This is a genomic window from Curtobacterium sp. VKM Ac-2887, from assembly GCF_015350935.1.
Lineage (GTDB): Bacteria > Actinomycetota > Actinomycetes > Actinomycetales > Microbacteriaceae > Curtobacterium.
In genome coordinates this window covers 1-56,047 of the sequence record NZ_JADKSB010000017.1, presented here as the reverse complement: position 1 = coordinate 56,047, position 56,047 = coordinate 1, and the positions used below count along the sequence as shown (strand labels likewise).

General features: G+C 72.3%; 54 protein-coding genes (1 of these 54 cut by a window edge). 34 read left to right on the top strand and 20 right to left on the bottom strand.

Annotated elements, in window-relative coordinates:
• The 3 genes in view from ITJ69_RS16625 to ITJ69_RS16615 are tightly spaced (at most 9 nt apart) and all read left to right on the top strand, a layout consistent with a single transcriptional unit that may run on beyond the window.
• Positions 1-661, top strand: partial view of an AMP-binding protein gene (locus tag ITJ69_RS16625; protein WP_194673376.1) — the final stretch only. It extends 1,097 nt beyond the left edge of the window; the window shows 661 of its 1,758 coding nt (coding positions 1,098-1,758); its start codon lies beyond the left edge, outside the window; the stop codon is at positions 659-661.
• 4 nt (positions 662-665) lie between these two features.
• Positions 666-1,223: a GNAT family N-acetyltransferase gene (locus ITJ69_RS16620; protein ID WP_194673375.1), complete on the top strand. Its 558-nt coding sequence runs from the start codon at positions 666-668 to the stop codon at positions 1,221-1,223.
• Positions 1,224-1,232: 9 nt separating this feature from the next.
• Positions 1,233-2,114 (top strand): hypothetical protein, encoded by an 882-nt coding sequence (locus tag ITJ69_RS16615; protein WP_194673374.1) that lies wholly within the window; start codon positions 1,233-1,235, stop codon positions 2,112-2,114.
• Between the two features lie 26 nt (positions 2,115-2,140).
• Here ITJ69_RS16615 and ITJ69_RS16610 read toward each other — a convergent pair whose 3' ends face one another.
• Positions 2,141-3,349, bottom strand: coding sequence for an MFS transporter (locus ITJ69_RS16610; RefSeq protein ID WP_194673373.1), 1,209 nt, complete (start codon positions 3,347-3,349; stop codon positions 2,141-2,143).
• A 102-nt stretch (positions 3,350-3,451) separates the two neighbouring features.
• On the opposite strand from ITJ69_RS16610, the gene ITJ69_RS16605 reads away from it, so the two are divergent.
• Both ITJ69_RS16605 and ITJ69_RS16600 read left to right on the top strand, forming a co-directional pair.
• Positions 3,452-4,303, top strand: a complete 852-nt coding sequence (locus ITJ69_RS16605; RefSeq protein ID WP_194673372.1) for an SDR family NAD(P)-dependent oxidoreductase — start codon at positions 3,452-3,454, stop codon at positions 4,301-4,303.
• 138 nt (positions 4,304-4,441) lie between these two features.
• On the top strand, positions 4,442-4,984 hold the full coding sequence (locus ITJ69_RS16600; protein ID WP_194673371.1) for a cysteine hydrolase family protein: 543 nt from the start codon (positions 4,442-4,444) through the stop codon (positions 4,982-4,984).
• A gap of 94 nt (positions 4,985-5,078) precedes the next feature.
• Here the strand turns inward: ITJ69_RS16600 and arr are convergent, their stop codons facing one another.
• On the bottom strand, positions 5,079-5,489 hold the full coding sequence (gene arr, locus ITJ69_RS16595; RefSeq protein WP_194673370.1) for an NAD(+)--rifampin ADP-ribosyltransferase: 411 nt from the start codon (positions 5,487-5,489) through the stop codon (positions 5,079-5,081).
• Between the two features lie 98 nt (positions 5,490-5,587).
• Here arr and ITJ69_RS16590 point away from each other — a divergent pair, with 98 nt between their 5' ends.
• From ITJ69_RS16590 to ITJ69_RS16580, 3 genes are all read left to right on the top strand, one after another.
• Entirely contained in the window at positions 5,588-6,520 is a 933-nt protein-coding gene (locus ITJ69_RS16590; protein WP_123314435.1) for an ABC transporter ATP-binding protein, read from the top strand.
• Complete coding sequence (locus ITJ69_RS16585; protein WP_194673369.1) at positions 6,517-7,383, top strand: ABC transporter permease; 867 nt, start codon at positions 6,517-6,519, stop codon at positions 7,381-7,383. Before ITJ69_RS16590 ends, ITJ69_RS16585 begins: the two co-directional genes overlap by 4 nt.
• A 108-nt stretch (positions 7,384-7,491) precedes the next feature.
• Positions 7,492-7,971, top strand: a complete 480-nt coding sequence (locus ITJ69_RS16580; protein WP_131922711.1) for a hypothetical protein — start codon at positions 7,492-7,494, stop codon at positions 7,969-7,971.
• Here the strand turns inward: ITJ69_RS16580 and ITJ69_RS16575 are convergent, their stop codons facing one another.
• Positions 7,972-8,571: a dihydrofolate reductase family protein gene (locus ITJ69_RS16575; RefSeq protein ID WP_173170985.1), complete on the bottom strand. Its 600-nt coding sequence runs from the start codon at positions 8,569-8,571 to the stop codon at positions 7,972-7,974.
• 106 nt (positions 8,572-8,677) lie between these two features.
• Here ITJ69_RS16575 and ITJ69_RS16570 point away from each other — a divergent pair, with 106 nt between their 5' ends.
• A complete protein-coding gene (locus ITJ69_RS16570) occupies positions 8,678-10,576 on the top strand; it encodes a family 43 glycosylhydrolase (RefSeq protein WP_194673368.1) in 1,899 nt (632 codons plus the stop codon).
• 112 nt (positions 10,577-10,688) lie between these two features.
• On the opposite strand, the gene ITJ69_RS16565 is transcribed toward ITJ69_RS16570, so the two are convergent.
• A complete protein-coding gene (locus ITJ69_RS16565; protein WP_323743132.1) occupies positions 10,689-12,209 on the bottom strand; it encodes an alkaline phosphatase family protein in 1,521 nt (506 codons plus the stop codon).
• A gap of 305 nt (positions 12,210-12,514) precedes the next feature.
• On the opposite strand from ITJ69_RS16565, the gene ITJ69_RS16560 reads away from it, so the two are divergent.
• The 5 genes from ITJ69_RS16560 (at position 12,515) to ITJ69_RS16540 (ending at position 18,358) form a co-directional block, all read left to right on the top strand.
• Positions 12,515-13,390 carry an EamA family transporter gene (locus ITJ69_RS16560; protein WP_159572141.1) on the top strand — a complete coding sequence of 292 codons (876 nt, stop codon included), beginning with the start codon at positions 12,515-12,517 and terminating at the stop codon, positions 13,388-13,390.
• A 190-nt stretch (positions 13,391-13,580) separates the two neighbouring features.
• On the top strand, positions 13,581-14,513 hold the full coding sequence (locus ITJ69_RS16555; protein ID WP_123338408.1) for a phosphate/phosphite/phosphonate ABC transporter substrate-binding protein: 933 nt from the start codon (positions 13,581-13,583) through the stop codon (positions 14,511-14,513).
• A 43-nt stretch (positions 14,514-14,556) separates the two neighbouring features.
• Positions 14,557-15,384: a phosphonate ABC transporter ATP-binding protein gene (gene phnC / locus ITJ69_RS16550; protein ID WP_159572147.1), complete on the top strand. Its 828-nt coding sequence runs from the start codon at positions 14,557-14,559 to the stop codon at positions 15,382-15,384.
• Positions 15,381-17,189, top strand: coding sequence for a PhnE/PtxC family ABC transporter permease (locus tag ITJ69_RS16545; RefSeq protein WP_194673366.1), 1,809 nt, complete (start codon positions 15,381-15,383; stop codon positions 17,187-17,189). The genes phnC and ITJ69_RS16545 overlap by 4 nt, the downstream gene beginning before the upstream one ends.
• On the top strand, positions 17,186-18,358 hold the full coding sequence (locus ITJ69_RS16540; protein WP_194673365.1) for a TIGR03364 family FAD-dependent oxidoreductase: 1,173 nt from the start codon (positions 17,186-17,188) through the stop codon (positions 18,356-18,358). Before ITJ69_RS16545 ends, ITJ69_RS16540 begins: the two co-directional genes overlap by 4 nt.
• Here the strand turns inward: ITJ69_RS16540 and ITJ69_RS16535 are convergent.
• From ITJ69_RS16535 to ITJ69_RS16525, 3 genes are read right to left on the bottom strand one after another with little or no spacing between them, the layout of a single operon-like run.
• Positions 18,334-19,443 (bottom strand): alpha-D-ribose 1-methylphosphonate 5-triphosphate diphosphatase, encoded by a 1,110-nt coding sequence (locus ITJ69_RS16535; protein WP_194673364.1) that lies wholly within the window; start codon positions 19,441-19,443, stop codon positions 18,334-18,336. The two genes, ITJ69_RS16540 and ITJ69_RS16535, sit on opposite strands and share 25 nt — an antisense overlap.
• Positions 19,440-20,510, bottom strand: coding sequence for a zinc-binding dehydrogenase (locus ITJ69_RS16530; RefSeq protein WP_323743131.1), 1,071 nt, complete (start codon positions 20,508-20,510; stop codon positions 19,440-19,442). The genes ITJ69_RS16535 and ITJ69_RS16530 overlap by 4 nt, the downstream gene beginning before the upstream one ends.
• The gene (locus tag ITJ69_RS16525; protein WP_194673363.1) at positions 20,507-21,268 is read right to left on the bottom strand and encodes a phosphonatase-like hydrolase; all 762 of its coding nucleotides are present in this window, start codon (positions 21,266-21,268) and stop codon (positions 20,507-20,509) included. The genes ITJ69_RS16530 and ITJ69_RS16525 overlap by 4 nt, the downstream gene beginning before the upstream one ends.
• A gap of 193 nt (positions 21,269-21,461) precedes the next feature.
• Between ITJ69_RS16525 and ITJ69_RS16520 the strand changes: the two genes are divergently transcribed.
• The 3 genes from ITJ69_RS16520 to ITJ69_RS16510 all read left to right on the top strand — a co-directional run bounded on the left by ITJ69_RS16520 (position 21,462) and on the right by ITJ69_RS16510 (position 24,406).
• On the top strand, positions 21,462-22,178 hold the full coding sequence (locus ITJ69_RS16520) for a GntR family transcriptional regulator (protein ID WP_159572162.1): 717 nt from the start codon (positions 21,462-21,464) through the stop codon (positions 22,176-22,178).
• A 100-nt stretch (positions 22,179-22,278) separates the two neighbouring features.
• Complete coding sequence (locus ITJ69_RS16515; protein ID WP_194673362.1) at positions 22,279-23,712, top strand: protein kinase domain-containing protein; 1,434 nt, start codon at positions 22,279-22,281, stop codon at positions 23,710-23,712.
• Positions 23,713-24,187: 475 nt separating this feature from the next.
• The gene (locus ITJ69_RS16510; RefSeq protein WP_123294949.1) at positions 24,188-24,406 is read left to right on the top strand and encodes a PLDc N-terminal domain-containing protein; all 219 of its coding nucleotides are present in this window, start codon (positions 24,188-24,190) and stop codon (positions 24,404-24,406) included.
• Between the two features lie 272 nt (positions 24,407-24,678).
• Here ITJ69_RS16510 and ITJ69_RS16505 read toward each other — a convergent pair whose 3' ends face one another.
• The 6 genes from ITJ69_RS16505 to ITJ69_RS16480 form a co-directional block, all read right to left on the bottom strand.
• The gene (locus ITJ69_RS16505; protein WP_123338400.1) at positions 24,679-25,161 is read right to left on the bottom strand and encodes a tetratricopeptide repeat protein; all 483 of its coding nucleotides are present in this window, start codon (positions 25,159-25,161) and stop codon (positions 24,679-24,681) included.
• Positions 25,158-27,086 (bottom strand): DUF6807 family protein, encoded by a 1,929-nt coding sequence (locus tag ITJ69_RS16500; RefSeq protein ID WP_194673361.1) that lies wholly within the window; start codon positions 27,084-27,086, stop codon positions 25,158-25,160. Before ITJ69_RS16500 ends, ITJ69_RS16505 begins: the two co-directional genes overlap by 4 nt.
• Positions 27,083-28,765 (bottom strand): hypothetical protein, encoded by a 1,683-nt coding sequence (locus tag ITJ69_RS16495; protein ID WP_194673360.1) that lies wholly within the window; start codon positions 28,763-28,765, stop codon positions 27,083-27,085. Before ITJ69_RS16495 ends, ITJ69_RS16500 begins: the two co-directional genes overlap by 4 nt.
• Positions 28,765-29,688 (bottom strand): carbohydrate ABC transporter permease, encoded by a 924-nt coding sequence (locus tag ITJ69_RS16490; protein ID WP_194673359.1) that lies wholly within the window; start codon positions 29,686-29,688, stop codon positions 28,765-28,767. Before ITJ69_RS16490 ends, ITJ69_RS16495 begins: the two co-directional genes overlap by 1 nt.
• On the bottom strand, positions 29,685-30,659 hold the full coding sequence (locus ITJ69_RS16485) for a carbohydrate ABC transporter permease (RefSeq protein ID WP_207895555.1): 975 nt from the start codon (positions 30,657-30,659) through the stop codon (positions 29,685-29,687). The genes ITJ69_RS16490 and ITJ69_RS16485 overlap by 4 nt, the downstream gene beginning before the upstream one ends.
• An 80-nt stretch (positions 30,660-30,739) precedes the next feature.
• Positions 30,740-32,020: an ABC transporter substrate-binding protein gene (locus ITJ69_RS16480; RefSeq protein WP_166673275.1), complete on the bottom strand. Its 1,281-nt coding sequence runs from the start codon at positions 32,018-32,020 to the stop codon at positions 30,740-30,742.
• A 246-nt stretch (positions 32,021-32,266) separates the two neighbouring features.
• Here ITJ69_RS16480 and ITJ69_RS16475 point away from each other — a divergent pair, with 246 nt between their 5' ends.
• The 4 genes from ITJ69_RS16475 to ITJ69_RS16460 all read left to right on the top strand — a co-directional run bounded on the left by ITJ69_RS16475 (position 32,267) and on the right by ITJ69_RS16460 (position 37,276).
• Entirely contained in the window at positions 32,267-33,322 is a 1,056-nt protein-coding gene (locus ITJ69_RS16475) for a LacI family DNA-binding transcriptional regulator (protein ID WP_194673358.1), read from the top strand.
• 599 nt (positions 33,323-33,921) lie between these two features.
• On the top strand, positions 33,922-35,124 hold the full coding sequence (locus ITJ69_RS16470) for a Gfo/Idh/MocA family protein (RefSeq protein ID WP_228505953.1): 1,203 nt from the start codon (positions 33,922-33,924) through the stop codon (positions 35,122-35,124).
• On the top strand, positions 35,121-36,374 hold the full coding sequence (locus ITJ69_RS16465) for a DUF993 family protein (protein WP_194673356.1): 1,254 nt from the start codon (positions 35,121-35,123) through the stop codon (positions 36,372-36,374). Before ITJ69_RS16470 ends, ITJ69_RS16465 begins: the two co-directional genes overlap by 4 nt.
• Entirely contained in the window at positions 36,371-37,276 is a 906-nt protein-coding gene (locus ITJ69_RS16460) for a sugar phosphate isomerase/epimerase family protein (RefSeq protein ID WP_194673355.1), read from the top strand. The genes ITJ69_RS16465 and ITJ69_RS16460 overlap by 4 nt, the downstream gene beginning before the upstream one ends.
• A gap of 22 nt (positions 37,277-37,298) precedes the next feature.
• Here the strand turns inward: ITJ69_RS16460 and ITJ69_RS16455 are convergent, their stop codons facing one another.
• Positions 37,299-37,964, bottom strand: coding sequence for a class I SAM-dependent methyltransferase (locus tag ITJ69_RS16455; RefSeq protein ID WP_194673354.1), 666 nt, complete (start codon positions 37,962-37,964; stop codon positions 37,299-37,301).
• A gap of 213 nt (positions 37,965-38,177) precedes the next feature.
• The gene (locus ITJ69_RS16450) at positions 38,178-38,927 is read right to left on the bottom strand and encodes a FadR/GntR family transcriptional regulator (RefSeq protein ID WP_111086527.1); all 750 of its coding nucleotides are present in this window, start codon (positions 38,925-38,927) and stop codon (positions 38,178-38,180) included.
• Positions 38,928-39,107: 180 nt separating this feature from the next.
• Here ITJ69_RS16450 and ITJ69_RS16445 point away from each other — a divergent pair, with 180 nt between their 5' ends.
• From ITJ69_RS16445 to ITJ69_RS16420, 6 genes are read left to right on the top strand one after another with little or no spacing between them, the layout of a single operon-like run.
• Positions 39,108-40,505 carry an MFS transporter gene (locus tag ITJ69_RS16445; RefSeq protein WP_123294931.1) on the top strand — a complete coding sequence of 466 codons (1,398 nt, stop codon included), beginning with the start codon at positions 39,108-39,110 and terminating at the stop codon, positions 40,503-40,505.
• Positions 40,502-42,220, top strand: a complete 1,719-nt coding sequence (locus tag ITJ69_RS16440; protein ID WP_194673353.1) for a dihydroxyacetone kinase family protein — start codon at positions 40,502-40,504, stop codon at positions 42,218-42,220. The genes ITJ69_RS16445 and ITJ69_RS16440 overlap by 4 nt, the downstream gene beginning before the upstream one ends.
• 10 nt (positions 42,221-42,230) lie before the next feature.
• Positions 42,231-42,716: a ribose-5-phosphate isomerase gene (locus tag ITJ69_RS16435; RefSeq protein WP_133938360.1), complete on the top strand. Its 486-nt coding sequence runs from the start codon at positions 42,231-42,233 to the stop codon at positions 42,714-42,716.
• The gene (locus ITJ69_RS16430) at positions 42,716-43,531 is read left to right on the top strand and encodes a triose-phosphate isomerase family protein (RefSeq protein WP_194673352.1); all 816 of its coding nucleotides are present in this window, start codon (positions 42,716-42,718) and stop codon (positions 43,529-43,531) included. The genes ITJ69_RS16435 and ITJ69_RS16430 overlap by 1 nt, the downstream gene beginning before the upstream one ends.
• Complete coding sequence (locus tag ITJ69_RS16425; protein WP_323743130.1) at positions 43,528-44,373, top strand: sugar phosphate isomerase/epimerase family protein; 846 nt, start codon at positions 43,528-43,530, stop codon at positions 44,371-44,373. The genes ITJ69_RS16430 and ITJ69_RS16425 overlap by 4 nt, the downstream gene beginning before the upstream one ends.
• Positions 44,370-45,287: a phosphogluconate dehydrogenase C-terminal domain-containing protein gene (locus tag ITJ69_RS16420; protein ID WP_194673351.1), complete on the top strand. Its 918-nt coding sequence runs from the start codon at positions 44,370-44,372 to the stop codon at positions 45,285-45,287. Before ITJ69_RS16425 ends, ITJ69_RS16420 begins: the two co-directional genes overlap by 4 nt.
• Before the next feature lie 80 nt (positions 45,288-45,367).
• Here the strand turns inward: ITJ69_RS16420 and ITJ69_RS16415 are convergent, their stop codons facing one another.
• Positions 45,368-46,873 (bottom strand): hypothetical protein, encoded by a 1,506-nt coding sequence (locus ITJ69_RS16415; RefSeq protein ID WP_194673350.1) that lies wholly within the window; start codon positions 46,871-46,873, stop codon positions 45,368-45,370.
• Between the two features lie 81 nt (positions 46,874-46,954).
• Between ITJ69_RS16415 and ITJ69_RS16410 the strand changes: the two genes are divergently transcribed.
• Entirely contained in the window at positions 46,955-47,716 is a 762-nt protein-coding gene (locus tag ITJ69_RS16410) for an SDR family NAD(P)-dependent oxidoreductase (RefSeq protein WP_194673349.1), read from the top strand.
• A 131-nt stretch (positions 47,717-47,847) separates the two neighbouring features.
• Here the strand turns inward: ITJ69_RS16410 and ITJ69_RS16405 are convergent, their stop codons facing one another.
• Together ITJ69_RS16405 and ITJ69_RS16400 are read right to left on the bottom strand one after the other, a co-directional pair.
• Positions 47,848-48,804, bottom strand: a complete 957-nt coding sequence (locus ITJ69_RS16405; protein ID WP_228505945.1) for a DUF1648 domain-containing protein — start codon at positions 48,802-48,804, stop codon at positions 47,848-47,850.
• On the bottom strand, positions 48,801-49,151 hold the full coding sequence (locus ITJ69_RS16400; protein ID WP_111086536.1) for a GntR family transcriptional regulator: 351 nt from the start codon (positions 49,149-49,151) through the stop codon (positions 48,801-48,803). Before ITJ69_RS16400 ends, ITJ69_RS16405 begins: the two co-directional genes overlap by 4 nt.
• A gap of 155 nt (positions 49,152-49,306) precedes the next feature.
• On the opposite strand from ITJ69_RS16400, the gene ITJ69_RS16395 reads away from it, so the two are divergent.
• The 3 genes from ITJ69_RS16395 to ITJ69_RS16385 all read left to right on the top strand — a co-directional run bounded on the left by ITJ69_RS16395 (position 49,307) and on the right by ITJ69_RS16385 (position 51,009).
• Positions 49,307-49,474, top strand: coding sequence for a hypothetical protein (locus ITJ69_RS16395; protein ID WP_159572230.1), 168 nt, complete (start codon positions 49,307-49,309; stop codon positions 49,472-49,474).
• A gap of 44 nt (positions 49,475-49,518) precedes the next feature.
• Positions 49,519-50,394 (top strand): alpha/beta fold hydrolase, encoded by an 876-nt coding sequence (locus ITJ69_RS16390; RefSeq protein ID WP_123338382.1) that lies wholly within the window; start codon positions 49,519-49,521, stop codon positions 50,392-50,394.
• 99 nt (positions 50,395-50,493) lie between these two features.
• Positions 50,494-51,009, top strand: a complete 516-nt coding sequence (locus ITJ69_RS16385; protein WP_159572233.1) for a hypothetical protein — start codon at positions 50,494-50,496, stop codon at positions 51,007-51,009.
• 51 nt (positions 51,010-51,060) lie between these two features.
• On the opposite strand, the gene ITJ69_RS16380 is transcribed toward ITJ69_RS16385, so the two are convergent.
• Positions 51,061-51,786 (bottom strand): aminotransferase class I/II-fold pyridoxal phosphate-dependent enzyme, encoded by a 726-nt coding sequence (locus ITJ69_RS16380; protein WP_194673348.1) that lies wholly within the window; start codon positions 51,784-51,786, stop codon positions 51,061-51,063.
• Between the two features lie 23 nt (positions 51,787-51,809).
• Entirely contained in the window at positions 51,810-52,535 is a 726-nt protein-coding gene (locus tag ITJ69_RS16375; protein WP_194673347.1) for a GntR family transcriptional regulator, read from the bottom strand.
• A 34-nt stretch (positions 52,536-52,569) separates the two neighbouring features.
• On the opposite strand from ITJ69_RS16375, the gene ITJ69_RS16370 reads away from it, so the two are divergent.
• From ITJ69_RS16370 to rlmN, 3 genes are all read left to right on the top strand, one after another.
• Positions 52,570-53,304, top strand: coding sequence for a pyridoxamine 5'-phosphate oxidase family protein (locus ITJ69_RS16370; RefSeq protein WP_194673346.1), 735 nt, complete (start codon positions 52,570-52,572; stop codon positions 53,302-53,304).
• 172 nt (positions 53,305-53,476) lie between these two features.
• Positions 53,477-54,427: a C40 family peptidase gene (locus tag ITJ69_RS16365; protein ID WP_159572242.1), complete on the top strand. Its 951-nt coding sequence runs from the start codon at positions 53,477-53,479 to the stop codon at positions 54,425-54,427.
• A gap of 90 nt (positions 54,428-54,517) precedes the next feature.
• The gene (rlmN, locus tag ITJ69_RS16360) at positions 54,518-55,750 is read left to right on the top strand and encodes a 23S rRNA (adenine(2503)-C(2))-methyltransferase RlmN (protein WP_111086542.1); all 1,233 of its coding nucleotides are present in this window, start codon (positions 54,518-54,520) and stop codon (positions 55,748-55,750) included.
• The last annotated feature ends 297 nt before the right edge of the window (positions 55,751-56,047 follow it).

Sequence of the window (56,047 nt, the reverse complement as noted above, 5' to 3'; positions counted from 1 at the left end):
CAGCACCGTGACCCCGGGTGCGATGGGCCGTGCGTTGCCCGGTGTCACCGTGACCCTGCTGGATCCCGTCACGGGGCGGCCCGGCGACGAGGGCGAGGTCTGCCTGGACCTCGACGAGCGGCCGGTCAACCTGATGGCCGAGTACCTCGGTGACCCCGACCGGACCGCGGCGTCGATGCGCGACGGTTTCTTCCACACCGGCGACATCGTCGTCCGGGACGCCGACGGGGAGCTGACGTTCATCGGGCGGACCGACGACGTCTTCAAGTCGTCCGACTACAAGGTGTCACCGTTCGAGGTCGAGAGCGCACTGCTGCAGCACCCCGCCGTCGCCGAGAGCGCCGTCGTGCCCGCCCCGGACGACGCCCGGCTCAACGTCGTGAAGGCGTACGTCACCCTCGCCGCCGGGTTCGAGGCGACGGCGGACACCGCCGAGCAGGTGCTCGCGTACGCGCGGACCGCGCTCCCGGCGTACGCACGCGTGCGTCGGGTCGAGTTCGCGGAGCTGCCGAAGACCATCTCGGGCAAGATCCGACGCGTGGAGCTGCGGGAGCGCGAGGAACGTGCGGCCGTGAGCGGCGTGCCCGTCGACGGTGAGTGGCGCGACGAGCAGTTCCCGGCACTGCGCGCGTCCCGTCCGCGGCCGCCCGCTGTCGGCTGATCACATGGTGGTCGCCCTGCGCCCGTGGTCGGTCGACGACGCACCCGCGCTGCTCCTCGCCCGGCGGACGACGCCGGACCTGGACACGCGGTTCCCCGACGCCGATCTGCGCGACGAGGCGCAGTCGCGCGAGCACATCAGCCGTTCCCTCGGATTCGGCGACCGCGCAAAGAACTGGGCGGTCGTGGACGACGGTGTCGCGATCGGGAACGTCGGGCTCACCGCGATCGAGTTCCGGCACGGGACGGCTTGGGCGTCCTACTGGCTGGCGCGTGGGGGACGCGCACGCGGACTGGCGACGGCGGCGCTGGCGAGTGTCTCGTCCTGGGCGTTCGGCGTCGGGCTGTGCCGCCTGGAGCTCGGGCACGGGGTGAACAACCCCGCGTCCTGCCGGGTCGCCAGTGCCGCCGGGTTCGCCGCGGAGGGCACCGAGCGGCAGAAGCTGCGGTACGGCGTCGAACGCTTCGACGTGGAGACCCACGCTCGGCTCGCGACGGATCCGGCACCGGCTCTGCCGACGCTGCCGGTGCACGCGGACGGTGTCGGTCGAGGCTCGTCCTAGGCTCGGCACGTGGAACTGATCACCGACGTGTCCCGCGGCGCCTGGCTGCTCGCCCGGGCGGGAACGTTCGGCACCGTGGGCGGGACAGCCGGAACCGGGTTCGAGGCCTCCGCGCGCATCCTCCACCCGCTGTCGGCGGACTGCGAGGACCGTTCGATCGTGGACGAGTGGGGCGACCACCCGAACATCGAGTCGGCGGCGTGGCCGTGGGTGGAGGTCGCGGCACGCACCGGGAAGACGATGCACCCACTCGTCCAGTGGCGGAGCCTGACCGGCCGGCCCGACGAGTCCGACCTGGTGTTCGAGGACGGCTGGCGCGTCCACCCGCCCGCGGAAGGCTGGTTCGAGCCGATCCTGCTTGCTGCGCTCACCGAGCACCTCGCGGCATCGACCTCGACATCGGACGACCTGGTCGCGGCGATCTGGAGCGGGTGGAGTGAGCTGAGCGGGGGTTCGACGCTTGCTGTCGGGTGGCAGGGCGCCGATCAGGCGACTGCGGAGGAGATCGAGGCGATGCGCCGCTACGCGCTCGAGATCCAGGCGCAGCACGACGATGCGCAGGCCGCGATCCGTTCTGCCCTCGCCGTCGAGCTCTTCCCGTGGCCGCACCGCGAGTGCTTCCTCCTCTCGATGACGCTGCCGCAGCTCGCCGACCCGACGTGGCTGGACCGCGCTCGGATCGGGACGGTGGTCGACCTCGCCCACACCCCGCAGATGCTCTGGCCGGAAGACCACTCATGGGTGCTCGCGTCGGAGATCGACTGGGACTCGACGATCGTCGCCGGGTCACGTGCCCTGGTCGACGCGGTCCTGGCCGACGACCGGTTCGAGGCCTTCCCGGTCGACGAGGACAGCGACCTGACGTGGGGCGGGGACCTCGTCAACGGTTGAACCGTGGCGGCGGTCTCGTCCGTCCGCTAGAGCCGAGCGCGGAACGCCGATCGCCGACCGACCAGGGTGAGCACCGCCGCGATCGCCCCGAAGACGATCATCACCACGGCCAGGACCAGTCCGTCGAACACGGTCAACAGCGCGGCTCCGAAGACCCCGGCGACGAAGATCGCGATGTTGAACGCGACGGGCAGGAACGCGCTGGCGACGTCGGCGTTCTCCCCACCGGCCGTGGTGAGCGCCGCCTGCAGCTGCGTCGAGGCACCACCGAAGCTGACTCCCCACAGGACGGCGGCGACCAGGACGGCGACCGGCGATGCGTGGCCGACGAGCAGGACGACGCCGGTGACGACGAACAGTCCGACGCTCAGGTGGAGCAGGGGGCGGGGATGCCGATCGAGCAGTGCTCCGGTGATCACGACGCCGAGGATCGCCGCGATGCCGTAGACGAGGAGGACGAGTCCGGCGCTGAGGTCGGTGCCGGTCACCCGCAGGTACGGGGAGATGTAGGTGTAGATGGTGTTGTGCGCGACCATCCACGTGGCGATGACGGCGAGGATGATCGCGATCCCACGGATGCGGAACACCTTGACCACGGAGAGCTTCGCAGTGCCGGTCTGCCCGGGTGCGTCCGGCACGAACGCCGCGATCAGCGCGAGGATGACGACCCCGACGAGGCTGAGTCCGATGAACGACCAGCGCCAGTCCAGGGCGGTGCCGATGAACGACCCGAGCGGCGTGCCGAGCGCGAAGCCGACGGGGGCGCCCGTGGAGACGATGGCGAGCGAGACGCCTGCGAACCGCGCGGGACTGATGCGCCGCGCGTAGGTGGCGAACATGCCCCAGATGATCCCGGAAGCCGCGCCGGCGACGAACCGCGTGACGAGCGCGACGGTCACGTTCGGGGCGAACGCGGTGAGGGTGTTCGCGATGATCAGCACGGCGATGGCCGTCGTGATCAACGGCTTGCGGCGCAGGCCCCGCGTGAGTGCGATCGCCGGCACCGTGACGATGACGGTGCCGATCGCGTAGGCGCTGACGAACAGTCCGACCGTGCCCTCGGACGTCCCCATGCCGTCCGCGATGACCGGCAGGAGGCCCGCGGGCATGGTCTCCATGGCGACGAGCACGAACCCGATCGCCGCGAGCAGAGCGAGCGGGAACCACGGCAGCCGGCCGTCGGCAACCGGAGTGGTCGACCGAGCCGACGGGGTCGAGGTCACGAGGGAGTCCATGTCCCTGACGCTAGGGCGGCTCGAGCGGCGGAAGGGAGGTTCTGCTCGACCCCGTTTCGGCAGAGCCTCACTCGTTGCGCGGAAGTGGTCTTCGCTGGGGGCATGACCGAACCCCAGACCTTCTTCATCACCGGGACCAGCCGCGGTATGGGCACCGAGTTCGCGCGCGCTGCCCTGGACGCCGGACACCACGTCGTCGCGACCGGGCGGGACCCGGAACGTGTCGTCGCAGCGGTCGGCCAGCACGACGAGCTGCTCGCCGTCGCGCTGGACGTCACGGACGAGCGCACCGTCCGGAGCGCGGTCGAGGCAGCGATCGAGCGGTTCGGCCGCATCGACGTCCTCGTGAACAACGCCGGGAGCTTCCAGGGCGGGTTCTTCGAAGAGGTCTCCCCGGAGCAGTTCCGCGCGCAGATGGAGACGAACTTCTTCGGTGCGATGAACGTCACCCGCGCGGTGCTCCCCGTCATGCGGGCGCAGGGCTCCGGTCGGGTCATCAGCATCAGTTCGACCGCCGGCATCGTCGCCGGTGCCGGTGGGAGCGCGTACGCCGCGTCGAAGTTCGCGCTCGAGGGGTGGATGGAAGCGCTGCACGACGAGGTCCTGCCGTTCGGCATCCACACCACGGTCGTCGAGCCCGGCTTCTTCCGGACCGACCTGCTCGCGGAGGGCAGCTCCACGTTCTGGGGCGACGTCCACCTCGACGACTACCGGTCCTCGTCGGACCAGACCAAGGAGTTCTTCCGCGGCATGGAGGGCAAGCAGAGCGGCGATCCGGCGAAGCTCGCCCGGACGCTCCTCGCCCTGACGGAGATGTCCGCACCACCGGTGCGCCTCGTCGCCGGTGCGGACAGCGTCGAGGGGGTCGTGCGGAAGGCGCAGCAGCTCATCGAGCAGGCGCGGGCGTTCCCGGAACTGACCTCCTCGCTCGACCTGGACGACCAGCAGCGCTGAGCCGAGACTCCGCACACGACCAAACCCCTCGAACGGGGGGCTCCGAATGAGTCCGGTCGTTTATGACCCGCATCCGGGTCACAGCGCACCCGCCAGGTCTCGCCAGCATCGAAGCCCGCCGCCCGCCATACTGAACCGATGACCCGCGCGCTGCTCCTCGTCGACATCCAGCTGGACTACTTCCCGGGTGGGGCGTTCCCCCTCGTCGAACCCGAGGCCGCTGCCGCCGCCGCCCGCACCGTGCTCGACTCCTTCCGCGCCGCCGGCGACCTGGTGGTGCACGTCTTCCACGTGTCCACCGACGCCGACGCCACGTTCTTCGTGCCGGGCACGCCGGGCCTCGACTTCCACCCGTCGGTCGCGCCCGTGGACGGCGAGCCGATCCTCGAGAAGCACGCACCGAACAGCTTCATCGGCACCGGACTCCAGGAACTGCTGACCGACGCCGGAGTCGACGAGGTCACCATCGTCGGGATGATGAGCAGTATGTGCATCGACTCGACGACCCGGGCCGCGCACGAGCTCGGCTTCACCGCGACCGTCGTCGCCGACGCGTGCGCCGCGCCGGACCTGACGCTCGGGGGCGTCACCGTCCTGGGCGCGAGCGTCCACGCCGCCTTCATGGCGGCGCTCGACGGCAGCTTCGCGACCGTCACGACGAGCGACGCGCTCAGCCGCTGACGTCCGCAGGGCGCGTTCGGGGCACTGAGACCAGGGCGAAGCGGACGGGAGGCCCGTGGCGGCCCCGCCCCGCGCCTCCCGTCCGCCAGCTGGCTCAGTTGATGATCTCGCCGCGCTCGTCCGCGCGCAGTGCGGCCAGTCGCTCGCGCCAGAGGCGCAGCGCCTCCGGGGTGAGTCGGGGCCAGTCGGTGACCTCGCGGACGATCCGTACCGGTTCGGTGCTGCGGTAGGACCGGGTCGGGTTGCCGGGGAACTTCTTGTCGGTGACGTTGGGGTCGTCCTCCCAGGGGCCGGTCGGCGCGACCTCGTAGACCCGCGGTTCGGCGTCACCGGCGGCGAGCTCGGCCGCGAGCCCGGCGCCATCGGAGACCGCCGTGAAGTAGACGTGGTTCATGACCACCTCGGGGCGGTAGTTCGACCGGAAGCCCGCGGTGAGCAGGTCGCCCGGCTCGAGGTCGGCCTTGGTGCCGTGGAAGAACGGTCCGTCGTCCTGTGCCTGCTTCACGGCGACAGGCTACGCCGAGCGGGTCCGCCCCCAGGCACCTGACATATCCCCCTTCCGACTGACGCGCCGCCGGACACCGCTGCAATAGCGTGGCCGCCGTGATCGAAGTCAGCCACCTCACCAAACAGTACGGTCCGAAGACCGCCGTGGACGACGTCTCGTTCGTCGTCCGACCCGGCAGTGTGACCGGCTTCCTGGGGCCGAACGGCGCCGGGAAGTCCACCACGATGCGCATGATCATGGGCCTCGACCGGCCCACCGCCGGGAGCGCGACGGTGAACGGCCAGCCGTACACGACGTTCCGCGACCCGCTCCGACAGGTCGGTGCGTTGCTCGAGGCGAAGGCGGTCCACTCGGGCCGCAGTGCCTACAACCACCTCCTCTCGCTCGCGGCGACCCACGGCATCCCGAAGGCCCGCGTGCACGAGGTCATCGACATGACCGGCCTCGAGTCGGTCGCGAAGAAGCGCGTCGGTGGGTTCTCGCTCGGCATGGGGCAGCGCCTGGGAATCGCTGCCGCACTGCTCGGCGACCCGAAGACCCTGATCCTCGACGAGCCCGTCAACGGCCTCGACCCCGACGGCGTGCTGTGGGTCAGGCAGCTCGCCCGACGCATGGCCGCCGACGGTCGCACCGTCTTCCTGTCCAGCCACCTGATGAGCGAGATGGCGCAGACCGCTGACCGCGTGGTCGTGCTCGGCCGCGGCAAGGTCCTGGCCGACGCCCCGATCGCCGAGTTCGTCGCCGGTGGGGGAGCCGCACCGGGCGCCGCCGGTGGTGGCAGCCGGGTCATCGTCCGGACGCCGTCGCCCGACCAGCTGTTCCAGGCCATCGGCCCGAACGCGACCGTCACCCCGCGCGAGGACGGCACCTTCCTGGTCGTCGGTCCCGACGCACCGACGGTCGGCAACATCGCCGCCCAGGCCGGCGTCGCACTGCACGAACTCACCCCGACCGGCGCGAGCCTGGAGGAGGCCTACATGGCCCTCACCCGCGACGACGTCGAGTACCGATCGGAGGGCACCCGATGAGCGCCACCACCCCGCCCGTCACCCGGACACACTCGGCTTCCGTGCCGGACTCGGTCCGCCTGTCGTTCCCGCACCTGGTCCGCAGCGAGTGGATCAAGCTCCGGAGCATCCGGTCCACGATCTGGTGCTACGCGATCCTGGCCGTCCTGACGATCGGCATGGCCGTGCTGCTCGGCGCGTACGTCGTGTCGCCGGACAACGCGCCGCAGGACGTCGCGAACGGCAGCTTCGTGAGCATCAACACCACGGGCGTCTCGCTCAGTGCGCTCGTCGTCGGTGTGCTCGGCGTGCTCATCATCACCGGCGAGTACGGCACCGGTCAGGTCCGCTCGACCTTCACCGCTGACCCCCGTCGCACGGGCGTGATCCTCGCGAAGGCGACCGTCCTCGCGCTGACGACCTTCGTCGTGAGCGTGGTGTCGACCTGGATCGGCGTGGTGCTGTCGGCGCTGCTCCTGGCCTCCGACGGCACGAGCCCGCAGATCGGCGACCCGTCGGTGTTCATGCCGATCCTCGGCTCCTCGGTGTACGTGACGCTCCTGGCGCTGCTCGCCTACGGCATCGGGCTGTTCGTCCGGTCGAGCGCCGGTGGCATCGCGATCACGCTCGGCATCCTGCTCGTGCTGCCGGTGATCCTGTCGCTCGTGGCCGGGCTGCTGAACGCCGAGTGGATCGGTGACGTGTTCAAGTTCCTGCCCGACCAGGCCGGCAGCCAGCTGTTCGCGTACCCGTACACCGGTGCGGACGCGGGACCGACGAGCGGCGTGGTCCTGAACGGCTGGGGCGGCTTCGGTGTCCTGGCGGCCGAGGTGCTGGTCGTGGGTGCACTCGCGCTGACGGTCGCACGTCGACGCGACGTCTGACCCGACGCACTTCGCACGCGTTCTGCGACGTCCCACCTGTCGATCGACGGGTGGGACGTCGCTCGTTGCACACGCATCGACTGACCCAGGCGTAGCTAAGCTCGCACCGTGCGACACCTCCCCGCCCTGGTCCTGCCGGCGCTCGCCGTCGTGGCCCTGCTCGCCGGCTGCACCTCGGCGCCGCCCGTCGACGAGCAAGCGCTCGCCAAGTGGAAGACGCAGCAGGAGGCGAGGACCGAGACCGAGGACGCGGTCCTCGGGGTGCTGAGCGCCGACACGACCCCCGGCGACGAGGACCCGGCCCACCTCGAGCCCGGCGTCCGCGTGCAGTTCCCGGACTCGCGGACGATCGACCACCTCGAGTTCTCGTGCTACGGCAACGGGCACATGCGTGGCATCGTGCGGACGGTGCTGCCGGGCGGATCGCAGAGCATCGAACTCGATCCGATGGACTGCCGCGACAGCCCGCACCAGATCGAGCTGTCATCGAGCAAGGCCGTCGACAGCGTCGCGTTCAACGACTTCGACAGCGACCGGCCGAGCGCCTGGCGACTCGTCATCTTCGGTCCAGGGCCCTCGGGGGAGTGACTACCGCAGCACCTGGTAGCGGTGCAGCGTGACCCCGTTGTGGTACTCCCGCTGCTCGAGCAGGTCCAGCAGCACCGGCGGTCGCACGCCCGTCGCCGGCGGGTCGAACAGCGGCCGACCGGCGCCGAGCACCGCGGGGTGCGTGTAGAGCAACAGCTCGTCGAGCAGCCCCGCGTCGAGCAACTGCGTCGCGAGGTTCGGGCCGCCGACCCCGATGTCACCCTCGGACTCCTCGCGCAGGACGGCGAGCTGCGCGATGGCGTCGTCGCCCCCGATGATCCGGGTGTTGTGGTCGGCGCTGGTCCGGGTGCGCGAGACCAGGACCTTCGGCTGGTCGGTCCAGACCTCGCCGTACTCGCGCATGAACGCCGGCATCGACTCGTCGGCGCGGGCGTCCGGCCAGAAGGGGTCCATCATGTCGCGGACGACCCGACCCTCGACGGACAGGGTCATCGCGGCGGCGCGGGCGTTGAACTCGCGGTGCAGCGGCTCGTCGATCCGCATCCACTCGGGCCCCTCGACGTCGCCGAGTTCGCCCTCGTCGCGCTCGACGAAGCCGTCGATCGACACGTTCATCCAGTACACGAACCTCGCGGGCATCGCTGACTCCTTCGTCGCGCGGAACCGGGCGGAACCGTCCCGGTCCGCTGCCCGCGAGCGTACGCTCGCGCACGCAGCCCTTCCTCGACGATGAGAGCAGGACCCCGTGCGCCGAACAGTCGCAACCATCCTCGCCGTCGCGACGCTCACGGCGGTCGCGGCCACGGGCCTCCCGGTCGGCCCCGCCGCAGCGGCAACGCCCGTGGCGGACCGGACCACCGGACACAGCGGCTCGGGACACGGCGCGGCTGCGCCGACCCACCGGAACCCGGTCGCGCTCAGCCTGCCCGACGGCGAGACGGCGGCGAGCTGCGCCGACCCGACCGCGATCCGCGGCGTCGGGCGCGACCGCAACTGGTACCTGTACTGCACGACCGACGCGTTGACGGCGACGGAGCAGAACGCCGACGGGTCGCTCGTGCAGCACGGTGTGCCGACCTACCGGTCGACCGACCTGACGCACTGGACGTACGTGAACGACGCGTTCCCGACGCGACCGGCGTGGGTGGGGTCCGCCAACGGGATCTGGGCGCCGGACGTCGTGTACCGCGCGGGCGACCGCGGTCGCGCGGGCACCTGGTACCTGTACTACGCCGCGTCCGACACGCCCTCGGCATCGGCACCGACCGGCGGGGGATCCGCGGTCGGCGTCGCGACGAGCTCGAGCCCGACCGGTCCGTGGAAGGACTCCGGCGGCCCGGTCGTGGCACCGCAGACCGCCGCGAACGGCACCGGGGCGCGCTGGGCGTTCGACCCCGAGGTCATCACCGACAAGGGCACCACGTACCTGTACTTCGGCAGCTACTTCGGCGGCGTCAACGTCCGCACGCTCAGCGCCGACGGACTCCGCTCCGACCCCGCGAGCGAGCGGCAGATCGCGATCGACAACCGGTACGAGGGCGCGTACTTGATGCGCCACGACGGCTGGTGGTACTTCACGGGCTCCGCCACGAACTGCTGCAACGGCGCCCTGACCGGGTACGGCGTCTTCGTCGCCCGGTCGCGCAGCCCCCTCGGACCCTTCACCGACCAGGACGGGGTGGCGATCACGAGCACCCGGGTCGGCGGGACACCCCTCCTCGCGCAGAACGGCAACCGCTGGGTCGGCACCGGGCACAACACCGTGGTCACCGATCTCGCCGGCCAGGACTGGATCATCTACCACGCGGTCGACCGCGGCGACCCGTACTACGCGGGGCAGCCGACGTACACGAAGCGGCCGGCGCTCATCGACCCGCTCGACTGGCGGAACGGCTGGCCCGTCGTGCGGGGCGGAGCGGGGCCGTCCGACACGGTGCAGCCGGGGCCGGTCGCGCAGCCGGGGCAGCGTGCGACCTACCGGGCGACCACTGCACCGGTCGACGTGCCCGGACGGACCATCCGTGCGCTGTCGACGTCGTTCGACGGGACCACGCTCCCCACGGCGCTCCGCTGGACCCGCGAACCCGACCGCTCGACCTGGACCGTCGGCGGCGGCACGTTCCGCTGGCAGACACAGGACGCCGACATCCACCCGCCGGCGACGCCACTCGCCTCGGTCCTGTCCGAACCGGCGCCGCGAGGCGACTACGTGCTGCAGACCACCGTCGCGGTGGACACCCCCGCCACCGGCGACGGCGTGAACTACGTGCAGGGCGGACTGATCGTGTGGGGTGACGACGGCGACTACGTCCGGCTGACGTCGAACTCGATCTTCAACACCCGGCAGACGGAGTTCGGCAAGCAGGTGTCCGGGCAACCGGCTGGGGCGCCGAGCTACGGCAACACGGTCGTCGGACCGGTCGGGGACACCACCACGCTCCGGATCGTGCACCGGGTCGCCGGCGGGGAGCACCGGTACACGGCCTACACGAGCGTCGACGGGCGGCACTTCGTCCGAGGCGGGACCTGGACGGCGGACCTCGGGAGCGCGCCGAGGATCGGGCTCATCTCGCTCGGCGGTGCCGGGTTCACGAGCACGTTCGAGGACCTGCGGGTGAGCACGGTGGCGACGCACCGGCGGTGACGGACGCGTGGCCGCGTGCGCAACGCGGGCGCGGCTCGCGTGGGTGACCGGAGAAGGACGGGAGGCACGGTGCCAGCTGGCACCGTGCCTCCCGTCCGCTCCGCGGTCGCGTTCAGCGCACCTGCGGCTCGTCGATCGCCCAGTACCAGTCGTTGTCGGCGCTGGTCAGCGCCCACTGGACGCGGACCTGCTTCGCACCCGACGGCACCGTGACGGGGACCGACGCGACCTGCGCGATCTGGTCGGTGGTGTACGACGCGACCTGCCGGAACGCGCCGCCGTCGAAGGAGACGAGGACGGTGGCCTGCTGCGTGCCCTCCTGGCGGTAGTGGTTGCCGAACGACACGGTCGCGCTGGTCTTGCCCACGACCGAGTACGGCTGCGAGGTGATGCGGCTCGAGAACGTGCCGGTGTGGGTCTTGTCGGCCCACTCGTCGGAGTCGGCAACGGCGAAGACACCGCGTTCGCGGACGTTGGCCTCGCGGGTCTGGTCGCGCTGCGACTGCGTCCAGAAGTCGTCGTCGGTCAGGGTCCAGCCGGCCCACTCGGTGACACCACCGGTGCCCATGCCGGTGTTGTCGACGCTCCAGCCGGTCGGCATGCTCTTCGTCCAGCCGAGCGTCGAGACCGGGATCCCGGACTCGTCGACGCGGGGCTTCAGCGCGCCGACCATCGTGTCGAACGGGTCGGTCGACGCGGTCGCGAGCGGACGGCCGTCGAGCTCGGCGGGGCGGGCGACGCCGAAGGTGGCGAGGACGTCGGCGGCGATGTCGACGTTCTTCGGGCGGATCGCCGGGGTCTGCTTCGTGATGCCGGGGCCGGTCTTGATGATGAACGCCGAGCGCTCGGCCGGGGTGCTGCCGCCGTGGCCGCCGGCGTCGGTGTGCCCGTGGTCGGCGGTCACGATGAACGACCACTGCTCCGACGAGTACGTCGAGCGGGCCCGCACCGCCGCCTGCAGCCGCCCGACGTACCCGTCGACCTCGCTGATGGCGTCGAGGTACTGCTGCGACGCCGCACCGTACGAGTGGCCGGCGTGGTCGACGTCGTCGAAGTGCACGAACGAGGCGTTCGGGCCGGTCGACCGCAGCGTCGACACGGCGTTGGCGGCCGCGTCGGCGTCGCTCGTGGCGGCGTACCGCTTGTCCACCGTGCCGATGAGCGGCGTGCCGACCGAACCGTCGACGATCGGGTTCCAGCTGGCGTCGGCGTACGTGGTGAGGGCGCTGTTCGCACGTTCGAGCCGGGTCAGGAAGTCGGGGTACTCCGTGATGTCGCTCGTGGTGCCCCACGTGTTGCTGAGCACCTTGTGCTTGTCCGGCCAGACGCCGGTCAGGTTCGTCGCCCAGCCGGGGCCGGACAGCGTCTGCGCCATCGGGGCGGCGTACAGCCAGGTCTTCGACGAGTACCCGGACGCGATCATCGCGTCGAGGTTGGGGGCGTCCGCCGCGGCGATGCGGTCGAACAACGCGCCGTCGATGCCGATGACGACGACGTGGTTGCTGTTGGCCGCGGCAGCGGCGGCCGAGGTCGCTGCGGTGGCGGCGGGTGCTGCGGCGATGCCGGTGGCGAGGCCGCTCGCCGCCAGTGCGATCGCGGTCGCGGCGATGGGGATGGTCCTGGGGATGCGCACGGTCGAGGCCCTTCTCGAGGTCGGTGGAGTGGCCAGCCCATCGGCGCAGCGTGGCCTTGGGCGTGCGACCCGGGAGCGTGGGGACGAACGCGTGGTGAACCGCAGACGCACCTGTCCGGACAGGCTGGAACGTCGTTCGCCGCCCGTGCTACGGTCCTGTCGACAGCGCCTAGGGTTCCGGGACTCCCGTCCGACTGGTCCGAGCGGCGCCACGGCTCGCCACCGAACGCGGACCGTCATCTGAACGGACAAAAGCCTGGAGGACCTCGCTCGTCGCGCCGCGCGTCGAGCGGAAGGTCCTGCCCGTGACTCCGTTCGCCGTCCTCCTCGTCCTCTCCGCCGCCGTCGCGCACGCCGCCTGGAACGTCATCGCCCACGGCGTGAGCCGGATCGGGCTGCCGTTCCTGTGGCTCGGCGCCGTGTCGAGCGTCGTCGTGTGGATCGGGGTGGTGCCGTTCACCGGCGGACTCGGCACGGGGAGCCTGTCCGGCTTCCTGGTCGGCATCGTCGTGTCCGGGCTGCTGCACGTGGCGTACATGCTCGTGCTGCAGCGCGGGTACCGGGTCGGACAGCTGTCCACGGTGTACGCGACCGCACGGGGGACCGGCCCGACGATCAGCGTCGTCCTCGCGATCACCCTCCTCGGCGAGCGACCGTCGTGGTGGGCGTTGGCGGGCGGCCTGCTGGTCCTCGTCGGGGTCGTGGCGGTCGGGCTCGCGGACCGCGGGACGGCGACCGCACCCCGCGCCCTCCCGCGCCGTCGGCTCGACCCCGGCATCGTCGCCGGGCTGCTCACCGGTGTGGCGATCGCCGCGTACACGATCTGGGACGCGCACCTGGTGCGCGGCGGTGTCGCACCGGTCGCCTTCATGGTGGGCTGCACGGCGGTCGAGATCGTGCTGTTCGGCGCAGCCCTCGGCCCGCGTCGGCGCGAGGTCCTGCCGGTCCTCCGTGCGCACTGGGGCCGGGTGCTGGCGTTCGGGGTGCTCTCGCCGCTGTCGTACATCCTGGTGCTCGTCGCGATCACGATCGCACCGGTTGCGCTCGTCGCCCCGATGCGCGAGGTCAGCGTGGTGCTCGTGAGCGTGTTCGGCGTCGTGGTGCTGCGCGAGGGGCGGGCCGGGACACGGATCGCGGCGTCGGTCGTCGTGCTCGCCGGGATCGCCCTGCTGGCGGTCTGAGGGCGGACCGTCCCGCGCCGGCAGGGGAGACCTGTCCGGACAGGTGCCTGTCGTGTTCACCTGCCGGTCACCCTCGGTGCACCGGTTGGGCACGGCGCGCAACCTGTCGGATGCCACAGTTGCGGCGTCCCGAGCGGACGGCGGACCCCGCCCCGCTGCGGACCTCCGCCCCGCCGCCCGAAAGGTCACCATGCCCATCACCGCCCTCAAGCCGCTGGCCGCCCTGGCCGGCGCCCTCGTGCTCGCCGCGACGCTCAGCTCCTGCTCGGCGGGCTCCACGGCCGCCGCCGGCAGCGACGAGACGTCGACCGCGACGAAGTACGCTGCGGACGAGAACACGATCGTGTTCGGCGTCGTGCCCGACTCGGTGGACACCGAGACCAACTACCAGCCGCTGATGGACTACATCGCGAAGGAGTCCGGCAAGAAGGTCGAGTACCACGAGTCGACCGACTACGCCGCGCTCATCGAGGCGTCGGTCGCCGGCAAGATCGACGTCGCGTCGTTCTCCGGCTTCACCTACGTGACGGCGAAGAACAACGGCGCGAAGATCACGCCCGTGTCGTCGATCATCACGGCCGAGGGGCAGAAGCCCGGCTACTACTCCGAGGCGATCGTGCCGAAGGGCAGTGACATCACCTCGCTCGACGGGTTCAAGGGCAAGAAGGTCTGCTTCGTCGACCCGTCCTCGACCTCTGGCTACCTGTTCCCGAGCTACAACCTGCTGAAGGCCGACATCGACCCCACCAAGGACGTCACCCCGGTCTTCGCCGGCAAGCACGACGTCAGCGTCCAGAAGGTCGCGGCCGGCACCGAGTGCGAGGCCGGCTTCGCCGAGGACAGCGAGGTCGAGAAGAACAAGGACGTCACGGTCATCGCGAAGACCATGGTGCCCGGCGCCCCGATCGTCGTCTCCGACACCCTGCCGCAGGCCGAGAAGGACACCCTGACGAAGGCGCTCGCCGACGTCACGATCGACGACATCATCGCCGCCGGCGTGACGAGTGCCGACAGCGACGGCTTCCGCAGCGTGTTCTACGGCACGAAGCCGGTCGACGACGGGTACTACGACCTGATCCGCGACATCTGCAAGACCACGAAGTCGACCACCTGCCAGGCCTGACCCCGGCACCCCCGGAGCCCGGACAGCGCGAGGAGAAGCACGCATGACGCACGACGACCCCGCGGTGGAGATCACCGCCCTCACGAAGCGCTTCGGTGACACGACCGCGCTCCGGGACGTGTCCCTGACCGTCCGACCGGGCGAGGTCGTCGTCCTCCTCGGGCTGTCCGGGTCCGGCAAGTCCACGCTGCTCCGGCACGTGGACGCCCTCGAACTGCCCACCTCCGGCACCGTCCGGGTCGGTGGGACGGCCGTGCACGACCTGTCCGGCCGGAGACTCCGCGAGCTGCGCCGACAGGTCGGGTTCGTGTTCCAGCAGTTCGAGCTCGTGCCCGCGCTGACCGTGCTCGAGAACGTCCTGACCGGGGCGCTCGCCACCCTGCGCGGCCCGCGGCTCGGGCTGTGGTCCTACCCCCGTCGGCTGCGGCACCGAGCGCTCGTGCACCTGGACCGCGTCGGGCTGCTCGATCGTGCCTACCAGCGGGCTGACACCCTGTCGGGCGGGCAGCAGCAGCGCGTCGCGATCGCCCGGGCGCTCATGCAGGACCCGTCGGTCCTGCTCGCCGACGAGCCCGTCGCGTCGCTCGACCCGGAGTCGAGCGGCCAGGTGATGGGGCTCATCCGCGAGATCGCCGCCGAGCGGGGCCTGACGGTCCTGTGCAGCCTGCACCAGGTCGACCTCGCACTGTCCTGGGCCGACCGGATCATCGGACTCCGGCACGGCGAGGTCGTCCTCGACACCCGCACCGAGGGGCTCGGCAAGGCGCAGGTCATGGAGATCTACGGCCAGGTCGCGACGTCGACCGACGAGTTCGCGGCCGTCGAGGCGCTGCACGACACCCTGGACGCCACGAGCGGGCTACCGGCGTGACCGCCGTCACCGAGCGGCCCGTCGTCCGCACCCACCGTTCGCCCGAGCAGGCCGTCGCCGCAGCACCGCGCCGACGCGTCTCGCCCGAGCGCGTCGCCGCCGGCCTGACACTCGTCGCCCTGGCCGTGCTGGCGTGCGTCGCCCTGGCCCGGATCGACATCTCGGTGCCGAACATGATCGCGTCGTGGTCGAACGCGGAGCACTTCTTCCAGCGCGTCGGCACGGTCCGGTTCCCGGACGCCGCGACGCTGTTGCAGCAGACCGCGCTCACCGTGGGGCTCGTGCTGCTCGGCACCCTGCTCGCCGCGGTGCTGAGCGTCCCCGTCGCCTACCTCGCGGCGGGCAACACCAGCCCGGGCCGCGGGTGGATCGCCGCCGCGCGGTTCGTGAGCGTCCTGACCCGCGCGATCCCGGACGTCGTCCTCGCGATGGTGTTCGTGCTGATGTTCACGATCGGCCCGCTGCCCGGCATCCTCGCCATCGGCATCCACTCGATCGGCATGATCTCGAAGCTCTTCGCCGACGCCATCGAGCAGATCGACGAAGGGCCCCGCACCGCGATCCGCGCCACCGGGGGCAACCGCCTGCAGCAGTTCACGGCCGGCGTGCTGCCGCAGGTGCTGCCGTCGTGGGTCGCGACGATCCTGCACCGCAACGACATCAACCTGCGGGGTTCGGTGATCCTCGGGTACGTCGGCATCGTCGGCCTGGGCCGCGAGATGTCGTTCGCGTTCAAGTCCCTCGACTACTCGCTCGGCATCGGGTACGCGATCGTCATCTTCGCGCTGTGCGTGCTCATGGAGATCGTGTCGAGCTCGGTCCGGGCCGCCATGCTCGGCGTCGCGCCGGCCGGCCGGGGGATCGGCGCGAGCGCCATCCGTGCGGGCATGCGCCGCCGGCAGGCCAGCGGCGAGCGGCGCCAGCGCAACAGCGCCACGGCCGAGCCCCGTGCCACGGCCGAGCCCCGCGCCACGGCCGAGCCCCGCAGTACGGCCACCCCACGCTTCGCCACCCCCGACGACGCCCTCCGCCGCCCGTGGACCGCCGCGCGCGTCCGCACCACCGTGTGGTCCTGGGTCGCGGTCCTGGTCGTCATCGGCAGCGTCGTGGTGTGCGACATCGCCTGGGGCGACCTCGCCACCGTGTGGGGGAAGATCCCGCCGGTCGCCGCCCAGTTCTGGCCGCCGTCGTTCGGCAGCTACGGCGCCGGCGTCATGTTCTCCGCGATGTTCGACACCGTCGCCATCGCGCTCGCCGCCACCCTGCTCGCGCTCGTGTTCTCGATGGTGATCGGCTCGTTCGCGGCCCGCAACGTCGCACCGACCCGCGGCGTCCGGGCCGGCGCCCGGTTCCTGCTCGTCGTCGTGCGCGGGATCCCGGAGACGATCCTGGCGGTGGTGCTCATCGTCATCACCGGCCTCGGCGCCCAGGCCGGCACCCTCGCACTCGCGTTCGGCGGCGTCGGCCTGCTCGGCAAGCTCGTCGCCGACTCGCTGGAAGAGGTCCAGCCCGGCCCCGAGCGCGCCCTCACCGCCACCGGCGCGACCCGGTTCCAGCGGTACGCCGGCGCGACGGTGCCCCAGGGCATCCGGGCGATGATCGGTCACACGTTCTACCTCGTCGACACCAACATCCGCGCGGCGACCATCCTCGGCATCGTCGGTGGTGGTGGGATCGGCTACTACCTGCTCAACGCCGCGCAGGGCTCGAACTACGCCTCGGTCACCGGGATCGTGCTGATGATCCTGGTCACGGTGCTCGTGGTCGAGGGCATCGCCATGTGGATGCGGAGGGTCTTCCGGTGAGCACGACGACAACGACGGTCACGACGGCCGGCACCGAGCGGGTCGACGTCCTCGTCGTCGGCGCCGGCATCGTCGGCCTCGGCGTCGCCTACGAGGCGATGCTCCGCGGCGCACGGGTCGCCGTCGTCGACCGCGCCGCCGGCGTCGTCGGTGCGAGCGTCCGCAACTTCGGGCACGCCTGCATCACCCCGCAGACGGGCGAGGCCGCCGGGTACGCCCAGGAGGCCCGCCACCGGTGGCTCACGCTGGCTCCGCTCGCCGGGTTCACGGCTCGAGAGCGCGGGGCGCACGTCGTCGCGCGCCGTCCGGAAGAGCTCGCGGTGCTCGAGGAGTACCGCGCCACGGGCGCGGACGTCCGCCTGCTCGACGGGTCCGCGATCGCGGCCGCCGTGCCGGTCGACCACGCCACGGCCAGCGGGGGAGCGCACCTCGCGCAGGACCTGCAGGTCGACCCCCGGGAGGCCGCACCCGCCATCGCCGCCTGGCTCGCCACCCAGGGGGTCCGGTTCCACTGGCGCACCGCTGCGCTCGGGATCGAGACCGGCGCGGTCCGCACGGCGCGCGGCACCATCGAGGCCGACCGCATCGTCGTCTGCACGAACCACGACGTCGACCAGCTGTTCCCGGCCCTCGCCGAGGCGGCCGGGGTCGTCCGGTGCCGACTGCACATGCTCCGCGCCGCGATCCCGCTGGCCTTCCCGCTCGCGACGCCGCTGCTCACCGGGTGGTCGCTGCTCCGGTACTCCGGGTTCGCGGCGATGCCGAGTGCCGAGGCGCTCCGGTCCGCACTGGCGGCGTCGCTGCCCGACGGCCTCCGCTGGGACCTCAACCAGATGTACACGTCGCCGCCGGACGGCAGCGTCATCGTCGGGGACACCCACGAGCGTGCGGCCGACGCTCCACCGTTCCAGGACGAGGACGGCTTCCGGCTGCTCGTCGCCGAGACCGAGCGGCTGTTCGGTGCGCCGCTCCGGGTGCTCGACCGGTGGCAGGGCGTCTACGCGTCCTCACCCCGGCAGGAGTTCCTCGTCGAGCACCCGCTGCCGGGCGTCGACGTCGTGACCGTCACCACGGGGATCGGCATGACCACCGGACTCGGCCTGGCACCGTCGGTCCTCGACGCCGTGCCCGGGCAGCACGAGGATCAGGTGCGCGCCAGCACCTGCTGACCGGCGACCCACACCCCGACGACGCGCTCGCCGCGGATCGCCACGACGTCCGCACGGTGCCCGGGTGTCAGGGAGCCGCGGTCGTCGAGACCGGTGTGCCGCGCCGGTGCCGTGGTGACGGTGCGGACGAGGTCGTCGAAGGGCGCGACCCCGGCGGCCGCAGCGGCACGCAACCCGGGGAGCAGCGAGCCGAGGTGGTAGTCGGACGTGACGACGTCGGCGTGCCCGGCGACGAGTGCCGACCGGGCCGAGGGTCCGGACCCGTGCGAGCCACCGCGCCACAGGTTCGGCGCACCGACCACGACGCCGAGCCCTGCCGTGGTGGCCGTCTCCGCGGCGTCCGACGTCACCGGGAACTCCGAGATGCCGGCGCCCAGGCGTGCCGCGGTCTGCACGGCCTCGGCCGAGTCGTCGTCGTGCGCGGCGAGCACGACACCGGCTGCGCGAGCGACCGCGGCGATGCGCTCGCGGCGGCCCGGGACCCCGGCGGCTCCGCGGCGGAACCGGTCGAGGCGTGCGTCGAGTTCGTCGTCGCCGAGTCGGTCCAGCGCCCGGTAGGCGCGACGCCACCCCGCCTCGTCCGGGTACTGCCCGCGGCCCGGCGTGTGGTCCATGTACGAGACGAGTCCGACGCGCGCCGGGGCACCGGCGACGAGCCGCTCGAGCGCGTCCACGGTGCCGTCGTCCGTCACGTCGACGCGCAGGTGCACGCGGACGTCGATCGGCAGCGGCGTGGTCGCGAGGGCGTCGAGCACAGCGGCAGCGTGCTCCGCGCTCCGGGTCGGCACGGTGTCGGGTTCGATCGAGCAGCACAGGAACGCCGTGGTCACGCCGGCGAGCAGCGCGTCCGCCGCGAAGGCGTCGAGGGCGTGCGGCAGCGGGACGCCGACGCCGGGGCGCGGCTGCTCGAACCGGGCGAGGGAGTCGGCGTGCACGTCGACGAACCCGGGCAGCAGTTCGACGTCGCCGAGGTCGACCACGTCGTCGTCGGGCTGCGATGCGACGACGACACCGTCCCGCACGTGCAGGACGGTGTCGTCGGTGCCCGCGCCGAGGTGGACTCGGGCGGCGCGGTACGTCGTCATCCGACCAGCATGCTGGACGGCACGACCGCGCGGCGCAGGTACCCGGCCGACGGCGGGGTCACGACGGCGTGGTCGACACCCTCGAGTCCGACGGCGGGTTCGACGAGGTCGGCGAACGGCAGGTCGGTCGACGCCAGGAAGTCCACCGCGGTGGCGAGGTGCCGGGGTGCGTAGTTGTGCACGCCGACGATCCGGAGCAACCCCCGCACGATGCGCTCGGGGTCGAGCGACACCGGGCGGCTCGACGACACCGCGCCGACGAGGACGGCCGTGCCGCCGACGTCGAGGGAGTCCACCGCGGTCTCGACGGCGTCCGGGTAGCCGGACAGCTCGATCGCGACGTCGACAGCAGCCACCGGCTCGCCCGGCGACACCGCAGCATCCGCGCCGAAGCACACGGCCAGGGCACGTCGCCGGGCGTTGGGGTCCGAGACGACGACGGTGGCCCCGGCGGCGACGGCCATCGCGACCGCCGTGACCCCGAGCATGCCCGCACCCGTCACGAGGACCCGAGCCTCGGCGAGCGGCCGGTCCACCGCGTCGAGTGCTGCGGCGACGGTGGCCGTGGCGCACGCGGCCGGGGCGGCGACCACGGCGGGCAGGTGCTCGGGCACGACGGCGATCGCGGTGCCGGGCAGCAGGACGCAGTGCGTCGCGAACCCGCCGTTGAGGAGCCAGTCGGCGGTCGATGCCTCGTGACCGTACTTCCGCAGGGACCGGCACTTCTGCGGCAGCCCGGCACGGCACCGGTCGCACGTGCCGCACGACGCCGCGACCGACCAGACGACCCGGTCACCGAGGGCGACGGGGACGCCGGCGACGGTGGTCGGCACCGACCCCGGGGCGATCGCGACGACGTGGCCGACCTGCTCGTGCCCGAGGACGCTCGGAGTCGGTCCGGCGCGGTGCCCGAGGGCCGTGTGCAGGTCGCTGCCGCACACCGTCGCCGCCTCGATCGCGACCAGGACGGACCCGTCGGGCATCGGCAGCGCACCGGCGTGCTCCTCGACCGTGACCGGGTGCCCGATGCCGTGCCAGAGCGCGTACCGGGCGTCGACGGCGGTCACCGGGCCACGGCGCTGAACTCGTCGGTGCGCGGCTCGTCGACGCTGAGCTCGTCGGCGCGCGGCAGGTCGGTCCCGAGCGCGGCCGCGTCGAGTCCGGCGAGCAGTGCGGGCAGGTCGACGACGGAGTCGAGCACGTGTGTGTGCGGCACGGTGGCGAAGTCGGCGTCCTGGTGGGTCCCGGTCCGGACACCGGCGACGACCGACGCTCCGGCACGGGTGCCCGTCAGCAGGTCGGCCACGGTGTCACCGACGACGGCGACCTGGCGCACGTCGTCGGTCTGCGTGCGCAGCACGGCGGTCAGGACCATGTCCGGGAACGGACGGCCACGACCGGCGTCGGCCGGCGACAGCGCGAGGTCGACCCGGTCCTGCCAGCCGAGCGCGTCGAGGACGGCGTCGCGGGTCACTGGGCTGAACCCCGTCGTCAACGCGACCTTCGTGCCGGACGCGCGCAGGGCCTCCAGGACGTCCACCGCACCGTCGACGGGCCGGACGCCGCGCCCCACCGTCGCCGCGTAGGCGCGCTCGAAAGCGGCGTTCGCCGCTTCGGCACGCGCCGTGTCACCGTCGAACAGGGCCGTGAACACGGCGATCTTCGACTGCCCCATGGTGTCGAGCGCGTACTGCACGGCGTGGTCGTGCACGGCCGTGCCGGGCTCGAGGCCGACGTCGGTGAGGGCGGTGCGGAAGGCGTCGACGACGACACCGCCGTCGTGCACGGTGGTCCCTGCCATGTCGAGGCAGACGAGCGAGATCATGGGGCTCCTGTGGTCCGGTCACCCGCGGGTGCGGGCTGTCTCCCGCGAGAGCGGGGCTGTCCACAGCGTCCGAGGAACCGATGACCACCATCCGGTCCGCAGGTGTCCGGCAGGTGAACAGCGCCGGGAGCCTGCAGCGCTCCTGTCCGGACAGGTGTGCGACGGGCCCGCCACCTCGGTTACAGTCCGCAGCGTGCCGGAAACGCGTTACCTCGAGATCGCGGCGGAGCTCGAAGCCGAGCTCGCCGACACCGTCGTCGGCACCCGGGTCGCCAGCGAGGCCGAACTCGCCGCACGCTTCGGCGTCGGCCGGTCGGCCGCCCGCGCTGCCCTGCAGCACCTGCAGCGCCGCAACCGGATCCGCCGGGTCAAGGGCGTCGGCAGCTTCGTCGCACGGCGCATCGACTACCGGATCGGCTCCGACGCCGCGCCGTCGTGGAGCCGCACCGTGCGCGACGCCGGGGGAGAACCCTCGAGCGTCACGCTGTCCTGCGCCCTCGCACCGGTACCCGCATCCGTCGCCCCGCACCTCGGGCTCGAACCCGGAGCGCCGTGCCACCGGCTGACCCGGCGCTCACTCGTCGACGGACTGCCCGCCGCGTGGGGCGTCGAGTGGGTGCCCCGCACGGTCGTCCCCGAACTCGGGCAGGCGCTGCGGGTGCGGAACTCGCTCTACGACGTGCTGCGCGAGGCCGCCGGCGCCGAGCCCGTCCGCCGGTGGGTGCGCGCCGGTGCCGACGTGGTCACCGACGAGGTCGCCCGGCACCTGGACCTCGACGAGGTCACCCTCGGGTGGTTCATCGAGAGCTGCACCGTCGACGCCGGCACCGGGCGGCCGCTCCTGGTGAGCGAGCGCTGGATCCGGGCCGACGCGATGCGGGTGCTGTTCGAGAGCGGGCCGACGGGCTGACGCGTCGGCGCCGTTCAGCCGGAGAACGCCGCGGGCCCCCACGATCCCCGTCGGGATGGGAGGATGCACCGACGCCTGCCCGCACCGAGAACGAGGTTCGATGAGTCCGACCGAGGACCCCCAGTCCGCGGCCCCACTGCTCGACGGGCGCTACCGACTCGAACACGCCATCGGCCAGGGCGGCATGTCCGTCGTGTACCGCGGCATCGACGAGAGCCTGCACCGCCCCGTCGCCGTCAAGGTGTTCCACGCCGGCACGGTCGACATCGCCCGGCAAGAGGCCGAACTCGGCGTGCTCGCCTCGCTCGAGCACCACAACCTCGTCAGCCTGCTCGACACCGGCGTCGTCACCGGCCACGACGGCACCCACCAGCGGTACCTCGTGATGGCGCTGGTCGTCGGCCAGGACCTCGAGGAACGCCTCGCCGTCGGCCCGCTCGCCTCCCGCCACATCGCCGAGATCGGCTACGACATGGCCGAGGCGCTGCACTACATCCACAGCCACGGCGTCGTGCACCGCGACATCAAGCCGTCGAACATCCTGCTCGTCGACTACGGCCACGACTCCGACCGCGCCCGCGCGCGGCTCACCGACTTCGGCATCGCGCTCGCCGCGGGCGTCGAACGCATGACCGCCGACGGCGTCACCACCGGCACCGCCGCCTACCTGAGCCCCGAGCAGGCCCGCGGCGGCGACGTCGGGAGCCCGAGCGACGTCTACTCGCTCGGCCTCGTGCTGCTGCAGTGCTTCACCCGCCGCCGCGAGTTCCCCGGTTCGCTCGTCGAGTCCGCGGTCGCGCGGCTGTCCCGCGACCCGGTCGTGCCCGAGCCACTGCCCGAGCACTGGAAGCAGCTGCTCCGTGCGATGACCGCGCAGGACCCGGCTGCGCGCCCCGCCGGCGCCGAGCTGGTCACGATGCTGCGCGACGTCGTCATGACCGAGACCGCCGGCACCGACCACGTCGTGGACACCACGGCCGCGGCTCCGACCGCCGCTGCCGGTGCGCCGCGAGCCGACGCCGACACGGCCCGCCCGGCGACGCTCGACACCCTGCCCGACGAGGCCCTGCACCGCACCACCGCGATGGCCGCCCGCCTGTTCGACGCGCCCATCGCCCTGGTCGAGGTGCTCGACGAGGACCGCGCCTGGTCGCAGTCGTACATCGCCGAGGGCGTCGACGAAGCAGCGCGCAACATCAACTTCGGCAACGGCTTCGCGCCCGTCGCGGTCCCCGTCGTCATCCCGGACGGGTCGATCCACCCCGACATGCAGCACAGCCCGCTCGTCACCGGCGCGCTCGGCATCAGGTTCTACGTGAGCGTGCCGCTCGTGCGGCACGACGGCGTCCCGATCGGCACCCTCGCGGTGCTCGACACGAAGCCGCGGCAGGCGACCGAAGCCGACCTCGCCAACCTGCACGACCTGGCCGCCCTCGCGGTCACGCAGCTCGAGATCCGGCAGGAGTCGCTCCGCACGACGAGCGACTCGCTGCCGGTCGCGCAGGCGGTCCCGCAGGAGGGCGCGCGGCCCTAGACGGTTGCCGCTGACGGACGGGAGGCCCGGTGCGGGCCCGCCCCGCGCCTCCCGTCCGCCCTACGGTCGCGTCTCGTACGTCGGTCCCGCCCGCGGACGCCTGCCTGCCTGCCCGCCCGCGTGCCTCCCGCCGGGCTGCCCGCTCGCCCGATCGGCGCGCGCTGGACGCCGAGCGGGCGAAATACCGGGGTTGCGCGCCCCGCGACCCGGGCATTTCGCCCGCTCGCGGTCGCATGCCGCAACTCGCATGCATCCGGTGGAATACGAGTGCCCGTTCGCGCGAGCGGGCGAAATGCCGGGGTGAGGAGCCGGCCGGCCGGGGTATTTCGCCCGTTCGCGGGAGCGGGGGGGCATTGCGGGTGCGGGAACGGTGGCTCGGTGACACCTGGACGGGAGGTGGCGTGGGCGGCGGCGTCGGCCCTACTGTCGGTTCGTTGCGCGGCAGCGGCCGCCACGGAGGGATTGCACTGTGTTCATGGACCTGTCCGAGTCGCACGTGATTGTGCTCCTGCTGATGCTGGCCCTCGAGGTCCTCGCGCTCGTGCAGGTCTGGCGTGACCGTCGGCGCACGCTCGTGGTCAAGGTCCTCTGGACGCTCGTGATCCTGGCACTGCCGGTCATCGGCGTGCTGGGCTGGGCCGTCAACTGGCTGCTCGGCAAGGCTGCAGAAGCGCTGCAGCGACGGAACGCCTGACCGCCGATCCCGGCTGATCGGGCACTGCCCCTATCGGTTCAGACCGCGCAGGCGCATGCTGTGCGAGGTAACGGAACCCGAATCCGCAAGTGGTCGAAGCACGATCGGCCCGTGGGGAGGGAGCGCCTCTCTGGGCCTCAGTCGAGCGTCGACGCTTCCTTCCTGTCCTGCCCCGCAGCTCGTCCCGCCGCGATTCGGGTGTCGCGACCGGACGGGGAGGGACGTCCGCGTCCCCGCGAGCCGGGTCGTCACCGCCGCCCGGCTCGTGCAGTTCATTCGGTGAGGGCCGCCGCGTAGGCGCGGACCGAGCGGTGGTAGCGGGGGAGTGTCGGTTCGACGGCCTCGATCGCGACACGGAGCGCCTCGTCGTGACGGCCCGCGCTGTGCAGGGCGAGCGCGAGGAACACCTTCGGCGCGGCACCGGTGGACGGGTGTTCCGGGGCGTCGCGGAGCATCGCGATGGCCTCGTCGACACGGTCGAGGTTCCGCAGGGTCGAGGCGTGCTGCACGACCATCTGCGCTGCACGGGCGGGATCGACGTCGGCGAGTCCCGCGGCGGTGGCGGCTGCGTAGTGGACGTCGGCCTCGGCCTCGTGGCCGCCGGAGTCGTTCGCGCCGCCGAGTTCGAACGCGCCGAGGGCCGGGTGCGGCGCAGCGTCGGCGAGTTCGCGCATGCGGTCGATGCGCTGCTGGTCGTCGATCGTGTCGTCGGCCCAGAGTGCGGCGACGCGGGCTTCCCAGTCTGCGGTGCTCATCCGTCCAGCGTATTGCCGCCCGGCGTCGCACCGTCGGTGATGGTCGCGCGGAAGGACCGGACGAGCGGGACGCCGGGGTGCACGAGCGCCGGCGCACGCCAGGCGAGGGCCGAACCGATCGCCGGGTACTCGGCGGCCCGGACGAACCAGGGATCGCGGTGGTCGAGCGCTTCGAGCCGGATCGTCGCAGGCGCTCCCTCGAACACCGCGGACCACTCCACCCAGGGCGCGACCGAGCCGTGCACCGCCGCCTCGCCCTGCGCGTCAGCGGTTCGGACGACCACGTCGGTGCAGTCGGCGAAGCGCCAGAAGAACCCGCCGTACCCGGCACCGATCCGGCCGTTGCTGCCCGGACCGCCGAGGTGCACGACGGCGTCGCCGGGGGTTCGGAACGACGACGACCAGGTCAGTTCCCACCCGGAGTCGACGGCGCGCCAGGCGAGTGTGCGGTCCTCGTGCAGGACGACCGTGTGGTCGGGCCCGCGCCAGACGAGTTCCTGGACCGTGCCGCCACCGTGCGGAGCGGGGTGCTGCTCGGCGCGCACGACGTCGACGCGGCCGTGGTCGTCGCGCCAGACGTAGCCCGGACCGTGCACGTAGGTGCGGCCGCCCCAGCAGTTCACGCCGTCGACGTCCGGGATCGCGACCCCGACGCCGCAGTGCCAGTCGTGGTCGGCCGGGTGGTCGGCGCTCAGGACGGTGCCGCCGAGGGTCCGCACCGGGTGCAGGTACGGACGCGGCGACGAGGTCGCGATGGTCCCGGAGCCGTCGAGTTCCGTGGCCACCGGGGCCCCGTCGACGCGCAGGACCTGCAGCACCTCGTCGCGGGCGGTGTGGGCCCAGGGCGCGCCGACCTCGGAGAACAACGCTCGTGCGTCGGCGGCGCGGTCGACGATCGCCTCGACGTCGGCGACGAGCGGACGACGGGCAGGCCCCTCGCCCTCCCACGTCACCCAGGGGTGGTCGATGCGGACGGGCTCGGCGGCACGAACGGCCTCGAGCACCTCGACGAACGCACCCGTGGAGACCAGGGGGACGAGCAGATCGTCCCCGCGGGACCGGTGGGCGAGCAGGTTCTCGAGCAGGTCCGTCCGGCCGACGGTCCGAGTGGTGTCGCCGACGGTGACCTCGTCGGCCGTGTAGTGCAGCACGGCGCTCCCGGCGGTGCCGCGGACCCGAACGGTCGGCAGGACCTCGGACGGAGCGCAGAGGGTCAGGGCCGCGGTGGCTTCGAGCCCGGCGCTGGTCGTGACCCGGACGGCCGAGGTGTCGTCGCCCTCGATGTCGTTCGCCCGGAACAGCTCGACCTCGACGCGCCTGACGTCGGACGCCCGACGGCAGCCGACGAGCGCCAGGGCCGTCGCGACCGCGTGGGCGAGCGGGTTCGTCACGACGCCGTCGAGGACGTCGACGCCCTGGACCCGACGCCGTCCGGCCCACGCGGAGCGGTCCCAGTACGCCTGGTTCCGCGTCCACGTGCCGACGGCCGCAGCGGACCGGACCGGACCGACGAGCGACCCGTCACGGAACGCCGGCAGCGCCTCGGACCCGAGGCTCTGGAACCCGACCTGCACGACGCGGCCGGTGCGCTGCTCGGCGTCGAGCAGGGTGTCGAGCGCGTCGCGGGTGGTCACCGGGGGCTTCTCGAGCAGGACGTCGGCACCGGCCTCGAGGGCAGCGAGCGCCAGTGGCAGGTGCGCGGCGATCGGGGCAGCGATGACGACGACGTCGACCGGGCCGTGGTCGCGCGCTGCCACGACGTCGGCCACGACGACCGCGCCGTCGTCGGTGGTGGTGGTGCCCAGCGTGGGGTCGACGACGGCGGTCAGCGTGCAGACCCCCGCGGCGACGAGCCGGTCGATGTTCGCCCGGTGGTGCAGGCCGTACCCACGCGCACCGACGAGCACCACGCCGGGCAGGGTCATCGAGCGGTACCGATCGTGATGCGCGTCGTGCCGGGGGAGCGCCCGGTCACGTGGACGTGCTCGCCGTCCGGTCGGTCGGTGCCGCCGAGGAACGCGTAGTCCTGTCCGGGCGTGTAGAACGCCGGCTGGGTCGGGCCGCCGCCGTTGCCGGCCCCGAAGGACACGGCTTCGTCGCCGACACGGTAGGTGCCGGTCCCCTCGGTGAGGACGGTCTCCCCGGTCGCGGCGTCGGTGCTCACACCCGTGAACGTACCCCCGCCGCGGAACGTCAGCTGGAGCGACCACGGCACGTCGGCGCCCTCGGTCGTCACGTCGAGCGAGACCGCGTCCGGCGTGGTGGTGACGTCGACCGTCGTGGTGAGGGAGACGGTGTCGGCCGCGCGCGAGCCGAAGGACATCGACGCCGAGAACCGGTCCTCGTCACCGAGCGCGTAGGCGCCGTCGGTCCGTCGAGCCGCGGCGGGCAAGGGCTGGTGGTACCCCGCGGACACGGTCTCGACGAGTCGGTACCGCCCGTCGCCGAGGGACTCCAGCGACGTCGGACGGAACGGTCCGAGCCCGAAGAACTCGCGCGACAGCCGGACGTCGGACAGCGCGACCGAGCCGGCGAAGACCCGCAGGAACGTGGGGCTGTTCGCCAGGCCCGATCGGACGTGGCCCTGCGACGGCACGTCCGAGCCGGCGAACAGGACGACGCTGCGGTCCTGTTCGCGGACGTGCACGAGCCGGGCGTCGGCGAAGGAGTGCACGGCCGGTTCGAGCGGCGCACCGACGGGCAACGGACGGGCGAGCAGCGGATCCGTCATCGCGCGGGCGGCGACCGCACCAGGATGCCACATGTCCGCGACGGCGGCCCGTGCAGCGACGGCGGCGAGGTCGGCGCGGTCGTCGAGCACGGCCAGGTGCCAGAGCAGAGGCGCGAACGCGCCGATGCCGAACGCCTGCGACTGGTCCTGGCGGCGGGACTGGACGGTCTCGACGGTGTCGTCGGGCAGCAGCAGCGCGAGGGTGGCGTCGAGGGACCGGCGGACGGGGTCGAGCAGCTCCGGCCGGTCGAGCACCGAGGCGAGGACGAGGAACGACGGGCACGAGACGGCCGCCGCGTAGTTCGGGCTGCGCTCGGACCACAGCCCGTCGGCGTCGATGTCCGCGCCCTCGGCGAGCCACTCCTCGATCCGCGCGACCAGCGCTGGTGCCGGGTGCAGTCGGTGGACCCGGGCGAGGGCGGCCGAGACCTCCCACCGGTGGTTCGGCGTGTGCACGCCACCGGTGAGCAGCGCCGGCGTCGCACGGTGCACGATCCGGTCGAGGTCGTCGGCGAGCACCGCGGCCACCGGGACCGACGCCCGGTACGGTGCGAGCAGCTCGAGGGCGTCGCACACGTCGTTCACCGTGAACGCCGAGTCCGGCGGGGAGAGCACGTTGTCGCCGCCGATGAACGTGCCGCCGGGGGACTGCCGGGCCGCGAGGTGCCGGACCCAGCCGTGCGCGGTGGCGAGGTCGTCGTCGGGAAGGCGATCGGGGCCTCCCGTCCGCTCGTTCCGGACCCACGCCCCGACCAGGGTGAGGGCACGCGCCATCAGTTCGCGGTGCTGCAGCGCAGCCGGATCGTCGTCGGCGAGCCGGAGGCGCGCGACGGCGGCGTCCGCGGCCGGGCCGACCGCGTCGAGGAACCCCATCAGTCCTTGAGTCCCGCGTTGAGGTCCGCGCCGTTCACGTACTTCTGGAACACCAGGTAGATGAGCACGAGCGGGATGATCGAGATCACCGAGGCACCGAGCAGGACGGTCCAGTTGACGTTCTCTGCCCCGACGATGCTCTGCAGTGCGATCTGGATCGTGAACTGGTGGGGGTCGTTGAGCACCAGCAGCGGCCAGATGTAGTCGTTCCACCGCCACTGGAACGAGAAGATCGCGAGCGTCAGCATGATCGGCCGGGAGATCGGCAGCATGATCCGCCAGAAGATCCCGAACTCGCTCGCACCGTCGATGCGCGCGGCCTCGACCAGGTCGTCGGGCACCGTGATGAAGAACTGCCGGAACATGAAGATGCCGGTGGCGGTGATGACCGACGGCACGATGATGCCGGCCAACGAGTCGTACATGCCGAGGTCGCGGATGACGATGAACGTCGGCGCGAGGATGACCTCGGTCGGCAGCATCGTCGTCGCCAGGATGCAGACGAAGAAGACCTTGAGCCACTTGTTGTCGTACTTCGCCAGGGCGTAGCCGGTGGCGGCGCTCGCCAGCACGGTGAGCACGGTGGTGACCAGCGCGACGATGACGGTGTTGCCGAAGTAGCGGGCGAAGTCGTAACTCGCCCACGCCTCGGTGAAGCCGCTGACCGACCAGTTCTTCGGCAGCAGGGTCAGCGGGTACGAGAACAGCTCGCCGCCGGGCTTGAAGGCGCTCAGCACGAACCAGAGGACCGGGAAGCCGAAGGCGATGATGAAGACCCAGAGCAGGGCGGTGGCGGCGATGGCCTTGGGACGAGGCGGGCCGTCCAGGCGCTTGGCCTTGGTCGTGCGCGTGCGCGTGCTCTTGCTCTTGGTCGTGTCGTCGGTTGCGGGTGCGCCGGGGCCGCTGGGCAGGGTGGCGGTCATCGACGGGCCTCCGTCCGACGGTTCACGGCCAGCTGGATGAGCGCGATGGCCATGAGGATGAGCATGAGGACCATCGACGCCGCGCTCGCGTAGCCGATGTGGGCGTTCTGGAACCCGTTCGTGTAGATGTACTGCACGAGCAGGTTGTTGTCGGTGCCGGGTCCGCCGCCGTTGAGCGCCTGGATGGTGGCGAACTCCTTGAACGCCCCGAGCGACGACAACAGGATCACGATGAACGACGTCGGCGCGATGCTCGGCAGCGTGATGTACCGGAACTGGTGCCAGGCGCCAGCCCCGTCGAGGGACGCCGCCTCGTAGTAGGACTGCGGCACGTTCCGGATCGCAGCGACGAACAGCAGCATGTTGAAGGCGGCTCCGGCCCACGCGGTGGCGAAGACCACCACGAGCAGCGAGAGGTCGGCGTTCGACTGCCACGGCACGGCCTTGCCACCGAGGGACTCGATGACGAAGTTCGCCAGGCCGAAGTTCTCGCCGAACATCCACCGCCAGATCACACCGGTGACGATCGGGGAGATGAGCCACGGCACGAAGAACACGATGCGGGCGACGCTCCGGCCCTTCGCCGCCGGGCTCGTCAGCATCAGCGCCATCGACAGTGCGAGGACGAAGCCGAGCGGGACGGCGACGATCGCGTAGAGGAAGGTGCGCCCGAGGGCTGCGTAGAAGGTGTCGTCGGCGAACAGCTCGAAGTAGTTCGCCAACCCGATGAACTTCGGGTCGACGACGCCGTTGTAGTCGGTGAACGAGTAGCCGAGGCCGATGACGGCGGGCCACACGAAGAACACGACGAACAGGACGGCGTTGACGCTCACGAACAGGATCGGGGCGAGGACGGGCTTGCTGACGCCGGAGCGGCGTCGCTTCGTCGTCTTCGCGGCTCCGGGCCGGCGGGGCGGCACCGGGGTGGGGACGGCGGTCTGCACGTCACCGGCTGCGGTGGGGATGCTCACGATGATCCTCTTCGTTCGACGTGGTGCTGCTGTGGAAGGAGAGACAGCGGGGCCGGACGCGCGCGCCCGGCCCCGTTCCGTCAGCCGACGTGCTCCTCGTAGTACTTCGTGATCGTCTCGAGGGTCTTCTTGGCCGACTGCTGCCCGTTGATGAGCTTGCCGACCTCGGCGGTGGTGGGATCGGTGCCGAGTTCCTTGCCCTCGACCGCCCACTTCGCGCTCTCCTTGGCGTAGGAGCTCGAGATCGGGTCGGCTGCGTCGATCTCCTTCTGGTACAGCGCGAAGGAGTCCTTCGCTGCCTGGGACTCGAACGGGTACTGGATGTCCAGCCCGGTCTCGACCGGCAGGAAGCCGTTCGTCGTCACGAGCTTCGCGTAGTTCGTCGGGTCGTACATGTAGTCGATGAACTTCTTCGCGGCGGCACCGCGGGCGTCCGAGTTCTCGAAGCCGACGATGTTCCCGCCGTAGTTGATCTCGGTGGCGTGGGTCGGGTCGGCCGGGGTGGCGGCACTCGCCCAGTCGAAGTCGGTGATGTTCGACGCGAAGTCCGACGACTGCCACACGCCCGAGAAGTACGCGACGACCTGACCGCTCTTGAACAGGGCGTTCGGGTCCTGGCCGCTCGTCCACACCGACTTCGGCATGACCGAGTCGTCGTTCATGTCGGCGAAGTCCTGCAGTGCGTCGACGGTCTTCGCGTCGGTCGGGAAGGAGCCGTCCTTCTCCTGCTGCATGAAGTCGGTGCCCTTGGTGAACATGTAGGCACGCAGACGCGACGGCGACGAGTCGAACACCATGTCGTACTTCGCGCCGGTCTTCGCCTTCACCTTGTCGGCGGCCGTGAGGAACTCGTCCCAGGTCCACGCCTTCGCGGGGTCGGTCGGGTAGTCGACGCCGGCCTTCTCGAACAGCGACTTGTTGACGAACAGGCCGGCGGCGGTGACATCGGACGGGATCGAGGTGACCTTGCCGTCGTCGTCCTTCGCGATGATGTCCTGGTCGATCTTGTTCGCGTCGTCGTCGACGATCGAGGCCAGGTCGACGGTCTTGCCGGTCCAGATCGGGTCGATGCCGGCGGCGCGCACGACGTCGGGCAGCGAGTTCGCCTGGGCGGACTCGCGGAGCTTGGTCTGCAGTCCGTCGTACGGCAGGTTCACGATCTTGACCGTGACGCCGGTCTTCTCCTCGTACGCGGTGGCGAGGTCCTGGTAGCCCTTCTCCTGCGCGGTGGAGGTGGAGAGCCAGAAGGTCAGCTGATCGACCTTGCCGCCGTCGCCGGAGCTGCCGGAGGCACAGCCGCTCAACAGGGCCAGTGCGGCGATGCCGCCGGCGAGCGCGAGCATTCTCTTGGATGACTTCATCGTCACTGCTTTCGTTCGGGACCACTGGCGTCTGCCGTGGGCGAGCGTTCGGGGTGTCTCGGCCGAGGACCCCAGGTCTACACGACGTGAGCGCTCATGGCAAGCGCTTTCCTGCGCGATGTTCTGACAATGTGACCAGCCGTCTCGGAAGGCCGCGCCGACGGCGCGGACGCTGGTCGGGCCTCCCGGGAAATCGCTATCCTCGCCACAGACCGCGCACAGCGCGGACCGGACTGGAGGCACGACATGCCCGAGCGAGGCACCGTCACCCTGGCCGACGTGGCCGAGCTCGCAGGCGTGTCGCTCGCGACCGCCTCGCGGGCGCTGAACGGCAGCACGCGGAAGGTCCGACCGGAGTCGGTGGACCGGGTGCAGGCCGCCGCCCACGAGCTCCGGTACACCGCCAACGTGCAGGCGCAGGCCGTCGCTCGCGGGACCACCACGACCCTGGCGCTCGTCGTCGGCGACATCGCCGACCCCTACTTCGCCGCGATCGCCGCGGGGGCGATCCGGGCTGCCGACGACGCCGGGCTCGTGGTGACGATCACCTCGACCGGCGGGGATCCTTCGCGCGAGGCCGCGGTGCTCGGCGTCGTCGCCGGACTCCGGCCGCGGGCAGTGGTACTCGCCGTGAGTCGTCGACTCGGTGCCGGGCAGACGTCGGGAGCGTCGGACTCCGCAGCTGCCGTCGGCGCACTCGTCGCCGCCGGCGCCGGGGTGTCCGCGCTCGTGTCCGACCTCGACGGTGCCGCGGCAGGGGTCCCCGGCGTGCACGGGGTCGTCATCCGGAACCTCAGCGGTGCCGCGGCCCTTGCGGGTGCGCTGGTCGAGCAGGGGCACGACTCCTTCGCCGTCCTGTCCGGCGACCCGGACCTGGCGACGGCGCACGCGCGGGTCGAGGGCTTCGTCGCCGGGCTCGCCGCGCACGGCATCCGGGTGCCCGATGACTCGGTGGTACCCTCGGCGTTCACGCGCGACGGCGGGTACCAGGCGATGGTGACCCTGCTCGACCGGGCGGCGGGAGGCTCGTGGGCGTTGCCGCGGTGCGTGTTCGCGGTCACCGACCTGATGGCGGTGGGGGCGGTCGCGGCGATCCGGGAGCGCGGGCTCGTCCCCGGGGTGGACGTCGGCGTCGCGGGGTTCGACGACGTGCAGATGCTCGCCGACGTCGTGCCGGCGCTCAGCACGGTGCGGCTCCCGTTGGAGGAGATCGGGGAGCGGGCGGTGCGGCGGGCCCTGGGGCTCGAGGCCGACGGTGCCATCGACGGCGAGGTCGTGCTGCGGGCGAGCACGGCGCGGTAGCGCGGCGGGGCGCTTCGCGGGCGCTTCGCGGGCGCTTCGTGAGCAGAAAGGGTCGGGTCCGGCCCCGCCACTCGACCTTTTCTGCTCACTGAGTGCGGCGCCTGCGGCCGGTCGGGCTCGAGGGCGCGTGACACGCCGACGCCCGGACGTCGAGGTTCCACAACATGCCGCGGGTTCGGCGCCGAGGTTCCACGGAGTGCCGCCTGGCGCGCCGAGGTTCCGAGATCTCGGAACCTCGGATGGCGCGGTCGGGGGCGTCCCAGGCGGTCCCCATCGGCCAGCGGCGCATGCGGAGCGTCGCACGACACGCCGACGCCCGGGGCGCCGAGGTTCCACAACATGCCGCGGGTCCGGCGTCGAGGTTCCACGGAATGCCGCTCAGCGCCCCGAGACTCCAAGATTTCGGAACCTCGGGCGCGGGCCGCAGCAGCCGCAGCCCACGCCGGGCCCGGCCGCGCGTGTGCGTTCGTGTTCGGGTACTACTGCAGCGCGCCGGGCGTGGTGTACGGTTCCGGGCAAGCGCTTTCCACCACGCGGAGAGCAGGCCACAGCGAGCAAGGGAGCACGCGTTGACCACCACGCGCACCATCGGCATCATCATGAACGGCGTCACCGGACGCATGGGCTACCGCCAGCACCTCGTCCGGTCGATCCTGGCCATCCGACAGGACGGCGGACTCCGGCTGCCGGACGGCTCCCGCGTGCAGCTCGAACCGATCCTGGTCGGCCGCAACGCCGCGAAGCTCGAGGAGATCGCCATCCGCCACGGCCTCGAGCACTGGACGACCGACCTCGACGCCGCCCTCGCCGACCCGCGCTGGGACGTCTTCGCCGACTTCGCCGTCACGAGCGCCCGTGCCGACGCCCTGCGCAAGGCGATCGCTACCGGCAAGGCGGTCTACACCGAGAAGCCGACCGCCGAGACCTCCTCGGAAGCGCTCGAGCTCGCCCGCCTGGCCGCCGAGGCCGGGGTGCCGAACGGCGTCGTGCACGACAAGCTCTACCTGCCGGGCCTCCGGAAGCTCCGCCGCCTGATCGACTCCGGCTTCTTCGGGAAGGTCCTCAGCGTCCGCGGCGAGTTCGGCTACTGGGTGTTCGAGGGGGACTGGCAGACCGCACAGCGCCCGAGCTGGAACTACCGGCAGCAGGACGGCGGCGGGATCGTCGTCGACATGTTCCCGCACTGGAACTACGTGCTCGAGCAGCTGTTCGGCCGCGTCGAGTCCGTGTACGCCCGCGCCGTCACCCACATCGAGCAGCGCACCGACGAGCAGGGCCACGAGTACCCGGCGACCGCGGACGACGCCGCCTACGGGGTCTTCGACCTGGCCGGCGGCATCACGGCGCAGATCAACTCGAGCTGGGCGGTCCGGGTCGACCGCGACGAGCTCGTCGAGTTCCAGGTCGACGGCACCCACGGCAGCGCCGTCGCGGGGCTGTTCGGCTGCCGCATCCAGCCCCGGACGGCGACGCCGAAGCCGGTGTGGAACCCCGACCTTAAGGACGACCGCGACTACAAGGCGCAGTGGCTCGAGGTCCCCGACAACGAGGTGTTCGGCAACGGGTTCCGCGCCCAGTGGGAGGACTTCCTGCAGGACCTGGTCGCCGGCCGCCCGCACCCCTACGACCTGCTCTCCGGTGCCCGCGGCGTGGCGCTGGCGGAGGCCGGCCTGCGGTCCAGCGCCGAGGGTCGACGCGTGGACCTGCCGGAGCTGCACCTGCCCACGGGGGCCGAGCCGCGGCTCCAGGTCGAGACACCGGAGGTCGCCCAGCACACCGAAACGGTCGGAGCACGCGCATGACCGACCTCACCCTCCTCGCCCCCGACGGCACGACCAGTCGGACGGCCCTGCACGAGCCGGCGGTCACGGCCGCCGCCAAGCCCACCGCGCCCCTGACCGAGCGCCTCGTCTACGCCGCGGCCCACGTGGTCCCGCGCGCCGCCGCCGACAACACGCCCGGCGCCCCGGCCGACCTCGACTGGGACGCCACCCTCGCGTTCCGCCACCACCTGTGGTCGTGGGGGCTCGGCGTCGCCGACGCGATGGACACCGCGCAGCGGAACATGGGCCTCGACCCGGCCGCGACGCGTGAGCTGATCACCCGCAGCGCCCGCGAGGCGCACTCCGTCGGCGGCCGCATCGTCGTCGGCGTGAACACCGACGACCTCCCGGACGACGGGGACGACCTGCCCGCCGAGCAGCAGGTCGTCGACGCCTACGTCGCCCAGCTCCACCACGCCGAGGACGCCGGCGCCGGCGTCGTCCTGATGGCCAGCCGCCACCTGGCCCGACTCGCGCAGCGCGCAGACCGCGACAGCCCCAGCAGCAACGCCGCCGCCAGCACCTACCGCCGCGTCTACGGCCGGGTCATCGAGCGCGCGAGCGCCCCCGTCGTCCTGCACTGGCTGGGGGAGGCCTTCGACCCCGCCCTCGCCGGCTACTTCGGCGGGCAGCAGGGCCCCGACACCGTGCTCGACATCATGCGCGACGCCGGGCCGAAGGTCTCCGGCATCAAGATGAGCCTGCTGAACGCCCGCGCCGAGGTCGCCCTCCGCTCCCAGTTGCCCGCGACCGCCCGGATGTTCACCGGCGACGACTTCCACTACGTGGACCTCGTAGCGGGAGACGGCCGCGCCCACTCCGACGCCCTCCTCGGCGCCTTCGCCGCCGTCGCCCCCATCGCCTCCGCCGCCGTCCAGGCCCTGCCCGACGAGACCGCCTACCGCACCCTCCTCGCCCCCACCGAGGCGCTCTCCCGCCACGTCTTCAGTGCCCCGACCTGGCACTACAAGACCGGCATCGCGTTCCTCGCCTGGCTGAACGGCCACCAGCCCGCCTTCCAGATGGTCGGCGGCCAGCACGCCGGCCGCTCCCTGCCGCACCTGTCCGAGACCATCCGGCTCGCGAACGCCTGCGGCGCCCTCGAACACCCGGACCTCGCCGCCTCGCGCTGGCACGCGCTGCTCGCGGTGGCCGACGTGGAGACACGGCCGACCGGGAGGCCCGGATCACCCACCGCCGACCGCACCGTCGCCGAGGTGGTCGCGTGACGACCGCGGCGGACGCCGTCACGCCGGTCCGGTCCGCCGGCGCTGCGCCGCATCCGCGGCTGTCGGTCAACCAGGCGACGATCAAGTACGCGTCGCTCCGGCAGGCGCTCGACACCGTGGCCGGGGCCGGCGTCGGAGCCATCGGCACCTGGCGGGGGCCCGTGGCCGAGGTCGGTCTCGCCGAGGCCGTCCGGATGGTCGAGGACTCCGGGCTCCGGGTGTCGTCGCACTGCCGCGGAGGCTTCTTCACGCTCCCGCCAGGCACCGCGCGGCAGCGGGCGCTCGACGACAACCGCCGCGCGATCGACGAGACCGCCGCCCTCGCCGCGGCCGGAGCACCCGGTTCGGCGCCCGTGCTCGTGCTCGTCGCCGGGGGACTGCCCGAGGGGTCGCGCGACCTGGCCGACGCCCGGGGCCGGGTGGCCGATGCGCTCGCCGACCTGGTGCCGCACGCCCTCGACGCCGGTGTCCAGCTCGCCGTCGAGCCGCTGCACCCGATGTACGCCGCAGACCGTGCCGTGGTGTCGACGCTCGCGCAGGCGATCGACCTGGCGGCGCCGTTCCCGGCGGCTGCCGTGGGGGTCGTGGTCGACACGTTCCACGTGTGGTGGGACCCGGCGCTCGCGGGGTCGATCGCCCGCGCCGGGGCAGCCGGGCGGATCGCCTCGTACCAGGTGTGCGACTGGACTACCCCGATCGCGGCGGACCCGCTGCTGTCGCGGGGCTACCCGGGCGACGGCCACGTCGACTTCGGGCCGGTGACGGACGCGGTGGTCGCTGCCGGGTACACCGGTGACGTCGAGGTCGAGCTCTTCAACCAGGCGATCTGGGACACCCCGCCCGCCCAGGTGGTGGCCCGCGTCGTGCAGGCGTTCGACGCCGCGGTCCCGCTCCCGCGCTGACCGTCCGGCGCTGCAGCCGTCGTCAGCGCGCGCGGCGGACCAGCACCACGCTGTCGAGGACCTCGTGCGGGTCGCCGTCGGGAGCCGTCGCGGTGCGCGGCCGGAGTTCGGCGGCGACGACGTCCCACGAGCCGTCGAGCTGCAGGGCCGTCAGGTCCTCGTCGGGCGTCGGGAACCGGTACTCCCGCAGCTCTGCCGGCAGGTCGTCGTGCGGTGGGGCAGCGTGCGCGGTCACGAGCAGGTGCCCGCCGACGCCGACGAACCCGGTCGCCCGCCGCAGGATCTCTGCGCGGGGGATCTCCACCGGCCACGACTGCAGGAACGATGCCGTCACCAGGTCGAAGCGCGCAGCCGTCTCCCACGTGGCGAGGTCGGCGGCGACGAACGCGGCCCGTTCCTCGACCCCGGCCGACACGGACTCCCGCGAACCGCGCTCGATCGCCGTCACCGACAGGTCGACCCCCAGCGCGTCCCAACCCTGCTCGGCGAGCCAGACGACGTCGCCGCCCTCACCGCAGCCGAGGTCGAGCGCACGCCCCGTCGGCAGCACCCCGGCGACGTCGGCCACCACCGCGTTCACCCGGCCCGACCAGATCCCGTCCCGCTCGGCGTACCGCTGCTCCCACCAGTCGCGGGCCGAGGCGGTGGGGGAGCCGACGCCATCGGTGGTGGTCTCGTGTGCATGCATCTGCCCACTCCAGCGCCCCTACCGGGCCCGACCCAAGCCCTGTTGCCGCCCCGGCAACATCGCACGGTGCGAGCCGGGCCCGCACCGCGCCTCCCGGCCGCCCGATCGTGAGCAGAAGATGTCGGGTCGCCGTCACGGACCCGACCATTTCTGCTCACGAAGCGCACGCCCCGCGCGCCCCGCGCACGCGCCGCGCACGCGCCGCGCGCCCCGCTACTCGGCGGGAGGGATGGGCTCCGCGTTCTCGATGCGGGCGCTCGCCGTGGCCATGTGCTCGTCCATCGCCCGCTGCACGGCGGGCACGTCGCCGGCCCGGAGCGCCTCGTAGATCGCGCGGTGTTCGTCGTAGGCGGCCTCGGTGGCCTGGCGGGTCTGCACACGGCGGCCGACCCACACGCTGAGCATCGACCGCAGGCTCTGCAGCAGGTCGCCGAGCACGTCGTTCCCCGCGGCCCGGGCGAGCAGGACGTGGAAGCGGACGTCGGCGTCGATGAAGGCCTCGGGGTCGTCGAGCGTGGCCTCTTGCCGGACGAGGTACTCGCCGAGCTCCGCGACCTGCTCGGGCGTGGCGCGCTGCGCGGCGAGTATCGCGACCGTGCGCTCGAGCGACGACCGGACCTCGAGCAGCTCGCGGGTGCGGTTCGACGCGAGCATGAGGCCCCACGACAGCGTCGTCGGCAGCAGGTCCGAGGTGCCGCCCTGCAGGTACGTGCCCGAGCCGGGGCGGATCTGCACGATGCCCAGGATCTCGAGGGCCGCCAGGGCCTCGCGCACCGCGGAGCGTCCGACCCCGAGCCGTTCGGCCAGGATCCGCTCGGACGGCAGTCGCGAACCGGGGGCCAGCTCACCCGCGGTGAGCAGGGACACGAGCTGTCGGGCGACCTCGGAGGCGGGCGACCCCGCGGGCACGGACTCGAGTTCGAGTCGGATGTTGAGGGGGTCGTCCGGGCTGAACGCGGGCATGCAGTGAGCGTACCGTTCGGTCAACCGGTTGGGCTTCGAGGCACTCGCAATGGTTTGGTCAACCGGTTGACAAGTTGGATTCGAGTCCGCACACTGGACCAGGCGCACCGATGCGCCCGCTCCGTCCGGGCGCAGCAGCACGGGTCGGAGTCGTACCACCCCCACCGAGCAGGAGTCATCGTGGACATCCCCGCCACGCGAGGCATCCCCACCTCGGTCGTCGAGAAGACGGCCATCCGCAAGATCGCGATCCGCATCGTGCCGTTCGTGGCACTGATGTTCTTCATCAACTTCCTCGACCGCACCGCGATCTCCTTCGCGGCCCCGAACGGCATGGAGGCGGACCTCGGTCTGACCGCCGCCCAGTTCGGGTTCGCCTCCGGCGTGTTCTTCATCGGCTACCTCGTGCTCGAGGTGCCCTCCAACCTGGCGCTGCACAAGTTCGGCGCGCGCATCTGGCTCGCGCGCATCATGATCACGTGGGGCATCGTCTCGCTGCTCTTCACGTGGGTGCAGAACTACCCGCAGCTCGTCGGGCTGCGCTTCCTGCTCGGCATCGCCGAGGCCGGCTTCTTCCCCGGCGCGATCCTGTTCCTGTCGACGTGGGTGCCCGCCCGGCACCGCGGCAAGATGCTCGCGCTGTTCTACCTGGCCCAGCCCCTGACGAGCGTCATCGGCTCCCCGCTCGCCGGCTGGCTGATGACCCACGAGGGCATGCTCGGCGGCCTGGCCGGCTGGCGCTTCATGTTCCTGTGCGTCTCGATCCCGGCGATCATCGTCGGCGTCCTGTGCCTCTTCGTGCTCAAGGACAAGCCGTCGCAGGCGAAGTGGCTCGACGAGGACGAGAAGCTGTGGCTCGAGGGTGCCCTCGCCGCCGAGAACAAGGCCAAGGGCGGGGGAGACGGGCACGCCAAGGGCGGTCTCCGTGCGGCGTTCGGTTCCGGCCGCGTCTGGATGCTCGCCGCGGTCTACTTCGGCTTCATCTACGGCCTGTACGCGCTGAGCTTCTTCCTGCCGACCATCATCGACGGCTTCCAGGAGCAGTTCGGCACCACGTTCGACCTGTTCCAGAAGGGCATGATCACGGCGATCCCGTACGTCCCCGCCGCGGTCGTCCTGTACTTCTGGTCGCGTGACGCCTTCCGCCGTGGCGTCCGGGTCTGGCACATCGCCGTCCCCGCGCTCGTCGGTGGTCTGAGCATCCCGGTCGCGCTCTACATGAACAGCCCGGCCGCCACGATCGCCGTCATCGCGGTCACCGCCTGCGCGATCTTCGCCGCGCTGCCGAACTTCTGGACCGTGCCGACGCAGTTCCTGACCGGTGCCGCCGCTGCCGCGGGTGTGGCGCTCATCAACACGATCGGCAACCTCGGTGGATTCGCCGCCCCGTACATCACGGGCGTCGTCAGCGGGTGGACCGGCGGCTACCAGGTCCCGATGTTCATCGTCGGCTTCTTCATGGTGCTGTCGAGCGTGCTGATGTTCGTGCTCGGTCGGAACACCAAGCGGAACGAACGACGGGACGCCGACGCTGCGGCGCAGGCCACGACGACCACGACCCAGGAGAGCCACGCATGACCCGCCTGTTCAACGACCCGGCCGACTTCGCCGACGAGATGGTCGACGGCTTCGTGGCCGCGAACCAGGCCCGGGTCCGCAAGGTCCACGGCGGCGTCGCCCGCTCGACCACCAGCCCCGAGGGGACCGTCGCGCTCGTCGTCGGCGGTGGCTCCGGCCACTACCCGGCGTTCGGCGGACTCGTCGGGCACGGCCTGGCAGCCGGCGCTGCGATGGGGAACCTCTTCGCCAGCCCGAGCGCCCAGCAGGTCACGGCGGTCGCGAAGGCGTCCGAGCACGGCGGCGGGGTGCTGCTGAGCTACGGCAACTACGCCGGCGACGTGCTCAACTTCGACGCCGCGGCGCGGACACTGGCCGACAGCGGGATCGACGTCCGCACCGTGCGGGTGACCGACGACGTCGCCTCCGCCCCGAGCGCCGAAGCCCACAAGCGCCGCGGCATCGCCGGTGACCTCTGCGTCTTCAAGGTCGCCGGTGCCGCAGCGGAACGCGGGGACGACCTCGACACGGTCACCGCGATCGCGACCCGCGCCAACGACCGCACGCGCAGCTTCGGCGTCGCCTTCTCCGGCTGCTCCCTGCCCGGTGCCGACGAACCACTCTTCACCGTCCCCGAGGGCCGGATGGCCATCGGCATGGGCATCCACGGCGAACGCGGCATCGCCGAGGCCGACGTCCCCACCGCGTCCGGCCTCGCTGACCTGCTCGTCGACAAGCTGCTCACCGAGCTGCCATCCGGTGTCGTCGTCGACGGGGCACGCGTCGTCCCGATCCTCAACGGCCTGGGCAGCGTCAAGTACGAGGAGCTCTTCGTCGTCTTCGGCGCCGTGCAACGCAAGCTGACGGCGGCCGGCGCCGTCGTCGTCGAGCCCGAGGTCGGCGAACTCGTCACGAGCTTCGACATGGCCGGCGTCTCGCTGACGCTCTTCTGGCTCGACGACGAACTCGAGCAGCTCTGGGCCGCCCCAGCCGACAGCCCCGCGTACCGCAAGGGCGGTGCCGTCCCGCAACAGCCGGTCGCACCCGAGGCCCTCGCCGCGGACGAGCAGGCACCGGTCACGCCGGGCACCGAGGCGTCGCAGGCGTCCGCCGCCCGGGTCGCCGAGGCGATCACGGCCATCCGCACCACCATCGACGACCACGCCGACGAGCTCGGCCGGATCGACGCCGTCGCCGGCGACGGCGACCACGGCATCGGCATGCAGCGCGGCTCCACCGCCGCGGACCGCGCCGCTTCGGACGCGGTGACGCGCGGCGCCGGCGCCGGGAGCGTCCTGGCCATCGCCGGAGACGCCTGGTCGGACAAGGCCGGTGGCACGTCCGGCGCGATCTGGGGAGCCGCCCTGGAGGCACTGGGTCGCGTCCTCGGCGACGACGAGCGTCCGACCGCCGCCACGGTCCAGAGCGCGGTGCACGCCGCCACCGAGGCGGTCCTCGCGTTCGGCGCCGTCCCCGGCGACAAGACCATGGTCGACGCGATCGTCCCGTTCGACCAGGTCCTCACCGACCGCGTCGCGGCCGGCGACGACCTGGTCCGCGCCTGGTCGGCAGCGTCCGCCGCGGCGACGGCGGCCGCCGACGCGACCGCTGACCTGCTGCCGAAGATGGGCCGCGCCCGCACCCACGGCGAGGACGCGGTCGGCACCCCCGACGCCGGCGCGATCTCGTTCGCCCTGATCACCGCCGCGGTCCTCGCGACGCTGGCCGAGAAGTAAGGAAGCCCCCATGACCGAGCAGCAGTTCCGCATCGTCGTCGGCTCGGACGACGCCGGGTTCGACTACAAGGAGATCATCAAGGCCGACCTCGCGAAGGACCCGCGCGTGGTCAGCGTCACCGACGTGGGCGTCGACGCGGACGGGCACACCGCGTACCCGCACGTGGCCGTCGACGCTGCACGACTCGTCGCGTCGGGTGAAGCCGACCGCGCGATCCTGATCTGCGGCACCGGACTCGGTGTCGCGATCGCGGCGAACAAGGTCCCCGGCATCCGGGCCGTCACCGCGCACGACTCGTTCAGCGTCGAGCGTTCGGTCCTGTCGAACGACGCCCAGGTCCTCTGCATGGGCCAGCGGGTCGTCGGCGTCGAGGTCGCCCGCCGGATGGCTCGCGAGTGGTTGGGCTACACGTTCGACCCGTCCTCCGCCAGCGCGTCGAAGGTCGCCGCGATCTGTGCCTACGATGGTTCGGCCCCGGTCGGGACCGACGCCTGATGCCGGCGACCACGGCGGCGGCCCCGATCACGATCGGGGTGTCGCTCAAGATGTACTTCGGGCACGCCCGGACGCTCGAGTGGGCTGCCGCCGTGGCCGACATCGCCCGGACCCACCCGGCGGTGCAGTCCGGCGCCGTCGAACTCTTCGTCATCCCGACGTTCCCGTCGCTCGTGCCGGTGCACGCCGTGCTCGAGCGCACCCCGGTGCTCCTCGGCGCGCAGGACCTGGCATGGGCCGACGAGGGTGCCTTCACGGGTGAGGTGTCCGGCCGCGAACTCCGCGAGGTCGGGGTCGACCTGGTCGAGATCGCGCACGCCGAGCGTCGCTCCCTGTTCCACGAGTCCGACCAGGACATCGCCGGCAAGGTGCACGCCGCCTTCCGCAACGGCCTGCGTCCCCTCATCTGCATCGGTGAGACCGACCGCGCGGCCGACGGCGACCCGTCCGCTGCCGTCGCCGAGGTCACCGCGCAGCTCGACCGCTTCGTCGCGACGGCGGTAGCCGACGGACTCGCCGGGCCGGTCATCGCCGCCTACGAGCCGGTCTGGGCCATCGGCGCACCGCAGCCCGCTCCCGACGAGCACATCCTCGCCGTGCTCGCGGGCATCGAACAGCACCTGGCGAACCGGCCGGAGCTCGCCGGTTCGGTCGTCATCTACGGCGGCAGCGCCGGGCCTGGTCTGCTCACCCGGGGACAGGGCCGTATCAGTGGCCTGTTCCTCGGCCGCTTCGCCCACGACCCCGAGGCGATCCGCACCATCCTCGACGAAGCCGAGGCGCTGGCCGCGACGCAGGACGGAGCACCGGCGTGACCTCCCTGCTCGGCCTCTCCACCTACGCCTACTCCTGGCGCATGTCCGACCGTGTGCCGGCACCGCTGTCCCTCGACGACGCCCTGCGCGACGCCGCGTCGCACGACGGCGTCGACCTGTTCCAGATCTGCGACCACCTGCCGCTCGACACCGCGTCGGACGACCGGCTGACCGCGATCCGGACGCTCGCAGCCGACCTCGGGCTCACGCTCGAGGTCGGCACCCGCGGTACGGACCCGGCGCACCTCGCCCGGTACCTGCACATCGCGCAGATGCTCGGCGCGACGCTCGTCCGGTCGATGTGGACGAGCGGCGACGACCAGCCGGACGCCGCCGAGACCGAACGCCGTCTGCGTCAGGCGCTCCCCGCCTACGAGGCAGCCGGGGTGACGCTCGCCCTCGAGACCTACGAGTTCGTGGCCACCGCCGACCTCGTCGCGGTCGTCCAGGCGATCGGCTCCGACCACCTCGGCATCTGCCTGGACCCGGCGAACACCGTCGCACGGCTCGAACACCCCGCCGACGTCGTCGCGATGACCGCCCCGCACGTCGTCAACTGGCACGTCAAGGACTCCGGGTTCACCCGGTCGCCGGGGTGGGTCGGGTTCCAGTACACCGGCGTCCCGATGGGCACCGGGGTCGTCGACCACGACAGCATCCGCGCCGCGATCGACCCCGACGCCCGGGGGATCAACCGCGTCATCGAGTTCTGGCTGCCCTGGCAGGACGAGCACGCGGGCGCCGACCCACGACCGGGCGAGACGCCCGCACAGACCACCACCCGCATCGAGGCGGCGTGGACCGAACACACCATCGAGCACATCAGGAGCAAGGAATCATGACCGACACCGTCACCACCCCCCACACCGTCGCTGCCGGATCCGGTACGGCCGACGTCACCGTCGCCGTGATCGGTGCCGGCGGCAAGATGGGCACCCGCGTCTCGAACAACTTCGCGAAGAGCGAGTACACGACGCTCTACAGCGAGGCCTCGCCCGCCGGGCAGGAGCGCATCCAGGCCCTCGGCCGGTCACTCACCGACAGCGTCGAGGCTGCCAAGGTCGCCGACGTGGTCATCCTCGCCGTGCCGGACGTCCTGCTCGGCACCATCTCGGAGCAGCTCGTCCCGGTCATGAAGGCCGGCGCCAGCATCCTGACGCTCGACCCGGCCGCGGCCTACGCCGGACTGCTCGCCAAGCGCGAGGACATCCACTACGCCGTGGCGCACCCGTGCCACCCGTCGGTGTTCCTCGAGCGCACCACCAAGGCCGAGTGGGACGACACCTTCGGGGGCATCGCCGCTCCGCAGGAGGTCATCGCGGCCTTCGACGCGTCCGAGTCCCTCGGCGACGAGGACGAGCGCGCCAAGGCGATCGCCGAGGCCGTCATCACCACCATGTACGCGCCCGTCATCCAGGTGCACTGGGTCACCGTGAAGCAGCTCGCCGTGCTCGAGCCGACCCTGGTCGAGACGATCGCCTGCATGATCGGCGACTTCCTCAACGATGCCCTCGAGGAGACCGTCACCGGTGTCGGCGTGCCCCGCGAGGCCGCCCGCGCCATGCTCTACGGCCACACGTGGATCGCGCTGACCAACGGCCTGCGCGGCTCGAACCCGTTCTCGGACGCGTGCCACATCGCCATGGGCTACGGCCGCGAGAAGCTCATCAAGGAGGACTGGAAGCAGGTCTTCGACGACAGCGAGCTCGACAGCGTCATCGCGAAGATGCTCAAGATCGACGCCGTCCGCCGCTGAACCCCGTCTGATCCGCCGACGCGACAGATTCCCGCCGACCATCAGCGGGAATCTGTCGCTTTCGCGGTACTCACCACGCGCTACCCGGGCAGCGGCCCGCCGCGGGGTCCCCAGGCTTCGGCGAGGGTGATCGAGGCGACCCCCGGCACCGTCAGCGCCCGCACGGACGCCCGGAACCACGCCGCTGCCGCCGCCGAGTGCTGCGCCGGATCCGTCGCGTCCGCCACGAACTGCGGCCCGTACCCGGCCTCGACCGTCGCGTCGGTCACGACGGGGCGCGCGGACGTCGCCACCGCGTTGAACCGTGGCCGCAGCGTCACCGGTCCGACGTGGAGCGCCCTGCCGGCGGCCAGCCGGGAGGCGCTCATCACCACCCAGCGCTGCATCCGGATCGACTCGGTCACCTGTTCGGGCGATCGGTCGTGCATCTGCGGCGTCACGCTGAAGGTCAGGGGCCCGTCCCAGTCGCGGAACAGGTCGACGGTCCGGTTCAGCTCCGTGAAGTGCGCGCGCGTACCCGCGACGACCTCGAGGTCGCCGGCAGCCGCCGCAGTATCGAGGAGGGCCTGCTGCAGCGCCGGGGTCGTCACGTGCAAGGTCGGGTCGAACGCCCCGATGCGGACGACCGGCCCGCCCGCGAGCACGTCGTCGATCGCGGCGCGCAGTCGATCCGGGTCGTCGGTGACGAACCGGACGTCGAGCGGCCCGCCACCCGCATCGCGCCGAGCTGACGCCAGCACCGCCCCGACGTTCGGATCGCCGAGCACGGGTTCGACCAGGACCGGCACGCCGAGTGGGCGCGCGTCGGCCCGGCGCGCAGCCGCCGGGGCCGAGGCAGCGAGCAGCTGGAGCGTCGGCGGCGGGGCGACCACCGCGGTGGGAGCCGGCCCGTCCAGGAACGCGAGGTCCGGGGCGGGGGAGGCCGTGCCTCCCGGTCGATCGTCCGTCGTCGCGCGCAACGTGAGCGACTGGTGGACCACGGAGCCCGCGTCGAGCGCGACGGGGAACGGCTCGGACAGCGGCGTCGAGTAGGTCTTGAACGAGGCGTCGGTCCAGCCCCGTTGGTCCTCCGTCTCGAACACGTCGCCGGCCAGGTCGAGCGTCAGCGCAACCCGACCCGTCGACCAGTCCAGCCCCGACAGGTCCTGGGCCGGCTGGTGCGGCGCGATCCACGTCGGGAACGCGGCCGCGGTGGCGCTGCCGGACGGATGCCGCGCGGTGAAGGGCACGCCGGCGAGGGTCGGTGGGTGCAGCACGACCAGGCCGATGCGGTTGCGGCGGAACGGCGTCGTCGTGGTGCCGGTCGCGTCGACGCGCAGGATGGGGCCGTCGACGGTGACCTCGAGGGTGTACCGGAGCACCTCGGTGCCGTCGTAGCGCGCGCTGGCCTCGATGCGGAGCCGCCCGCTGCTGCCTGGGCCGGAGGACAGCGTCTGGGTGAGCACGATGTCGTCGGCGGTGCGCCAGTCGTGGTCCCGCGTCACGAAGCGGATCGCCCGTAGCACCGGTTCGCCGTCGTACTCGAGGTCGGCGAGCTCGGCACCGCGCAGCGTGAACCGCCACGCACCGATCGACACCGTAGTCATGGCTCATGACTACCACCGGTCAACCGGTTGGGCAATGATGGGTCCGTAGAGCGACGACGCTCCCAGGACGGAGCTCCCCGCATGACCGCACGACTCGACCACAGGACCGCACTCGTCACGGGGGCGGGCTCCGGCATCGGCCGTGCGATCGCGGACCGGTTCGTCGCCGAGGGAGCGCGCGTCGTCTACGCCGACCGGGACGCGACGGCGGCGGGCACCGCAGCAGCGGCAGCCGGCGCGCTCGCGCTGCCGCTCACCATGGACATCGCCGACGAGACCAGCGTCGCGGCCGGGTTCGCCGCCCTCGCGGAGCGCGACCTGACGCCGAACGTGGTGGTCGCGAACGCCGGCGTGCAACTGTTCGGCCAGGACGCTGCGGTCGCGGACCTCTCGCTCGACACCTGGAACCGCACGGTCGCGGTGAACCTGACGGGCACGTTCCTGACCGTGAAGCACGCCGTCCGGGCGATGCTCGCGGCCGGCGGCGGCGGGTCGATCATCGCGACGGGCTCACCCACCGGGCTGAACGGCGAGGGTGCGGACTTCGCCGCCTACTCCTCGACCAAGGGCGGCATCCACTCGCTCGTCCGCGCGACCGCGATGGCCTACGCGCGGGACGGCATCCGGGCGAACACCGTCGTGCCGGGCTACACCGAGACCGGGCTCGTCTCGACGATCTCGGGCGACCCTTCGGCGCGGGCCGCGATCGTCGCCCGCACGCCCCTCGGTCGCCCCGGGACCCCCGACGACGTCACCGGCATCATGGTCTACCTGGCCAGCGCGGAGTCGTCCTACGCGACGGGCGCCGAGTTCCGCGTCGACGGCGGCATGACGAGCCTCTGACCGCCTGCGGCGCGAGCTCGCCCCGAGTCTCGGGCTGAGCGACACCTCTCGGGCTCCGCAGTGCGAGGACTGTCGCCTCACCCGAGACTCGTGGCATCACCACCCCGACCGGGAGGCCCGGCGCAGCCCCGTCAGGCCGGCGTGCGGTGGGCGAGCAGCGCGCCCAGGGCCGCGGCCCCGCCCGCAGCGTCCGGCACCGTCACCATCCGTGCCTGCCCGCCGCGGAGCCTTGCCACGAGGCCCGGCCCCGACCGCACCACGTAGGCGACCCCACGGCCGGAGAACCGGTAGCCCCACCCACCCCACTGTCCGGGCGAGACGTCCTCCCACCCGCAGGACTCGATCCGCTCGAGCGGGACGCGCATGAGCGGGATGCGGGTCCACGTCGAGGTCAGTCGCATCCCACGCCGGTCCACGGTGAGCTCGACCCGGGCGAGCACCAGTACGGCGAGCCCAGCGACGACCAACACCGCTCCGGCGGCGACGGCCGTACCGAGGTCGGCCGGAGCCATCGCGAGCCCCGTGCCGATCCCGAGTCCGACCACGACGGCCCCGAGCGCCGCGAACCAGCGACTGCCGATGCGGGCGCGCCACGCGACCCGTGTGTCCGACCCGATGCGCAGCGGTTCGACGTCGTGCGCCGGCACCGGGGGAGCCGTCCGGGCGAGCGCGACGACCGGGACCGCGGCGATGACCGCGTTGACGGCCAGGAACGGCACGGTCCACCAGCCGGACAGCGTCCCGTCGCCGACGGTGTTCGTCGCGGCGAGCACGATCCAGGCGGTGCCGAGGCTGCCGGCGAACAGGTTGGCGACGAGCACCAGGGTGGCGGCGGTCCGGCGGTCGGGCATCCGCAGCGCCGCGAACGCCAGGGCCACGGCGCCGGCGGTCACCGCGAGCGTGATCCAGAACGCCGGCCAGGGCGAACTCCAGCCGTCCGCGGTGCCGTCGGCCCCGAAGTGGACGGCCATGCGGTCCGGCAGGCTCGGTGCGGCGACGAGGGCCGCGACCACCAGGGCCAGCGACACCGCCGTCCCGGGTGCCACCACCGCCAGGCGAGTCCTCGCGTCCATCGGTCGGTTCGTCATCGTGCCCCCTTGATCATCGTGAACAGGTCGTCGAGCGGGACCCCGAGCGTGTCGGCCTGGTCGCGCAGCTCGTCCACGAGCGTGCGCAGCCGGTCGAAGGACGCGTTGCCCGATCGCAAGACCGTTGCTCCGCGACCCCGCCGCAGTTCGATCAGTCCGTCGTCCTGCAGCTGTGCGTAGGCGCGCAGCACCGTGTGCATGTTGACGTCGACCGCGGCGGCGAGGTCGCGCGCCGACGGCAGGCGTTCCCCGCTCGCGAGGTCTCCGCGTGCGATCGCGTACCGGATCTGCGACGCGACCTGTTCGGCGAGGGTGGCCCGCGCGGTCGGGTCGACGGTGATCAGCATGTTTGCATTGTATGCGAACAATCCCGCTGGCCGCGAGGGTCCTCGTGGCGCGCCCTCCGGCCTTTGGCCATGGAACGCAGGCCCCCGTCCGGGGGTACGGCGTCCGGGTACTTTCGGCTGCAGCGAAACACTCGCGATTCAGGGAGAAAACCACGATGACGAACTACGAATCCGCCGACGGGGTGGAGCCCGTCCAGGTCACCACCTACCGTCTCGTCCGCAAGGCCGCCCGACGTGGTTGGGCCGTGCCCACCGACGAGGCCGAACCGTCCCTCGCCGACCTCGTGAGCACCCGCGGCTCCGCGCGCCCCGAGGCCCGCTGACCCCGCCGCCGACGCCGCACGGGGGCCAGCAGTATCGTCGGCCCATGCCCCCTTCGACCCGAGTGGTCACCCGTGGCGTCGAGTTCTCGACCCGAGGCTCCGACGCCGGCGTCCCCGTACTGGTCCTGCACGGCAGCCCCGGCGGGATCGACGTCGCCGAGTTGATGGGGGCGTTCCTGCCGTCTGAGGACTTCCGCGTGGTCACGGTCTCGCGACCGGGCTACCTCGGCACCTGGCTCGACGCCGACCACTCCACGATCGACGACGAGGCCGACCAGCTCGCCGGGGTCCTCGACGACCTCGGCATCGACCGGGTCGGTGTGCTGGCCTGGTCCGGTGGCGCACCGGCCGCGTACCGACTGGCGGTCCGCCACCCGGAGCGGACCAGGGCGCTCGCCGTCGCCTCCGGGGTGTCCGGTCGCTGGGTCCCCGGGTCGGCGGGACCGGCCGAACGACTCGTGACCGACACGGTGTTCGGCGCCGGTCTGGCGTCGGCCGCTGCGCGCATCGCCCCGGCTGCCGCGGCACGCGCTGCGGTGGCCGGCGTGAGCACCCTGCGTGGTGGGGCCCTGCGGGAACACGTCGCCGGCGTCCTGGCCGACCCGGTGCGGCGGGCGTTCCTGCTCGGCCTCGCCCGGACCGGCAACGCGTCCGGGCCCCGACGCGCCGGCTGGGACAACGACGTGCGCCAGCTCGCGGCCGTCGAGTCGCTCGACCTCGGCGCCGTCCGGGCCCCGACGCTCCTGGTGCACGGCGACGCCGACACCGAGGTCGTACACGACGACAGCGCCCGCGCTGCCGAGACGATCCCCGGCGCCGAGCTCGTCACGGTGCCGGGTGGCACGCACTTCGCGCTCTGGGACCACCGCGACGCCGCCGCCGTGCAAGCACAGGTTCGCGCACACCTGCAGCAGCACTGACCACCGGCTCGCCCCGCCTGCTCACGATCCGGTATCGACGAGGTCTCGATCTCGACACGACGCCCCGTGCGTGACCACGGCGCTGCCACGATGGCGGGTATGGCTTCCCTCCGACTCGCGCTGCCCGTCGTCGCCGGTGCGCTGCTCGCGTCCCTCGCCCTGTCCGGCTGCTCCGCCGACGCCTCGTCGACACCGACGCCGACCTCGTCGAGTGCTCGATCGGCGGACGCAGCGGTGGACGCACCGGCGGCGTCCCCCACGGTGGACCCGATGGAGGAGGACCGGAGCGCCGCGGCCGTCTGCGGGCAGATCAGCGCGCTGTCGACGATCGCCCTGAACGCCTCGGACGGTCGTTCCCGCGGTGCCCTGACCGATGCGCAGTACGAGGCGCTGATCGCGGCGGAGCGCTTCGGGTACGAGCACCTGTCGAGCAGCGACGAGCGGCTCGACAACGCGATCGACTACGCGCACGAGTACCTCGACGCCCACCCGGCACCCACGTCGGGGCCGGCGCTCGAGGACAGTGCGGAGTGGGACCTCGTCGGGCGCACCCTGAACACCGCGTGCCAGCAGGCCGGTTCGAACGTGGTCGCGACCGCTCAGTCCGGCGGCTGATCGCGACTCGTCCGGCGGCCAGAGCGCACCGGGGCACCACGGGCACCAGGGTCACGCAACGGTCGCGGCCCGCTCCACCGCACCGATCAGCGCGTCCAGCGCACGGTCCAGCTCCGGCACCGTCACCGCCCCGTACCCCAGCACGATCCCGGCCGGCGTGCTGCCCGGAGCCATCCCGTACTCCTCGAGCGTCGAGACGAGCACGCCGGCACCGGCCATCCGCGCCGCGACCTCCTGCCCCGTCGCCGGACCCGACCACACCACCACGGCGTGCAGTCCGCCGGTCAGCGCACGGGCCTCCAGTCCGACGACGTCGTCGAGGCGGGCCGCGATCCGGGCGCGACGGTGCGTGTAGTCGCGCCGGACCCGGCCGAGGTGCCGGCGGAGCGAGCCGGTCCGGAGCAGGTGCGCGAGCGCGACCTGCACGGGCTCGGCGACGACCGCGCCGCGGGCACGACGGGCAGCGAGCACCGCGTCGGCGACCCCGGCCACGGGCCCGGCCCCGACCAGCACACCAGCCGTCGCGGGCAGCACGACGTAGGAACAGCGCAGCCGTGGGTCGAGCGTCTTCGAGAACCCGCCGACGTGCAGCACCACCCCCTCGGCGTCGAGTGCCGCGAGTGCCGGCACGGGGCTGCCGCGGTGCCGGAACTCCGAGTCGTAGTCGTCCTCGACCACGAGCGTGCCGGTCGCCGCAGCCCAGGCGAGCAGCCGCTGCCGTCGCGCCACCGGCATCACCGAACCGAGCGGGTACTGGTGCGTCGGTGTGACGAGCACGACGTCGACCGGCGGTGCGGCGGTCAGGCGTCGAGGTCCATCCCGTCGTCGTCGAGCGGGATGCCGACGACGGTCCCGCCCGCGCTGAGCACCGCACGCTGACCGGTCCGGTACCCCGGGTCCTCGACCGCGAACACAGGGGTGCGACCGAGGTGCACGCGGAGTGCCTCGGTGACGAGCGACAACGCCTCGGAGGTCCCCGCGGTCAGCAGCACCCGGTCGACCGACGGAGCGAACCCGCGGCTCAGGCCGAGCTGTGCGACCACCTGCGCGCGGAGCTCCACCGTGCCGAGGGGGTCCGCGACGGCGTTCCGCAGCGGGGCGTCGGCCGCCGCCCGCCAGGCCGCGCGCCAGTCCCGCTGCGCGATCGCGGTGACGGCGGGGACCCCGGGGCGGCAGTCGATGACCCGGGCGGTGGCCATCGCCGTCGCACCCGGGTCCGACGCTGGCAGCAAGTCCCCGACGGCGCCGCCCCGGCCGCCCACGTTCGCCACGCCGCCGGTGCCAGCCGACGCGACGACCCGCGCCACCGCACCGTGCCGCGTCCGGATCCAGCCCTCGCCGTCGAGCTGGTCGTAGGCGGCGACGACCGTTCCGCGTGCGACGCCGAGCTCGGCGGCCAACGCCCGGGTCGACGGCAGCGGATCGCCCTCGCGCAGCGTGCCGTCGTGGACCATCCGTCGGATGCGGGCGACGACCCCTGCGGTCTTGCCGGACTGGTCCACCACGATCACCTCGATCTGGTCCACGCACCGGACCACTGTCGAACCTAGCGTGGCCCGCATGAGCACCCCGAACCCCGTCGACGGCCCCGACCTGCGCGTCCGACGCATCCGCGGGCGCCAGTCCGACGACCCCGCCGTCCTCCGGGCGATCCTCGCCGAGGCCCACCTCGCCCACGTCGGATTCGTCCGCGGCGGCCACCCGATCGTGCTGCCCTTCCTGTGCGGTGTCGGCGACCTCGGCGCCGGCCCGGTCCTGCTGCTGCACGGCTCGACCGGCGGCGGCCTCTTCCTCGAAGCAGTGGCCACCGGCGTGCAGGTCGCAGCGACGGTCACGCACTTGGACGGGCTCGTGTTCGCCCGCTCGACCTTCGACAGCTCGGCGAACTACCGCAGCGCGATGATCGCGGGCGCCGCGACGGTCGTGCCGCCTGAACTCCGCACCGAGGCGCTCTGGCAGGTCTCCGACCACCTCATGCCCGGCCGCCGCGACGAGGTCCGCGAGATGACCCCGAAGGAGGTCCGCGCCACCCAGGTCCTGCAGCTGCCCCTCGACCGGGCGAGCGTGAAGGTCCGGTTCCAGGGCAACGGCGAGGCCGCGGACGACGGCGAGGACCACACGGTCTGGGCCGGCGTGCTGCCGCTCGCGGTCCGTGCCGGCGTCCCGGTGTCGGGGGACATCTCGGGGGACGCCCCGGTCGACGCGTCCGTCGTGGCGCTGGCGGCTCGCCTCGACCGCCTTTCGTCCGACCGGGAGGCCCGGATCGCCGCCGTCATGCGGGTCGCGTCCGTCTGAGGCCGGGTCCTCGGGCCCCCGGGCGCGGATCCGCCGCATCTGAGCGACCTGCGAGGATCGCCCGTTCCTGTGACGAGCCGCAGGAACACTCCGGGACTGCCCAGCCTCGATCCGCCCCGTGACCAATACGTTACTTTCCGGATCGTCCAGCGGTCCCGACCCGGAAGGACCCATGGGACGCCACGCCCTGCCTGCAGCAGCCGAAGACCGACAGCCCTCGCGAGGGACCCCGCACACCGCGGTGGAACCCGCTCCGGCGTCACCGCAGCCGCAGCCGTCCCGTCCCCGTGGTCGTCGCTCGGCCCTCGGTCCCGCTGCTGCCCGGGCCACGTTCGTGGAGCACCCGAAGCCGACCCGCACCGTCCGGATGCAGCCGCATCCGCGACCAGTCGCCTCGAGCGCCGGTGCGGCCGTGCTGAGCCGGAAGGCCGTCCTGCGTGCCGAGCGGGCCGTCGACCCGCGGCACATCCGCCGCACCGCGAACGCCAAGCGTGCCGCGATCCTGCTCGCACCGGCGATCGCCGTGACCTCGAGCCTGACGCTGGCCGTGCCGGCGAACGCGGCGACCCCGGCGGAGACGCAGCAGGGCACGACGACCTCGCAGGCCGCGCAGACCTTCACCGTGGCGCACGACGTCAAGGTCCCCGTCGTCACGACCGACGGCATGACCACCACGACCACGGTCGTCTCGTACCCGACGCTCGACCTGCGCTTCGGGGTGACGACGGCCCAGGCGCAGTCGGCCCTGTCGGCGGCGCTGTCCGCCGGCGGCGACCGCGCCACCATCGTCGAGACCGCCCTGCAGTACATGGGGGACCCGTACGTCGAGGGCGGCGCGAGCCACGAGGGCATCGACTGCTCCGGCCTGACGATGGTCGCGTACGCCGCGGTCGGCATCCCGCTCGTGCACTACGTCCCGACGCAGGACGCCGCGGCGACGACGATCCCCGAGTCCGAGGCGCTGCCCGGCGACATGGTCGTGTACGACGACGAGGACCACGTCGGGCTGTACCTCGGCCAGGGGCTCGTGCTGCAGGCACCGCACCCGGGCGAGGTCGTCGACATCGTGCCGATGTACTCGGCCGCGCACCACTTCGCGCGCCTGCTGCCCGCCGGCAGCTGATCCGACGCAGGCGGGGCCGTCGACGGTGACCATCCCGGCCACCGGAGGGTCCGGCACCGACGTGTCACGGGCCTCCCGTATCCTGGCCTGATGGCTTCCGACACCCGTACCCCGTTCGAACAGCAGCAGTCTGCTCGTCCGCAGGTGCGCCCGCGCACCGAGGGCTGGAAGCAGGCGACCGACACCGACGGCCGTCCGCTGCTGCAGTTCGCGTCGCCGAAGCGCGGCAAGCCGCCCGTGCACCTGGCCGACCTGACGGCCGAGGAGCGCGAGGCCCGCGTCAAGGAGCTCGGTCTGCCGGGCTTCCGCGCGAAGCAGCTCGCGACCCACTACTTCACGCACTACACGTCCGACCCGGACAAGATGACCGACCTGCCGGCCGCCCAGCGCGAGCAGCTCGTCGCCGGGATGCTGCCGCCCCTGCTGACCGAGACCCGGCGGCTGGCGACGGACAACGGCGACACGATCAAGTTCCTGTGGAAGCTGCACGACGGCGCCCTGGTCGAGTCGGTGCTCATGCGGTACCCGGGTCGCATCACGCTCTGCGTCTCGTCGCAGGCCGGCTGCGGCATGAACTGCCCGTTCTGCGCCACCGGCCAGGCGGGGCTGACCCGCAACATGTCCACCGCCGAGATCATCGAGCAGATCGTCCGGGCCAACGCGGCCATCGCCGCGGGCGAGCTCGGGGGCGATCCCCGCAAGGGCGGCAAGGACCGCGTCGACGCCGAGCGCGTCACGAACATCGTGTTCATGGGCATGGGGGAGCCGCTCGCCAACTACAAGCGGGTGATGGACGCCGTGCGGCTGATGGTCGCGCCGCAGCCGAACGGCCTCGGGATGAGTGCCCGTGGCATCACGATCTCGACCGTCGGGCTGGTCCCCGCGATCCTCAAGCTGGCGGACGAGAACATCCCGGTGACCTTCGCGCTGTCGCTGCACGCCCCTGATGACGAGCTCCGCGACGAGCTCATCCCGGTGAACTCGCGCTGGAAGGCCGACGAGGCGATCGACGCCGCGCACAACTACTACGTCAAGACGGGCCGCCGTGTCTCGATCGAGTACGCGCTCATCAAGGACATGAACGACCACGCCTGGCGCGCGGACCTGCTCGCCGAGAAGCTCAACAAGCGCGGCAAGGGGTGGGTGCACGTCAACCCGATCCCGCTCAACCCGACGCCGGGCTCCGTGTGGACCTCGTCCGAGGTGCACGTGCAGGACGAGTTCGTCCGCCGGCTCAACGCCGCGGGCATCCCGACGACCCTGCGCGACACCCGCGGCAAGGAGATCGACGGGGCCTGCGGGCAGCTCGCTGCAGCGGAGTAGCCCCGGCGCCGACGGGCACTCCCGGGCCGACACGCCCGGGAGGAACCACGGTTGGCGAGGCCCCCGGAGCCTGTGTAGTGTTACCTCTCGTTGCCACGGCGGCGGAGAACGGAACGGCTGAGACGGTCACTGGGTTTACCCGGGGATCTTGTCCGCCACGGTTCTTCCCCGGGCAGCGGATTCACCAGCCTCTCTGGCGGAGCATCTTCGGGTGTCGAGTGGGGGAGTGCGTCTGGTCCTTGAGAACTCAACAGCGTGCACATTGTCAATGCCAATTTATTGATTGACCTCGTGCCT

Coding starts and splice junctions, on each gene's coding strand:
- ITJ69_RS16620 (WP_194673375.1), top strand. CDS start 666: ATGGTGGTCGCCCTGCGCCCGTGGTCGGTCGACGACGCACCCGCGCTG.
- ITJ69_RS16610 (WP_194673373.1), bottom strand. CDS start 3,349: ATGGACTCCCTCGTGACCTCGACCCCGTCGGCTCGGTCGACCACTCCG.
- ITJ69_RS16605 (WP_194673372.1), top strand. CDS start 3,452: ATGACCGAACCCCAGACCTTCTTCATCACCGGGACCAGCCGCGGTATG.
- ITJ69_RS16600 (WP_194673371.1), top strand. CDS start 4,442: ATGACCCGCGCGCTGCTCCTCGTCGACATCCAGCTGGACTACTTCCCG.
- ITJ69_RS16585 (WP_194673369.1), top strand. CDS start 6,517: ATGAGCGCCACCACCCCGCCCGTCACCCGGACACACTCGGCTTCCGTG.
- ITJ69_RS16575 (WP_173170985.1), bottom strand. CDS start 8,571: ATGCCCGCGAGGTTCGTGTACTGGATGAACGTGTCGATCGACGGCTTC.
- ITJ69_RS16555 (WP_123338408.1), top strand. CDS start 13,581: ATGCCCATCACCGCCCTCAAGCCGCTGGCCGCCCTGGCCGGCGCCCTC.
- phnC (WP_159572147.1), top strand. CDS start 14,557: ATGACGCACGACGACCCCGCGGTGGAGATCACCGCCCTCACGAAGCGC.
- ITJ69_RS16535 (WP_194673364.1), bottom strand. CDS start 19,443: ATGACGACGTACCGCGCCGCCCGAGTCCACCTCGGCGCGGGCACCGAC.
- ITJ69_RS16525 (WP_194673363.1), bottom strand. CDS start 21,268: ATGATCTCGCTCGTCTGCCTCGACATGGCAGGGACCACCGTGCACGAC.
- ITJ69_RS16515 (WP_194673362.1), top strand. CDS start 22,279: ATGAGTCCGACCGAGGACCCCCAGTCCGCGGCCCCACTGCTCGACGGG.
- ITJ69_RS16510 (WP_123294949.1), top strand. CDS start 24,188: ATGGACCTGTCCGAGTCGCACGTGATTGTGCTCCTGCTGATGCTGGCC.
- ITJ69_RS16505 (WP_123338400.1), bottom strand. CDS start 25,161: ATGAGCACCGCAGACTGGGAAGCCCGCGTCGCCGCACTCTGGGCCGAC.
- ITJ69_RS16500 (WP_194673361.1), bottom strand. CDS start 27,086: ATGACCCTGCCCGGCGTGGTGCTCGTCGGTGCGCGTGGGTACGGCCTG.
- ITJ69_RS16495 (WP_194673360.1), bottom strand. CDS start 28,765: ATGGGGTTCCTCGACGCGGTCGGCCCGGCCGCGGACGCCGCCGTCGCG.
- ITJ69_RS16490 (WP_194673359.1), bottom strand. CDS start 29,688: ATGACCGCCACCCTGCCCAGCGGCCCCGGCGCACCCGCAACCGACGAC.
- ITJ69_RS16480 (WP_166673275.1), bottom strand. CDS start 32,020: ATGAAGTCATCCAAGAGAATGCTCGCGCTCGCCGGCGGCATCGCCGCA.
- ITJ69_RS16475 (WP_194673358.1), top strand. CDS start 32,267: ATGCCCGAGCGAGGCACCGTCACCCTGGCCGACGTGGCCGAGCTCGCA.
- ITJ69_RS16470 (WP_228505953.1), top strand. CDS start 33,922: ATGAACGGCGTCACCGGACGCATGGGCTACCGCCAGCACCTCGTCCGG.
- ITJ69_RS16465 (WP_194673356.1), top strand. CDS start 35,121: ATGACCGACCTCACCCTCCTCGCCCCCGACGGCACGACCAGTCGGACG.
- ITJ69_RS16455 (WP_194673354.1), bottom strand. CDS start 37,964: ATGCATGCACACGAGACCACCACCGATGGCGTCGGCTCCCCCACCGCC.
- ITJ69_RS16450 (WP_111086527.1), bottom strand. CDS start 38,927: ATGCCCGCGTTCAGCCCGGACGACCCCCTCAACATCCGACTCGAACTC.
- ITJ69_RS16440 (WP_194673353.1), top strand. CDS start 40,502: ATGACCCGCCTGTTCAACGACCCGGCCGACTTCGCCGACGAGATGGTC.
- ITJ69_RS16435 (WP_133938360.1), top strand. CDS start 42,231: ATGACCGAGCAGCAGTTCCGCATCGTCGTCGGCTCGGACGACGCCGGG.
- ITJ69_RS16430 (WP_194673352.1), top strand. CDS start 42,716: ATGCCGGCGACCACGGCGGCGGCCCCGATCACGATCGGGGTGTCGCTC.
- ITJ69_RS16420 (WP_194673351.1), top strand. CDS start 44,370: ATGACCGACACCGTCACCACCCCCCACACCGTCGCTGCCGGATCCGGT.
- ITJ69_RS16415 (WP_194673350.1), bottom strand. CDS start 46,873: ATGACTACGGTGTCGATCGGTGCGTGGCGGTTCACGCTGCGCGGTGCC.
- ITJ69_RS16410 (WP_194673349.1), top strand. CDS start 46,955: ATGACCGCACGACTCGACCACAGGACCGCACTCGTCACGGGGGCGGGC.
- ITJ69_RS16405 (WP_228505945.1), bottom strand. CDS start 48,804: ATGACGAACCGACCGATGGACGCGAGGACTCGCCTGGCGGTGGTGGCA.
- ITJ69_RS16400 (WP_111086536.1), bottom strand. CDS start 49,151: ATGCTGATCACCGTCGACCCGACCGCGCGGGCCACCCTCGCCGAACAG.
- ITJ69_RS16395 (WP_159572230.1), top strand. CDS start 49,307: ATGACGAACTACGAATCCGCCGACGGGGTGGAGCCCGTCCAGGTCACC.
- ITJ69_RS16390 (WP_123338382.1), top strand. CDS start 49,519: ATGCCCCCTTCGACCCGAGTGGTCACCCGTGGCGTCGAGTTCTCGACC.
- ITJ69_RS16385 (WP_159572233.1), top strand. CDS start 50,494: ATGGCTTCCCTCCGACTCGCGCTGCCCGTCGTCGCCGGTGCGCTGCTC.
- ITJ69_RS16370 (WP_194673346.1), top strand. CDS start 52,570: ATGAGCACCCCGAACCCCGTCGACGGCCCCGACCTGCGCGTCCGACGC.
- ITJ69_RS16365 (WP_159572242.1), top strand. CDS start 53,477: ATGGGACGCCACGCCCTGCCTGCAGCAGCCGAAGACCGACAGCCCTCG.
- rlmN (WP_111086542.1), top strand. CDS start 54,518: ATGGCTTCCGACACCCGTACCCCGTTCGAACAGCAGCAGTCTGCTCGT.